This is a genomic window from Pseudomonas sp. LjRoot71 (assembly GCF_964253255.1).
Classification (GTDB): Bacteria; Pseudomonadota; Gammaproteobacteria; order Pseudomonadales; family Pseudomonadaceae; genus Aquipseudomonas.
Genome location: NZ_CAXURA020000001.1, coordinates 2665164 through 2720773 on the forward strand (window position 1 = coordinate 2665164; position 55610 = coordinate 2720773).

The window sequence follows — 55610 nt, forward strand, 5'->3', positions numbered from 1 at the left end:
TCGCTGAGGTCCAGCGGAATATTTACCCAATGTCGGGGGATGCGCTTGAACTGCGCCACGCTGGCTTCGGCGACACGGGTTTCAATGGGCAGCAGACGGATATAGGAGCGTTCCGAGCGTGGGTCGAAGAACAGCTCGGTGGGGCACATGGTGGTGCGCCCGGCCTGAGACGGCAGCATGCGCTGGCCGTAAGAAGAGAAGAACAGGCTGTTGATCAGTTCAGTCTTGCCGCGCGAGAACTCGCCGACAAAGGCCAGGGTGATGTGGTCGGTGCGCAGCAGTTTCAGCGCGCGCTCAAGCTTGGCTTCCACGGCCTCGGAGTTCAGCCGATTGTTCACCAGCCAGCTGCGGTAGCGGGTGATCTCGCGCATCAGCTCGCGCTTCCAGGCGACGTAGGCATCGACCTGCTGACTGAGACGTTCCATGCTCATCCTGGGCTTTCCTCCGGTTGGCGCATTCATTGTGGGGCGACTGGGGCTTGCGGCACCCAGGTTAAGTCGGGCACAGATTGAACGCTGTCACACAGCAAGCAGGTGCGGCAGATCACGCTTTAAAGCCTGTGGAATTACGCCAGATCCGCGACGTTCGTGGATTAACCTGTTTGGCATTATGCGGGTCGCAGCTATGGCGTCAATTGCATGTCGTCGCACGCCCGCCTTATGGTCGGTCAGAGTGACTGAGCGGTCAGTGCAAGTTCGACGGGCAGTCGTTGTGGTTGTTTGATGCGCACACGCTTCTGGCGGCTCTGTTGGCCGCTTTCCAGGCTGACCTGGCTTTTGCTGACGGCAAACACGCTGGCCAGAAAGGCCAGCAGGTGGGCATTGGCCTTGCCGTCCACAGGAGGGGCCGTGAGACGGATTTTCAGCCGATCACCGTGCAGCCCGGCGAACTCATCACGGCTCGCTTTGGGCTGCAGGTGGCATTCGAGGATCAGGTCGGCGCCGTCCCAGCGAAAGTGGCTCATCTGGCGCTCGCGATCAGATCGCCAGGCTCAGGCCTTTGTACATGCCGGTCATCACCGCCAGGTTGCGGATCACCAGCATGTCGATCAGGTTGAGAATCAGAAAGGCCACGATCGGCGACAGATCCAGCCCGCCCATGCTCGGCAGGATGCGGCGAATTGGCGCGAGCAGCGGCTCGCAGATCTGGTTGATCAGCATGGCCGTCGGGTTATGACTGCCTTGGGCGACCCAGGACAGAATCACGCTGATGATCAGGGCGAAGAAGAACACCTTGAGGAACAGTGCGGTGACGCCAATGATCGACCACACCAGCAGTTGCAGCGGGTTGTCCACGCCATAGCCGAGCAGCATCAAGGTCAGCGCCATCAGTACCAGCTGCACCACGATGGCCAGCACCAGCGAGGCCAGATCAAGCCCGGCGACGCTCGGAATCACCTTGCGCAGTGGTTTCAGCAGCGGATGGGTGGCGCGCACGATGAACTGGCTGAGCGGGTTGTAGAAGTCCGCCCGCACCAGTTGCAGGATAAAGCGCAGCAGAACGATCAGCAGGTACAGGCTGCCGATGGTTTGCAGGATATAAACGGCGGCGGTATCGAGTCCGGTCATGGTCGCTCCTTATTGACCCAGTTGTTCGGCCAGTTCGGCGGAACGCTGGGCGGCGGCGGTGAGGGCTTTTTCGACCAGGGCCTCGAAGCCGTTGGCCTGGAAGGTCTTGATGGCTGCTTCGGTGGTGCCGGCCGGCGAGGTGACGCGGCGGCGCAGTTCGCTGGCGTCAACATCACTGGCCACCGCCATGCGTGCGGCGCCCAGCGCGGTGTGCATGGTCAGCTGGGCTGCGGTGTCGCGTGGCAGGCCGAGCTTCTCGCCAGCGGCGGTCATGGCTTCAATCAGCAGGAAGAAATACGCCGGGCCGCTGCCGGAGACGGCGGTGACGGCATCTATCTGTGCTTCCTGATCCAGCCACAGCGCCAGGCCGACGGCGCTGAGCAGTTGCTCGGCCTGCTGGCGCTGGGCTGGCGAAACCTGGGCATTGCCATACAGACCGCTGACGCCCTGACGCAGTAAGGCTGGGGTGTTGGGCATGCAGCGTACAATGGCGCGCGGGCCGAGCCAGTTTTCCAGGCTGGCGCAGCTGATGCCGGCGGCAATCGATACCACCAGCTGCTGCTCGCCGATATGCGCGGCGAGATCCAGACAGACCTCCTTCATCACCTGTGGCTTGACCGACAGTACGATCACGTCCGCACCCTGGATAGCTTCGGCATTGGCTTCGAAGGTGGCGATGCCGTACTCGGCGCTGATCTTGCTGCGCTGTTCGGCGCCGCGGTCACTGGCGCGAATGGCGATGGCGTCGATGCCCTGGGCACGCAGGCCGCCGATCAGGCTGGCGGCCATATTGCCGGCACCGATAAAGGCAATGCGGGGAGTGGTCATAACGGGCTTCCTTAATAAGGCTGAAGGCAAACTCAATCAGGTCTTGCTGTAATCACGCGCGCCGAATAACGCCGTACCGATACGCACCCAGGTTGCCCCTTCGGCAATCGCCGCTTCCAGGTCATGGCTCATGCCCATGGACAAGGTGTCGAGGCCCAGGTTCAGGCTCTGCTTCAGCTCACGCAGGCGGGCGAAAGCGGCACGTTGCTCGCTGGGGGCATCGGTGGGCTCGGGAATTGTCATCAATCCGCGTAGGCGCAGGTTGGGCAGTTGTGTAACCGCTTGTGCCAGTGCCAGCAGCTCGTCCGGGTGGCAGCCAGACTTGCTGGCTTCACCACTGACATTGACCTGTAAGCAGATGTTCAACGCCGGCAGGTGCGCCGGACGCTGACCAGACAGGCGCTGGGCGATTTTCAGGCGATCCACCGAATGCACCCAGGCGAAGTGCTCTGCGATGGACTTGGTTTTGTTCGATTGGATCGGGCCGATAAAGTGCCAGGTCAGCGCCAGGTCGCTCAATTCGGCCTGCTTTTCCAGGGCTTCCTGCAGGTAGTTTTCGCCGAAATCCTGCACGCCGGCGGCAAAGGCTTCGCGGATCGCGGCGGCGGGTTTGGTTTTGCTCACTGCGAGCAGGCCAACCGCTGCACAATCTCGCTGCGAGGCTTGCGCCGCCTCACGGATGCGCACTCCGACCTTTGCAATATTCTCTGCTATCGTGGACATTACTTGCGCCCGCCGCCTGGGTTTCGCGGCATTCTACCTGCTTGTCTGTCATTAGGGAGTCCCATGGATATCACTGAATTGCTGGCCTTCAGCGCCAAGCAAGGTGCATCGGACCTGCATCTCTCCGCTGGCCTGCCTCCGATGATTCGGGTCGACGGTGATGTTCGCCGGATCAATTTGCCTGCGCTGGACCATAAACAGGTGCATGCGCTGATCTACGACATCATGAACGACAAGCAGCGCAAGGATTTCGAGGAATTCCTCGAAACCGACTTCTCCTTCGAAGTACCGGGCGTGGCGCGTTTCCGGGTCAACGCCTTCAACCAGAACCGCGGTTCTGGCGCGGTATTCCGGACCATTCCGTCTAAAGTGCTGAGCATGGAAGACCTCGGCATGGGCGAGATCTTCCGCAAGATTTCCGATGTGCCGCGCGGTCTGGTGCTGGTTACCGGGCCGACCGGTTCCGGCAAGTCGACCACTCTGGCGGCGATGCTCGACTACATCAACAGCAACAAGTATCACCACATCCTCACCGTCGAAGACCCGATCGAATTCGTTCACGAATCGAAGAAGTGCCTGGTCAACCAGCGTGAAGTGCACCGTGACACCCTGGGCTTCACTGAAGCCCTGCGCTCGGCACTGCGGGAAGACCCGGACATCATTCTGGTCGGTGAGATGCGTGACCTGGAAACCATCCGCCTGGCGCTGACCGCTGCAGAAACCGGTCACCTGGTGTTCGGCACCCTGCACACCACCTCGGCGGCCAAGACCATCGACCGCGTGGTCGACGTGTTTCCGGCGGAGGAGAAATCCATGGTTCGCTCCATGCTCTCCGAATCGCTGCAATCGGTGATTTCGCAGACCCTGCTGAAGAAGATCGGCGGCGGTCGTGTGGCCGCCCACGAAATCATGATCGGCACCCCGGCCATCCGTAACCTGATCCGTGAGGACAAGGTGGCGCAGATGTATTCGGCGATCCAGACCGGTGGTTCGCTGGGCATGCAAACCCTCGACTCCTGCCTGAAAACCCTGGTGTCCAAAGGTATCGTCACGCGCGAAGCTGCGCGGGAAAAAGCCAAAACCCCGGAAAACTTCTAGACCGACAGCACCCAGGTGGTTCCGCCACCGGGTCCACACCAGCGGCAATTCACGCGCCTGCCGCTGGCCTTTGCATAACCGCGTGATGCACATGGGCGAACAACGATGGAATTCGAAAAACTGCTGCGCCTGATGGTGGAAAAGGGCGGCTCCGACCTGTTTATTACCGCTGGCGTGCCACCGTCGATGAAGGTCAACGGCAAGATCATGCCGATCACCAAGACGCCCATGTCGCCGGAGCAGACCCGTGAAACCGTGCATGCGGTGATGAACGAGCAGCAGCGCCGCGACTTTGCCGAGAACCACGAGTGCAACTTCGCCATCAGCGCCCGTGGCGTTGGCCGTTTCCGCGTCAGTGCGTTTTACCAGCGCAACCTGGCCGGTATGGTGCTGCGTCGTATCGAGACCAACATCCCGACGCTGGACGAGCTGAAACTGCCGGAAATCCTCAAGAAGCTGGCCCTGACCAAGCGCGGTCTGGTGCTGTTTGTCGGGGCGACCGGTACCGGTAAGTCGACTTCCCTGGCGGCGATGATCGGTTACCGCAACAAGAACAGCAGCGGCCACATCATTTCCATCGAAGACCCAATCGAATACATCCACCAGCACCAGAGCTGCATCGTCACTCAGCGTGAGGTGGGTATCGACACCGAGTCCTTCGAGGTGGCGCTGAAGAACACCCTGCGCCAGGCACCGGACGTGATTCTCATCGGTGAGGTGCGTACCCGCGAGACCATGGACCATGCCGTGGCCTTCGCCGAAACCGGTCACCTGTGCCTGGCCACACTGCACGCCAACAACGCCAACCAGGCGCTGGACCGCATCATCAACTTCTTCCCCTCCGACCGGCAGAACCAGGTGTGGATGGACCTGTCGCTGAACCTCAAGGCCATCGTCGCCCAGCAACTGATCCCGACCCCGGATGGCAAGGGCCGCCGTGCGGTGATCGAGGTCTTGATTAACACCCCGCTGGCGGCTGACCTGATCCGCAAGGGCGAGGTGCATGAGCTCAAGGCGCTGATGAAACGCTCCACCGAGCAAGGCATGCAGACTTTCGACCAGGCGCTGTACAACCTCTACAGCCAGGGCGAGATCACCTACGAAGATGCGCTGCTGTACGCCGACTCGGCCAACGACCTGCGCCTGATGATCAAGCTCGGTTCGGAAACCGATGGCGACCACCTGAGCAGCATGGCCCAAGGCCTATCGCTGGAAATCAGCGACGAAGAGCCGGGTCGCCGCTTCCGCTGACGTCCGGTACTTGCGCGCCGGTGTGGCGAATACGTTTGCCGCCCTGGCGCGCCACGGCTTCAGCCTGACCATCACGTTGCGCGCCGGCGCGGGCCTGGCTCATCAGTTGCGGGATCAGCGGGCCTTCCGGCAGGTTTTTCCAGAAGCGCACAGGCATGCTGGTTTCCAAGGCGCTGCGATTTAGCCGCGCCGGGTTAAAGGTGCTGCCGTAATAGGCCAGCCACAGCGCTTCTCCCTCATCCTCTGGTGCTTGCGCCAGGCGTTGCCACTCACTCGGGCACGGCCGCTGGTAATGCAGGCGCTGGCCATCCCAATACACGCCGTCATCCGGCGTGGCAATCAGCCAGGTGGTTCGCCCCAGGCGTTCGGCAAAATGCCCGCTGGCACTGGCGAGGATGTCATGGGCCGGTTCGTGCCAGGCCACCAGCTGCGGGCCTTCGGCGTTTTCCGGGCGCGGATGAAAGCGTAAGAAAGCATGCAGGTGATGGGCCTCGCGGCGTATCGCCTTGAGCCGTTTATGCAGTTGGCTGCCGTCAATGTCGCCCGGCAGCATGGCGGCGTGATCGCCCTGAGCAACGCGCCAGAGAATCCGATAGAGCAGGCTCCAGCGATCCTCGACGCGAAAGCGTGCAGCGCTCTGCAGCAGTTCCAGCAGTTGCTTGGGGATTCGCAGTGGCGGTGTCGCGGCTGGTGCATTGTTGGGTACTGGTGCGTGGTCGAATAGCCCGCCACTGTCGCCGTCCGTCAGCCAGGTGATCTGATGCGGCGGCACACGCTGTTGTATCAGGCTTCTGGCGACCTCTCGCCAGCCGGCAAAGCTGCCGTCGAATGAGGCGCTGTGCATTACCACAACGCCATCTGTGCGGGTGTTTCGCTGAGTTGCTGGCGCAGCAACAGGGATTCGCGGCTGGCCTGCAGGGGGCGATAATCCTGGGTGACGATAAAAGGCTTGGCCTTTTCCAGCGCGCAGCGCAGGCGCGTCAGGTCGTCGAAACGAATGCGTTTCTGCCGGCGCAGGGCGACCAGGCGTTTGGCGCTGAGCACGCCGATGCCGGGTACGCGGGCAATCATGGCCGGTTCGGCGCGGTTGAGGTCGACGGGGAAGTGCTCACGGTTGTTCAGCGCCCAGGCCAGTTTCGGGTCGATGTCCAGGGCCAGGTTGCCGGGGCCGTTGAGCAATTCACCCACTTCGAAACCGTAGCCGCGCAGGAGAAAATCGGCCTGATACAAGCGGTGCTCACGTAGCAAGGGCGGCGCTTCAAAGGGCACGGTATTCGGGCTTTGCGGGATCGGGCTGAACGCCGAGTAATACACCCGGCGCAGGCGATAGTTGCCGTAGAGCGAGGCGGCGGTGTGCAGGATGGTGCTGTCATCGGTGGCGTCGGCACCGATGATCATCTGCGTGCTCTGGCCGGCAGGAGCGAAGCGCGGCGCTCGTAGCTCTGCGCGGGCCTCGCTCTCACCCTGATGAATCGAGTGCATGGCCTGCTTGATGGTGCGCACCTGCTTTTCCGGGGCCAGGCGGATCAGGCTGCTTTCGGTGGGCAGTTCGATATTCACACTGAGGCGATCGGCATAACGGCCGGCTTCGGCGATCAGTAGTGGGTCGGCGTCGGGAATGGTCTTGAGGTGGATATAGCCACGGAACTCATGCTCTTCGCGCAGCAGTTTGGCGACACGGATCAGCTGCTCCATGGTGTAGTCGGCCGAGCGGATGATCCCCGAGCTGAGAAACAGCCCGCTGATGCAGTTGCGCTTGTAAAAATCCAGGGTCAGGGCCACCACTTCTTCCGGGGTAAAGCGCGCTCGCGGCACGTCGCTGGAGCGGCGGTTGACGCAGTACTGGCAGTCATACAGGCAGAAGTTGGTCAGCAGGATCTTCAGCAGCGCCACGCAGCGCCCGTCCGGGGTAAAACTGTGGCAAATGCCCATGCCGTTAGTCGAACCAATACCGCTCTTGCCCTTGGAGCTGCGGTTTGGCGCGCCGCTGCTGGCGCAGGAAGCGTCGTACTTGGCGGCGTCGGCGAGTACGGTAAGTTTTTCGATCAGTTGCATGAGAGTGCTCGAATAACTGGTTATGCGTACAGTATTTAGCAATCCAGGGCGGGCATCAAGTATGAGGAAGGTGTTCCGCGCATAGGATTTCCCCGGGCAGCGAACCTTGCGTAGAGTGTGACGTCAAAGCGTTACCAGCCACCAGGAGGCACACTCATGCAGCGACAGGACACGCACAGCAAACTTATCGGTTATCTGCTGTGGATTTTCGGTTTTCTCGGCGCGCACCGTTTCTATTACGGCAAACCAGTGACCGGAACCATCTGGTTCTTCACCTTCGGTCTGCTGTTTATCGGCTGGATCGTCGACCTGTTTCTGATACCGGCGATGGATCGTGAGGCCGATCTGCGCTTTACCGCCGGCGATACCGATTACAACGTCGCCTGGATTCTGCTGACCTTCCTCGGCATCTTCGGTGTGCACCGCATGTACCAAGGCAAGTGGATCACCGGGATCATCTACCTGTTTACCGGTGGCCTGTTCCTACTCGGCGTGCTGTATGACTTCTGGACGTTGAACACCCAGGTGTCGATCAAGAACGCTGAGCGCGCCTGAATCTCAGACAACAAAAGCCCGCCAATTGGCGGGCTTTTGTTGTCTGGCTGATCCATAGCCTGTTTTTAACACCCCAGGGCCGACGCGTAGCAGATCGTAAGTAGGTTCTCAGGCCTGATAGCTGATACGGCCATCCACCAGGGTGTAACGCACGGCACCCGGCAGGCAGTGGCCGATAAACGGGCAGTTGGCACCTTTCGAATACCAGGTCTCGCCGGCCAGGGTGGATGCTTTGGAGTCAAACAGCAGCAGGTCGGCGGCTTCACCTACGCTCAGTTTGCCAGCGGGCAGGCGCAGCGCTTGTGCCGGGCCGGCACTCAGGCGGGCGAGCAGGGTGGGCAGGTCAAGCAGGCCGTCCTGCACCAGGCTCAAGGCCAGCGGCAGCAGCAGCTGTACGCTGCTGATGCCCGGTTCGGTAGCACCGAAGGGCGCCAGTTTGGCGTCACGCTCGTGCGGCTGGTGGTGGCTGGCAATCGCCGAGATTACTCCGCTCTTTACTGCCGCGCGCAGCCCATCACGGTCGGCGGCGGTGCGCAGTGGCGGTTGCACGTGGTACAGGCTGGAGAAGTCGCCAAGTGCCTCATCGGTGAGGATCAGTTGGTACAGCGCCACGTCGGCGGTGACCGGCAGGCCACGGGCCTGGGCGTCGGCGATCAGCTGGGCACTTCGCGCGCTGGTCAGTTGGCTGAAGTGCGCGCGTACGCCGGTCTGCTCGACAAGCAGCAGGTCGCGGGCCAGGGCGACTGTCTCGGCGGTTTCCGGAATGCCCGGCAGGCCGAGGAAGCTGGCGGTCGCGCCTTCGTGCGCCAGACCGCCTTCGGCGAGATCGTGGTCCTGGGAGTGGAAGATCACTGTCAGGTCGAAGGTCGCTGCGTATTCCAGGGCACGGCGCAGGGTGCGGTTATTGCGGAAGCTGTCCAGGCCGTTGCCAAAGGCCACGCAACCGGCGTCGCGCAGGGCAACCAGTTCGGCCAGCTGCTCGCCTTCCAGGCCTTTGCTCAACGCGCCAATCGGGAACACCTTGGTATGCCCGGCTTCGCGGGCGCGGTCGAGGATCAGCTCGGCCACTGCCGGGGTATCCAGCACCGGTTTGGTAAACGGCGGGCAGCACAGGCTGGTCACGCCACCGGCTGCTGCGGCCAGGGTTTCCGTGGCGATGCTGCCTTTGCGGCTGTAACCCGGCTCGCGCAGGGCGACGCTAAGGTCGACCAGTCCAGGCGCGGCAACCAGGCCCTGGGCCTCAATGCTCTGTTCGGCGACGAAACCGGCGGGTGCCTGGCCGATGGCGATAACTTTGCCGCCTTCGATGTACAGATCAGCCTGCTGGTCGAAGCCGCTGCTGGGGTCGATCACCCGGGCTCCGAGGATACGGATACGCATCAGTTCTGCTCCTCGGCATCTTGATTGAGTTGGCGCTGCGCGGTCTGCCCGCTCATGGCCATGGACAGTACAGCCATGCGGATGGCGATGCCGTAGGTGACCTGGTTGAGGATCACCGACTGCGGGCCGTCGGCCACCGCCGATTCGATTTCCACGCCGCGGTTGATCGGGCCTGGGTGCATCACCAGTGCATCCGGCTTGGCCAGTTTCAGGCGCTCTTCGGTGAGGCCGAACAGGCGGTAAAACTCACCTTCGCTGGGCAGCAGGCCGCCGGTCATGCGCTCACGCTGCAGGCGCAGCATGATCACCACGTCGACGTCCTTGAGGCCGGCGGTCATGTCGCTGTAGACGGTCACGCCGTATTGCTCGATTCCGACCGGCAGCAGGGTTTTCGGCGCGATCACGCGAATGTCCGGGCAGCCCAGGGTTTTCAGCGCAAGCATATTCGAGCGCGCTACCCGCGAATGCAGGATATCGCCGACGATGGCTACCGAGAGGTTCTCGAAACCGCCCTTGTGCCGCCGAATCGTCAGCATGTCGAGCATGCCCTGGGTCGGGTGCGCGTGACGGCCGTCGCCGCCGTTGATGATTGCCAGGTTGGGGCACACGTGCTCGGCGATAAAGTGTGCAGCGCCGGAGTCGGCATGGCGCACGACGAAGATGTCGGCGGCCATGGCTTCCAGGTTGCGCAGGGTGTCGAACAGCGTTTCGCCCTTGCTGGTCGAACTGGTCGACACGTTCAGGCTGATCACGTCCGCGGACAGGCGCTGGGCGGCCAGTTCGAAGGTGGTGCGGGTACGTGTGGAGTTCTCGAAGAACACGTTGCACACGGTCTTACCACGCAGCAACGGGACTTTTTTCACCGCACGGGCGCCGACTTCGAGGAAGGAGTCGGCGGTGTCGAGGATTTCCGTCAGCAGCTCGCGCGGCAGGCCGTCGAGGGACAGGAAGTGGCGCAGTTGGCCTTGGTCATTCAGCTGCAGCGGGCGCTTGGCGGCTATGGTCGTCATCTGGCGAGTCTCAGTGGGCAAGCGTCTGGAGTTCGAGGGTCAGCGGCGTTGGGCCGGACAATTTTACCCGTTGATTCGCTGCCAGCGACAGGGTGGCGCCGACCACATCCGGACGGATCGGCAGCTCGCGGGCATTCAGGTCAAGCAGGCTGACCAGGGTCACGCTGGCCGGGCGGCCGTAATCGAACAGTTCATTGAGCGCCGCGCGGATGGTACGACCGCTCATCAGCACATCGTCGATCAGCACCAAGTGCTGGCCTTCAATCTCGAATGGCAGCTCGGACGGTTGCACCTGCGGATGCAGGCCGTTCTGGGTGAAGTCGTCACGGTAGAAGGACACATCGAGAATACCCAGGGAGTCGTCGCGGCCGAGGGCTTCCAGCAAGGCTTGCGCGACCCAGACACCGCCGGTGCGGATGCCGATAAAGCGGGGTTCGCTGATCTGTCGGCTGTTCAGGTGCTGGGTGAGCGCGGCGGCCATTTGCGGCAGCAGGTCGACGGGTGTGGGCAAATGCATGGCAAAACTCCTTGGTGCGGGCTTAGCCCAGGCAATTTTCTTCGAGCCAGCCTTGCAGCAGTAGCGCTGCGGCAATGGCATCGACCGGGCGCTCACGGTAGCCGCCACTTTGTCCTTCGCGCAGGCGCTGGCCCTTGGCCTCAAAAGTGGTCAGGCGTTCGTCGTGGGTGTGCACGGGCAGGTTGAAGCGGCCGTTAAGGCGCCGGGCGAATTTTTCCGCGCGCTCGCTCATCTCGCTTTTCGTGCCATCCATATTCAGCGGCAGGCCAACGACGATGGCGTCAGGTTGCCACTCCTTGATTAGCGCTTCGACTTTCTGCCAGTCCGGCACGCCGTTCTGCGCCTTGAGGATGCACAGCTCGCGGGCTTGGCCGGTGATCACCTGGCCGACGGCAACGCCGATCTGTTTGCTGCCGTAATCGAAGCCCAGTAGCAGGCGCAGTGGTTTTGCCTCGACCATCAGGCGTGCCCGGCTTGTGAGGTGAGCAAGCTGAGATTGACCCCCAGGCGCGCGGCAGCGGCGTTCAGGCGCTGGTCGAAAGGCAGGTCGAAAAGGATGGTGTGGTCAGCCGGGCAGGTCAGCCAGGCGTTGTCGGCCAGCTCAGCTTCCAGCTGCCCGGCTTCCCAGCCGGCATAGCCGAGGGTGATCAGGTATTTTTCCGGGCCAGTGCCATCGGCGATGGCGAACAGTACGTCCTGCGAGGTCGACAGGCCCAGTTCACCCAACTCCAGGGTGGCCTGAAACTGCGGGCCGCTGGGGTGCAGGACGAAACCGCGATCGGTCTGCACCGGGCCGCCAGTAAAGATCGGCAGGCTCTGGCAGAGCACGGGCGGCTCTTCGTCGGGGCGCAGTTGTTCCAGCACGTCGGCCAGGTTGAGGCCGTTGGGCTTGTTGATCACCAGGCCCATGGCGCCGTGTTCGTTGTGATCAATCAGGTAGGTAACGGTTTGCGCAAAATTCGGATCGGCCATGTGTGGCATGGCGATCAGGAAGTGATGTTTGAGGTAGCTGGGGCTGGCGTCTTTCATGGCGTTAGTTTGGAGCTTCAAGCTGCAAGCCTCAAGCGTCGTGCACAGATTCAGTTGCTCGACAGGCGGTCGCCGCGCTCGAAACGCCAGGTACGAATGATTTCCAAGCGGTCGACGTCGGCCAAGTCACCGGTAAACGGGGCGAACGGTGCAGCCAGGCGAACGATGCGCAGTGCGGCCTGGTCGAGTAGGCGCTGGCCGGAGGACTCCAGTACCTGCACTTCGTACAGGGTGCCGTCACGGTTGATCGACACCAGCAGGCGCAGGCTTCCGTAGATACCCTGGCGGCGTGCTTCATCCGGGTAATTCAGGTTGCCGACGCGCTCAACCTTCTTGCGCCATTCATCTTTGTACCAGGCGCCTTTGTCGCGCATGGTCGAGGCGGCGTTGAGGCGGTGGATCTTCGGTCGCTTGGCGTATTGCTGAACTTCCTGGGCCAGTTCGGCTTCCAGGCTGGCGATCTCCGACGACAACTGGGCGCTGTCAAACACCGGCGCCGGACGTGCTTGCGGGGTGGGCTTGGCTTCTTCGCGCTTGACCGGGGTTTTCTGCTGCTGTGGGGCGCGGGTGGCGACGGCAGCCTTGGGGGCTTGCTGCTGTGCGGCAGGTTGTTGTGGGGCTGCAGGTGGCGTAACGCGCTTGACTTCGCTGTCCTGAAACAGCGCTTGTTCAGTGGTTTTCGGCGCCGCCTTGTGTTCCAGAGTGCCGCTGCCTTGCTGGTTGTTCTGGGCGAGGAAGTCGGCCTCTTTGGGCTTTTCCTCACTCTTGAAGGTGGACAGGGTGATTTCCAGGGTTTTGCTGATCTGGCTTGGCTCGGCCAGGGTAAAGCCCAGGCCGAGGATCAGCGCGGCATGCAACACCGCAGCGAGGAACAGGGTAAAGCCCAGCCGATCCGCCGGCTGTACGCCGGTTCGGGAAAGTTCAGGGAATTGGGCGGCTGCGTTCATCGCATATCGGGTCTGCTCAGGTTGCCGCGCAGTCTGCCGAGGGCGCATGGAAAAGTCTATGAAGCACTGCGCGCATTGAGCTTCTCGGCAATCTTGTCCATCAGGCGTTCACCAATGCGTGTGTCGAAGGCTGCGTCGATTTCGCGGATGCAGGTCGGGCTGGTGACGTTGATTTCGGTCAGGTGCTCGCCGATGACGTCCAGGCCGACGAACAGCAGGCCTTTTTCGCGCAAGGTCGGGCCGACGGCGGCGGCGATTTCGCGGTCGCGCTCGCTCAGTGGGCGGGCTTCGCCGCGTCCGCCGGCGGCCAGGTTGCCACGGGTTTCCCCAGCCGCTGGGATACGTGCCAGGCAGTAGGGCACCGGCTCGCCGTCAATCATCAGAATGCGCTTGTCGCCATCCTTGATCGCCGGCAGGTAACCCTGGGCCATGATCTGCTGCTGGCCGTGGTTGGTCAGCGTCTCGAGAATCACCGAGAGGTTGGGATCGCCCTCGCGGTGACGAAATATCATCGATCCGCCCATGCCATCGAGGGGTTTGAGAATGATGTCACGCTGCTCTTTGGCAAACTCGCGCAGAATGTCGGCCCTACGGCTGACTACAGTCGGCGGTGTGTATTGGCTGAACTGGGTAGCAAAGTATTTCTCATTGCAGTCGCGCAGGCTCTGCGGGCGGTTGACCACCAGCACCCCAGCCTGCTCGGCTTGTTCCAGCAGGTAAGTGGAGTAGACGAACTCGTTGTCGAAGGGCGGATCCTTGCGCATCAGGATCACGTCCAGCTCGCTCAGGGCGATGTCCTGTTCGGCGCCGAGTTCGAACCAGCGCTGCGGATCGCTGAATACGCTAAGCTCTGAAAGTCGAGCGCGGGCTTGGCCTTTGCTCTGGTAAAGGTCTTTCTGCTCCATATAGAAGAGAGACCAGCCGCGTGCCTGGGCAGCAAGCAGCATGGCCAGCGAGCTGTCCTTCTTGAAACTGATCTGGGCGATGGGGTCCATGACAATGCCGATGCGGACGCTCATGGCGATGTTCTCCGTATAAATGGCAGCGGTTTAGGTGGGCTGCGACTGTGATGTGGCGTCAGGGTGGCGCTGGCAGGTCGGGTGGTCAAGGAAAAACCTTGGCCCCGCGCGGCTTATAGATTGCATCAGGAGAGTGTGCTAAAAAGGCCCGACGATTGGGTTGTAGCCCATCGGTGACAGGGCCTCAGGCGCACTGATATAACGCAAAAATAACGACTCACCGAGGCGATGGTAGGGCAAACATGGAACAGCATTCCGAGGGTTTGAGGGTGATGGTGATCGACGATTCGAAAACGATTCGTCGTACCGCGGAAACCCTGCTGAAAAAGGTGGGCTGCGAGGTAATTACCGCAGTTGACGGCTTCGATGCCTTGGCAAAGATCGCCGATACCCATCCGAACATCATTTTTGTCGACATCATGATGCCGCGGCTCGATGGCTATCAAACCTGTGCCTTGATCAAGAACAACAGCGCTTTCAAATCCACTCCGGTGATCATGCTGTCCTCCAAGGACGGCCTGTTCGATAAAGCCAAGGGGCGCATCGTCGGCTCTGATCAATACCTGACTAAGCCCTTCAGCAAAGAAGAGCTGCTCGGTGCGATCAAAGCTCATGTGCCTGACTTTACGCCGGTTGAACAAGCGTCCTGACGCCTGGCTGAATAGCTGAGCGCCTTTTTAAAGTATTGGGAAACACCATGGCTCGAATTCTGATTGTTGATGACTCGCCGACTGAAATGTACAAACTGACTGCCATGCTGGAAAAGCACGGCCATCAGGTACTCAAAGCGGAAAATGGTGCCGACGGCGTTGCCCTGGCGCGCCAGGAAAAACCTGATGCCGTGCTGATGGACATCGTCATGCCTGGCCTCAATGGCTTTCAGGCCACTCGTCAGCTGACCAAAGATGCTGACACCAGCCATATCCCGGTGATCATCGTCACCACCAAGGATCAGGAAACCGACAAGGTCTGGGGCAAGCGCCAGGGCGCGAAGGATTACCTGACCAAGCCGGTTGATGAAGAAACCCTGGTTAAAACCTTGAATGCGGTATTAGCCGGCTAATACCTGGTTTGTCCGCAATTAAAAAAGAATAAGGCCGCAGCTGGCATGTCGGACGCGCAAACACCTTTTCAGACTCTTCAGGATATCGACAGGCTCTGTCGCTCACTGGCTGCTGGCTTGCCTTCGCAGCAGGCAGTGGTGCAGACCTGGAGCGGTATCGGCTTTCGCATGGGCGAGCGTTTCTTCGTCGCGCCGATGGGAGAAGTGGGCGAGGTGCTGCATGAGCCGCGGCACACTTTGCTGCCTGGCGTGAAAAGCTGGGTCAAGGGCGTGGCCAACGTGCGGGGCCGTTTGTTGCCAGTGATGGACCTGTGCGGCTTCTTCGGCAATGAACTGTCGCCGCTGCGCAAGAAGCGCCGTGTGCTGGTGGTTGATCACCAAGACGTATTTGCCGGCCTGACCGTCGATGAAGTATTCGGCATGCAGCATTTTCCTGTGGATACCTTCTCCGAGCAGCTGCCGCCGCTCGAGGCGTCCATAGCACCCTTTATCCACGGAGTCTTTCAACGTGAACAGCCCTGGTTGGTGTTCAGCCCACACGCGCTGGCCCAGAACCCGGGTTTTCTCGACGTGGCGTATTAACAGTTTATCGGTGGGGTCGGCATTGCCGGCCTTTTGGCGTTACATGGGAACCGTAGTGCGGTCGGTCCAGGCGGGGGCCAGTAAATGAAAAAACTAAATGCAGGTAATTTGTTAGCAGGTGCGCGCAGTAGCACATTGATCGCAGGGCTGTTTATTGTCCTGATCGTTTCGATCGTGCTGTTGTTCGCCAACTTCGCCTACATCAACACGCAATCCAACTACGACACGGAGTACATCGGTCACGCCGGTGAGCTGCGCGTACTGTCCCAGCGTATTGCGAAAAACTCCACGGAAGCGGCAGCCGGTACGGCCGAAGCCTTCGGCTTGCTGCGCGATGCGCGCAACGACTTCCAGGCACGTTGGGGTTACCTGACTGACGGTAACGAAACCACCGGCCTGCCAGCGGCACCTGAGTCACTGCAAGCACAGATGGCCGTGGTGCAGCAGGACTGGGACACCCTGCGGCAGAACACTGACGCCATTCTGGCGAACGAACAGACCGTACTGTCGCTGCACCAGGTAGCGGCCACCCTGGCGGAAACCATTCCGCAACTGCAGGTCGAGTACGAGGAAGTGGTCGATATCCTGCTGGAGAGCGGTGCTCCCGCTGCCCAGGTGTCGGTTGCCCAGCGCCAATCGCTGCTGGCAGAACGTATCCTTGGTTCGGTGAACAAGGTACTGGCCGGTGACCAGGATTCGGTACAGGCCGCTGACATGTTCGGTCGCGACGCCAGCCTGTTCGGCCGCGTACTGGCCGCGATGCTGGAAGGCAACGCCGCCATGGAAATCTCCAAGGTGACCGACGAGGAAGCCCTCGAACGTCTGGCGGAAATTTCCGAACTGTTCGAATTCGTATCCGGTTCGGTGGACGAGATTCTCGAAACTTCGCCGGAACTGTTTCAGGTGCGTGAATCGGCGAACGTCATCTTCACCGTATCCCAGACCCTGCTGGACAAGGCTTCTGATCTGGCTGTCGGCTTTGATGACCTGGCCACCGGTCGTGCCATCAACACCCTGTTCGGTTATGTACTGGGCGCACTGGCGCTGGGTTCGATCATCCTCATCGGTCTGGTGATGGTGCGTGAAACCAACCGCCGTCTGGCCTCCACCGCCGAGAAGAACGAACGTAACCAGTCGGCGATTCTGCGACTGCTCGACGAAATCGCCGACCTCGCCGACGGTGACTTGACGGTAGCCGCGACGGTAACCGAGGACTTCACCGGTGCCATCGCTGACTCCATCAACTACTCCATCGACCAACTGCGTGACCTGGTAGCCACCATTAACCTGACCGCCGTTCAGGTAGCCGGTGCTGCTCAGGAAACCCAGGCTACGGCGATGCACCTGGCCGAAGCTTCCGAGCACCAGGCCCAGGAAATTGCCGGTGCTTCTGCGGCGATCAACGAAATGGCTGTGTCGATTGACCAGGTATCGGCGAACGCCTCGGAGTCCTCCGCGGTAGCGGAACGTTCCGTAGCCATCGCCAACAAAGGCAACGAAGTCGTACACAACACCATCACCGGCATGGATAACATCCGTGAGCAGATCCAGGACACCTCGAAGCGGATTAAACGCCTCGGTGAATCGTCCCAGGAGATCGGTGACATTGTTAGCCTGATTAACGACATTGCTGACCAGACCAACATCCTCGCACTGAACGCCGCGATCCAGGCCTCCATGGCCGGTGACGCAGGCCGAGGCTTCGCCGTGGTAGCGGACGAAGTACAACGCCTCGCAGAACGTTCGTCTGCCGCAACCAAGCAGATCGAGGCGCTGGTTAAGACGATTCAGACCGACACCAACGAAGCCGTTATCTCGATGGAGCAGACGACCTCCGAAGTGGTACGCGGTGCTCGTCTGGCGCAGGACGCCGGGGTTGCACTGGAAGAGATCGAGAAGGTATCCAAGACCCTCGCGGCTTTGATTCAGAACATCTCCAACGCTGCTCGCCAGCAGGCATCGTCTGCTGGCCACATTTCCAACACGATGAACGTGATTCAGGAAATCACCTCGCAAACCTCGTCCGGTACCACTGCCACCGCCAAGAGCATTGGTAACCTGGCCAAGATGGCCAGTGAAATGCGCAAGTCGGTATCCGGCTTTACCCTGCCGGGTGGGGAACAGGCTTAACCAGGTGCTGGGTGGCAGGCTGAAAGGCCTGTCGTCCAAGGGCTATGGCCGTGAGCGAGGGGCACGACATGCAGTCAGGCGTCTGGGCCTTGCAGCCTTTGGCAGACATGACAGCTACGGAGTTTCGTGACTGGCAGGTGTTGCTTGAGGAGCGTACCGGGGTCGTTCTCAATGAGCGGCGGCGGGCGTTTTTGCAGACCAATCTGAGCGTGCGGATGCGCGAGCTGGGTGTCATGGACTATGCCGCGTACTACCGGCAGGTCACCGATGGGCCGCGTGGTGCGGTGGAATGGTCGACGCTGCTGGATCGCTTGACGGTTCAGGAAACCCGCTTCTTTCGCCACCGCGCGTCTTTTGACGTGCTGGAAAGCTACCTGCGTGAGCGTCTGCAGCAAGGTATGACGCAACCCTGGGAGCTGTGGAGCGTTGGTTGTGCCAGTGGTGAAGAGCCGTATTCGCTGGCCATCAGCGCCGCCGAAGTGCTGCGCGACACGCAACACCCTGATTATTTTGGTGTGACGGGTACCGATATCAGTCTCAATGCCCTGAGTAAGGCGCGGGATGGGCAATACGGTGCGCGCCGCCTGGAGTTGTTGGACAGTGACCTGTGCCAGCGTTATTTCCTGGCCCAGGACGATGGACGTTTCAAAGTGGTGCCGACCCTGGCCGCACGTGTGTGTTGTGCGCGGTTGAATGTGCTGGAACTGGCCAAGGCCCCCATGTCCGGTATGGACGTTATTTTTTGTCAGAACTTGCTGATCTATTTTCGTCGCTGGCGTCGCCGCGAGATCCTCAACCGCCTGGCCGAGCGCCTGGTGCCTGGAGGCTTGCTGGTGGTTGGAGTGGGCGAAGTGGCGGGTTGGCAACATCCGGAGTTGATCCCGGTGGCCGACGAGCGAGTTCTGGCGTTTACCCGCAAGGGATAAGGCAGAAGAGCCAAGTTTATGAGTGGAGTGGCTATGGGTGATCGGCACGATTATGTCGCCCTGGAATGGGTTAAGGGCGAGATCGCGGAAACCCTGAAACAGGCGCGTCAGGCGCTGGAGGCGTTCGTCGAGAACCCCCAGGACGCTACGCGCATGCGTTTCTGCCAGACCTATGTGCACCAGGTGCTCGGCACCTTGCAGATGGTCGAGTTTTTCGGCGCAGCGCTGCTGGCCGAAGAAATGGAGCAGCTGGCCGGTGCCCTGATCGAAGGCCGGGTGACCAACCAGGGCGAAGCCCTGGAAGTGCTGATGCAGTCGATTCTGCAGCTGCCGGTGTACCTCGACCGTATCCAGACCGCCCGCCGCGACCTGCCGATGGTCGTGCTGCCTCTGCTAAATGACCTGCGCGCTGCGCGTGGGGAAAAACTGCTGTCGGAAACCAGCCTGTTCGCCCCGGACATGTCCGGGCGCACGCCAGCGCTGTCCCATGAAACCATTGACCAGCTGCGTACCGCCGAATTGCCGGTGTTGCTGCGCAAACTGCGGCAAATGCTGCAAATGGCCCTGGTCGGGGTGATCCGTAATCAAGACCTACCGACCAATCTGGGCTATATGGCACGGGTGTTCGCCCGCCTGGAAAACCTCTGCAAAGACTCGCCGCTCGGCCCGCTATGGCAGATCGCGTCGGGCGTGGTAGAAGGTCTGGCCAACGGCAGCGTGGCCAATGGTTCCTCGATTCGTACCCTGCTGCGTCAGGTCGATAAAGAACTCAAGCGCCTGCTGGAGCAGGGCGCCGACGGTATCAACCAGCCGGCACCTGATGAGCTGAGCAAGAACCTGCTGTTCTATGTGGCCAAGTCGTCGGCACAGTCGCCGCGTGTACGCACCCTGCGTGAGCAGTACCGCCTCGACGACGCCCTGCCGGATAACGATGTGGTCGACGAGGAGCGTGCCCGCCTGGCCGGTCCGGATCGCGATGCCATGCGTTCGGTGGTCGCCGCATTGTGCGAAGAACTGGTGCGGGTCAAGGACAGCCTTGATCTGTTCGTGCGCAGTGATCGCAGCCAGGTCGCGGACCTGGATGCACTCGCCGCTCCGCTCAAGCAGATTGCCGACACTCTCGCCGTACTGGGCTTCGGTCAGCCACGCAAGGTCATCGCCGATCAGCTGGATGTGGTCAACAGCCTGGCCAAGGGCCAGGGCGAGCCAAGCGATGCGGTGCTGATGGATGTCGCCGGGGCGCTGCTGTATGTCGAAGCGACTCTGGCTGGCATGGTCGGCCCAACGCAGGATGGCGGGCGTGAAGAAAGCCATCTGCCGACCACCGACGTGGCGCAGATTCATCAGTTGGTCATCAAAGAGGCGCGCAACGGCCTGGAACAGGCTAAAGACGCGATCATCGAATTTATTGCCTCACAGTGGAACCACGAGCACCTGGCCCGCGTGCCCGAGTTGCTGACTCAGGTGCGCGGCGGTCTGGCGATGATCCCGCTGCAGCGTGCCGCCGACCTGCTCAACGCGTGCAACCGTTATATCCAGGAACAACTGCTGGCGCGTAAGGCCGTGCCCAACTGGCAGAACCTCGACACCCTGGCGGACGCCATTACCAGCGTCGAGTATTACCTTGAGCGTCTGGCCGAAGACCATGCGACCCAGGGCGATCTGATTCTCGACGTGGCCGAAGAAAGCCTGGAAAGCCTGGGTTACCCGCTGAAGGAAAAACCCTCGATTCTCGACCGCATCGAGCCTGAGGTGGAGTCCTTCGCGCCATTGGCCGACCCGCTGGATGATCTGGATGTGCTCGGTGCCGAGCCGGAGCCGGAGCCGGAGCAGCAAACCGAGCCAACGCCGCCAGTCGCCGAGGAGTCGCTGAGCCTGGAGCTGGCAGACGATTTCAGTGCCGAGTTCGCCGATCTGGATTCAACTGCGATTGAGGCCCCGCGCAGCGAACCCGAGTGGGCGACTGACAGCGCCGCGGCTGATCTCGAACTGATCGACTTCAGCATTGATCTGGTCGAAGCTGAGCCTCTGCCGCTGCTGGACACCGTGCAGGAACAAGCGCAAGCCACTGAAGAACTGTCGCTCGACAGCCTGGAGCTGGACGCCGCTGACAGCCTGAGCAACTGGGGCGAAGCCGAGTTTGCTGCCCTTGAACTGCCTGAGGTCGAGCTGCCCAGCGCCCCGCTCAGCGAAGAGCCTGCGCAACCGGTTGTCGAAAAAGCCCTGTCGATGGCCGATGTCATGGCCGCTCCAGTGCAGGCGATCAATCCGCCCGCTCACGACGTGCCGCCCAGCCTGTTGCCACCGCCGGCCGATGAAGAACCGGTCGATGACGAATTGCTGGAAGTCTTTATCGAAGAAGTCGGCGAAGTGCTGGAAACCATTGGTGAATACCTTCCCCAGTGGTGTGCCGATACCGACAACAAGGACGCCCTGAGCGAAATTCGCCGTGCCTTCCACACCCTCAAGGGCAGTGGCCGTATGGTGCGTGCCCTGGTGATCGGTGAGCTGGGTTGGGCGATTGAGAATCTGCTCAACCGTGTGCTCGACCGCACCATCACCCCGGGTGCCGAGGTGCAGCAGGTGATCGCTGATGTGGTCGCCCTGATGCCGGCACTGGTCGATGAATTTGCCAACAAAGCTCAGCGTCAGCGCGACGATGTCGACCTGCTGGCGGCAACCGCGCATGCCCTGGCTAAAGGTCGAACCCTCCCAAAACCTGAAGCCCCGGTGGAGCTGGTAGCAGAGCCCGAGGGCAGCCCAGCCGCTACCGCTGAGGTTACTGCCGCCACTGTTGTTGAGGATGACGAGGACGGCCTCGACCCGCAGTTGCTGGAAATCTTCCGCAACGAGGCGGAAATGCACCTGGATACCCTGGTAGGTTTCCTGGCCGATTGTGCTCAGGAGCTGCCGCAACAGGTTACCGATGATCTGCAACGCGCCCTGCACACCCTCAAGGGCAGTGCCTCGATGGCTGGTATTCAGCCGGTGGCAGAAATCGCCTCGCCGTTGGAAAAGCTGGTCAAGGAGTTCAAGACCAACCTGATCCCGATGGATCTGGCTGAGGCCGAACTGCTGAGCAGCGCTGAAAAGCTTTTCCGTCTGGGCCTTGAACAGCTGGAAACCCATCCATTGGCAGCCTTGCCGGGCGCCAGCGAGTTTCTTGAACGCGTGCAGAAACTGCACAACGACCGCCTGGAACATGCGGAAAACAGCCGTCAGAGCGAACCGGGTGAAAAGCGCGACCCGCAGATGATCAGCATCTTCCTGGCCGAAGGCATGGACATTCTGCTGGACGCTGAAGACCTGCTGCGCAAGTGGCGCGAACACCCGTCCGAGCGCCAGGAACTCAGCTCGCTGCTGGAGGAACTGACCACCCTTGGCCGCGGTGCCGAGATGGCTGATTTACCGCAGATCGATGAGCTGTGCGAGGCGCTGCTGGACCTCTACGGTGCTGTGGAAGAAGGCAGCCTGGCCGTTAGCGAGCGTTTCTTCAGTGAGGCCGAACAGGCCCACGAAGCCCTGATCGGCATGATGGATCAGGTAGCCGCAGCACTGCAGGTCAGTGCCGCCCCCGAGCGCGTTATGGCGCTGCGTAATCTGCTGGATGAAGCACTGGATCCCAACACCCTGGCGCTTTTGTCCAGCAACGGTGATTCCGGTATCGAGATCGTCGAACTGGCCGATGCCACCGCAGCCCTGGAAACCTTGGCTGAACCAAAAGAATTGCAAGAGCCGGATACTGCGCTGGCGCTTGATGCATTTGTCGTGGAAGAACAACCGGCGCCCCAGGTGATCGAACCTGCCGAGGAGCCCGCAGCGGCTTCGCTCTACGAGTCGCTGGATGAGGAAATGGTGGCGATCTTCCTCGAAGAGGCCGTCGATATCCTCGATAGCGCCGGACAAGCACTGGAGCGTTGGCTGGCTGATCCGGAAAACAAGGCCGCGTTGTCGTCTTTGCAACGTGACCTGCACACCCTCAAGGGCGGTGCGCGCATGGCCGAGATTCGCCCGATTGGCGATCTCGCCCATGAGCTTGAATCCCTTTACGAAGGCCTGGTTGACCGTCGCTACAGCTTCTCGCCTGCACTGGCCGGCCTGCTGCTGCAGAGCCATGATCAACTGGCGCAGTTGCTGGAGCAACTGCAGGCCCGTGACGTTATGCGTTCGCCTGAGCAACTGATTGAGGCCATTCGCAGTTTTCGTCAGAGTGGCGGGCAAAGCTTGCCCGTGACCCCGGTGGCGCCCGAGCCTGAAGCCGAAGCCGAAGCCGAAGCCGAAGCCGAAGCCGAAGCCGAAGCCGAAGCCGAAGCCGAAGCCGAAGCCGAAGCCGAAGCCGAAGCCGAAGCCGAAGCCCTGCCTGAGTTGGAAACAGTCGAACTGCTGGATGCAGAGCAGCCTGAACTGCTGGCTGTCGAGGAAGAAATCGACTTTGGCATTCTGGCGGATGTGGCCCCGGTTAGCGTCGAGAGCGACCTGGTTGGCGAGCCGCTGGTAGAGATTGAAGCATTCGAATTACCCGCCATTGAGCTGGATGAACAACCGTTGGAGCCCGAGCTGGCTGCGCCGGTCGAGTGGCAGGACACTCCTCTTGCAGAGCCAGAGCCAGAGCCAGAGCCAGAGCCAGAGCCAGAGCCAGAGCCAGAGCCAGAGCCAGAGCCAGTCGCCAGCGTGATGGCTGCGCAGGTACTGGATGACGAGCGTGATCCAGAGCTGGTGGAAATCTTCCTTGAGGAAGGTTTCGACATCATCGACAGCGCCGGGGCAGCCTTGCAGCGCTGGATGGATGACGTCGACAACAGCCTGGAACTGGAGTCGCTGCAGCGTGACCTGCACACCCTCAAGGGTGGTGCACGGATGGCCGAAATTCGCGAAATCGGCGATCTGGCCCACGAGCTTGAGTTCCTTTATGAAGGGCTTGGACAAGGCCGCCTGCGTGCCAGTCAGGACCTCTTCACTCTGCTGCAGAGCTGTCACGACAGCCTGGCTGAGATGCTTGAGGCCGTGCGCAACAAGCGTGCGGTACCCAATGGCGACGCGCTGATCGAGACCATCAAACGCTTTCGTGCCAACCCCGACGAGCAGTTGAGCATGCCGTCCTCGGTAGCCCTCAAGGCGGCCGAAGCCGAGCAGGATGACGATGCCGAATCGGACATCCTCGACATCTTCCTTGAAGAGGGTGATGACCTGCTGGAGGCCATGGAAGAAGCTATTGGCCGTTGGGAGGCTGACCGTGAAGACGGCAGCAGCATTGATGACATGCTGCGCATTCTGCACACCCTCAAGGGCGGTGCGCGGCTGGCCGGGCAGAAACGCCTGGGCGATCTGACCCACAGCCTGGAGCAGCACCTGAGCGAAGCGCAGACCCAGGGCGCGCCGTGGCCGCAAAGCCTGTTTGTTGATGTGCAGTCGGGCTTCGAAGGCTTGCAGCAGGAACTCGATGTCCTGCGTCAGCGCCTGAATGCCAGCCTGGCAGTCGATAGCGGTAATGCGCCAAGCGAGGTTGTCGCGGCTGAACCGACCGCGCGTCTGCCTGAACTGGCCACGCCGATTGTCGCTGCCAGTGCCATGCCGGCGCAGGAGCTGGTGGCCAAAGTGCTGCCGTTCGTTCGTCGTGCTGAAGAAGCGGCGCAGGAAGCCGCCTCGCGTCGTGCGCCGCAGGAGCTGGTCAAGGTGCCGGCCGAGCTGCTGGAAGGCCTGGTCAACCTGGCCGGTGAGACCTCGATCTTCCGGGGTCGAGTCGAGCAGCAGGTCAGCGATTTTGGTTTCACCCTTAGCGAGATGGAAGCCACCATCGACCGCGTGCGTGATCAACTGCGCCGCCTCGACACTGAAACCCAGGCGCAGATTCTCAGTCGGATCCAGGCTGAGGCTGAGCGCGCCGGCTATGAAGATTTCGACCCGCTGGAAATGGACCGCCACTCGCAGTTGCAGCAGCTGTCGCGCGCACTGTTCGAATCGGCCTCCGACTTGCTAGACCTGAAGGAAACCCTGGCCGCGCGTAACCGCGATGCGGAAACCCTGTTGCTGCAACAGGCGCGGGTCAACTCCGAGCTGCAGGAAGGCCTGATGCGTACGCGCATGGTGCCGTTCGACCGCCTGGTGCCACGTCTGCGCCGTATCGTGCGGCAGATTTCCGGTGAGCTGGGCAAACAGGTCGAGTTTATTGTCGGTAACGCTGAAGGGGAGATGGACCGTACCGTCCTCGAGCGTATCGTTGCGCCGCTGGAGCACATGCTGCGCAACGCCGTCGACCACGGCATCGAAGCCGCTGACGTGCGCCGTGCCGCGGGCAAACCTGAGCAAGGCACCATTCGCCTGGCGCTGGGTCGTGAGGGTGGCGATATCGTCCTGACCCTGGCCGATGACGGTGGCGGGATTCGCCTGGAAGCAGTCAAGCGCAAGGCCATCGAGCGCGGCTTGATGGATGCCGACTCCGACCTGACCGACTACGAAGTGCTGCAATTTATCCTCGAAGCGGGCTTCTCCACCGCCGAAAAGGTTACGCAGATTTCCGGGCGTGGCGTCGGCATGGACGTGGTCCACTCCGAAGTCAAACAGCTCGGCGGCTCGATGAGCATTGAGTCGGTGCCCGGCACTGGCACCACCTTTACCATTCGCCTGCCGTTTACCGTATCGGTCAACCGCGCGCTGATGGTGCTGTCGGGTGAAGACCTGTATGCCATTCCGCTGAACACCATCGAAGGTATCGTGCGGGTCTCGCCGTACGAGCTGGAAGCCTATTACGCCCCCGATGCCCCGCGCTTCGAATACGCCGGGCAGAGCTATGAACTGCGCTACCTGGGTGACCTGCTGAACAACGGCCAGCAGCCCAAACTGGTTGGCCAGAGCCTGCCGCTGCCGGTGATTCTGGTGCGATCCAAGGAGCACGCGGTAGCGGTACAGGTCGACTCCCTGGCCGGTTCGCGGGAGATCGTGGTGAAGAGCCTCGGTCCGCAATTCGCCGGGGTGCACGGGATTTCCGGTGCGACCATCCTTGGTGATGGCCGCGTGGTGGTGATTCTCGACCTGCTGGCGACCATCCGTGTGCTGCATGCGCACCTGCTCACCCAGCTGCAACCGCGTCAGCTCAAGCAGTCGGCTACGGCTGCCGAGATCGAGGCAGATCGCCCGACGCTGGTTATGGTGGTCGACGACTCGGTTACCGTGCGCAAGGTCACCAGTCGCCTGCTTGAGCGCAACGGCATGAACGTATTGACGGCCAAGGACGGTGTGGATGCCATTTCCCAGCTGCAGGAGCGCAAGCCCGACATCATGCTGCTGGACATCGAAATGCCACGCATGGACGGTTTCGAGGTGGCAACCCTGGTACGCCACGACGAAGGCCTGAAAGACCTGCCGATCATCATGATCACCTCGCGTACCGGTGAGAAACACCGTGAGCGGGCCATGAGCATCGGTGTCAACGAGTACCTCGGTAAGCCTTATCAGGAGTCCTTGTTGCTTGAAACCATTCTGCAATTGGTGGGCCGCCACCCGGTAAACCGCACATGACTGAGAAAACTGCAGCCCGCATTGCGGTGATCGCCGATACCTCCCTGCAGCGTCACGTGTTGCAGCAGGCGTTGACCGGCAGTGGCTATCAGGTGGTGATGAACAGTGATCCGGCGCGCCTCGATCAGGACACCCTGAGCGCCTGTGAAACCGATCTGTGGCTGGTTGATCTGGCGCAGTCGGAAGATTCGCCGCTGGTCGACAGCCTGCTGGAAAGCGCCTCGGCGCCGGTGCTGTTTGGCGAAGGCCACGCCCCGGAGCGCCATTCGGAAAACTACCCGCGCTGGGAACGTCGCCTGTTCGGCAAACTGAAGAAACTGGTCGGCGATCCGTCGCAGGCCGTTGGCCCGAGCCTGGAAGCCTTGCTGGCTGAAGCGCAACGGCCATCGCGCCTGGACCTGCCGGCTGCGCTGGCGGATACCCCGTTGGTAGCCGGTGAGCCGGCGCGCCAGGTGTGGCTGCTGGCCGCCTCGCTGGGTGGTCCGGCAGCGGTCAAGGCATTCCTCGATGCCTTGCCGGGTGGTCTGCCAATCGGTTTTGTCTACGCCCAGCACATCGACGCCAGCTTCGAGAACGCCCTGCCGCAAGCCGTGGGTCGGCACAGCCAGTGGCACGTCAACCCGGCCCGGCATGGCGATGCCGTGCGCTGCGGCGAAGTGGTGGTGGTGCCGATCAGCCATGAGCTGGGGTTTGCCGATGACGGTGCGATGCAGATTGCCGAGCGTGGTTGGCCGGAACCCTACAGCCCGTCGATCGACCAGATGATGCTCAACCTGGCTCAGCATTTCGGTGCCATGAGCGGGGTGATTGCTTTCAGCGGCATGGGCAGTGATGGCAGTGCCGCTGCCGCCTATGTCCGCCGCCAGGGCGGTTTGATCTGGACTCAACGTGCCGACAGCTGCGCCTGCCCGAGCATGCCGGACAGCCTGCGTGAAGGCGGCTACAGCAGCCATAGCGGTGACCCGCGTGAGCTGGCCGAGACGTTGGTCAATCACCTGGCCGAGCAGTGCAGTTAATCTGGGCGGGTGCCCTGAATAGGAAATTTTCATGAGCCAAGCCGTCGCCAACCAGAGCAGCGCCAACAGCCTGACCGGCCTGTTGATGCCGCTGACTGACCGTACTCTGCTGCTGCCCAACGTCGCGGTGGCCGAGCTGATTCCTTACCGTGCGCCGCAGGTCAGCGAAGGCATGCCCAGCTGGTTTCTCGGGCAGATTGCCTGGCGTGATCTGCGCCTGCCGCTGTTGTCCTTCGAGGCCGCGTCGGATGGCCAGGTCAGCATCAGTCCTGGCTCGCGGGTGGCGGTGATCAACGCCCTGGGTGGCCGGCCGAGCATCAAGTTTATTGCCGTGCTGGTGCAGGGTATTCCACGCTCGATCAAGGTCGGTAACGACCTGCTGCGTGCGGATGTCGCCCTGGCACCGCTGGAGCTGGATGCCGTGCAATTTGGTGAAGCCGTGCTGAAGATTCCGGACCTGATTGGTTTGGAGCAGAAGCTGGCGGATGCCGGATTGATCTGACGGTTTCTGCATAAAAAAGCCCGCATTTGCGGGCTTTTTCTTGGGCGCACACTTATCTAGAAATCGCCCCACAACTGCTGCGCCACGCTCAAGGCCACGACCGGTGCGGTCTCCGTACGCAGGACGCGCGGGCCGAGGCGTGCGGCGTGAAAACCTTGGGCTTTTGCCTGGTTTACTTCGTTGTCACTCAGGCCGCCTTCCGGGCCGATCAGAAAGGCCAGCGACTGCGGTTGCGGATGGCTGGCCCAAGGCTCGGCAACCGGGTGCAGCACCAGCTTGAGGTCAGCCGAAACCTGCGTCAGCCAGTCTGCGAGGCTGATGGGCGGGTGAATGATCGGCAGCACTGAACGGCCGCATTGCTCGCAAGCGCTGATTGCCACTTGCCGCCAGTGCGCCATGCGCTTGTCGGCGCGTTCATCCTTGAGGCGCACTTCGCAGCGTTCGCTGACGATCAGGCTGATTTCGTTGGCACCCAGCTCGGTGGCCTTCTGAATCGCCCAGTCCATCCGCTCGCCGCGCGAGAGGCCTTGGCCCAGGTGAATATGCAGTGGTGATTCGGCCTGGCCGGCCAAGGCTTCGCGCAGTTCAACGCGCACATTCTTCTTGCCAACTTCGATCAGTTCACCGAGAAACTCCTGGCCGCTGCCATCGAACAGCTGCACCGCGTCGCCCACGGTATGCCGCAGCACACGGCCGATATAGTGCGCCAGGGCTTCCGGCAGCTCATGCTGGCCGAGGGAGAGGGGGGCATCGATAAAGAAGCGGGATAGGCGCATAAAGGTGAACCTGGAATAAAGGCGCGAATTTTAGCTGTAGGGTGCGCTGTGCGCACCGGGTGGGCGATGCTCTCACCATCCACCGCCAGAGCAATGGTGGATGGGTAAAGCGCCATCCACCCTAGGTTTAGCCCGGGTCGCGAAACCCCGGGTAGTTGGCATTGCCCTGCGCCACGCTGACCGAGGTGCGGGTGGCGAGGTCGATGCCTTCGCTGGCCACTTCCGCGAGGAAGTCGATCTGCTCAGGGGTGATCACGTAAGGCGGCAGGAAGTACACCACGCTACCCAATGGGCGCAGCAGTGCGCCACACTCCAGCGCGTGCTGGAACACCTTGAGACCGCGCCGCTCCTGCCAGGGGTAGGCGGTTTTGCTGGCTTTGTCCTGCACCATCTCGATGGCCAGGGCCATGCCGGTCTGGCGCACTTCGGCGACATGCGGATGCTCGGCCAGGTGCGCAGTGGCGCTGGCCATGCGCGCGGCCAAGGCCTTGTTGGCTTCGATCACATTGTCCTGCTCGAAGATATCCAAGGTCGCCAGGGCGGCTGCGCAGGCCAGCGGGTTGCCGGTGTAGCTGTGCGAGTGGAGGAAGGCGCGCAGGGTCGAGTAATCGTCGTAGAACGCCTGGTAGACCTCGTTGGTGGTCAGGCAGGCGGCCAGCGGCAGATAGCCGCCGGTCAGGGCTTTTGACAGACAGAGGAAATCCGGACGAATACCGGCCTGCTCACAGGCGAACATCGTCCCGGTGCGGCCAAAGCCCACGGCAATCTCGTCATGGATCAGGTGTACACCATAGCGGTCGCAGGCTTCGCGCAGCAGCTTGAGGTAGACCGGGTGATACATGCGCATACCGCCCGCGCCTTGGATCAGCGGTTCGACGATCACGGCTGCAACTTCATGGGCATGCTCGGCCAGGGCCTGCTCCATATGGCCGAACATCAGGCGTGAGTGTTCCTCCCAGCTCACCCCGGCGGGGCGGTGGTAGCAGTCCGGGCTGGGCACCTTGAGGGTGTCGAGCAGCAGCGCCTTGTAAGTGTCGGTAAACAGCGCCACGTCACCCACTGACATCGCCGCGATGGTTTCGCCGTGGTAGCTGTTGGATAGGGTGATAAAACGCTTTTTCGCCGGTTGGCCGACGTTGAGCCAGTAGTGAAAGCTCATCTTCAACGCGACTTCGATGCAGGACGAGCCGTTGTCGGCGTAGAACACCCGGTCCAGGCCCGCTGGGGTCAGCTTGACCAGGCGCTCGGACAGCTCGATCACCGGCGCATGGCTGAAGCCGGCGAGAATCACGTGCTCCAGTTGATCGACCTGATCCTTGATGCGCTGATTGATCCGCGGGTTGGCGTGGCCGAACACGTTGACCCACCAGGAGCTGACCGCGTCGAGATAGCGTTTGCCATCGAAATCCTCGAGCCATACGCCTTCGCCGCGTTTGATCGGTACCAGCGGTAGCTGTTCGTGGTCTTTCATCTGGGTGCAGGGGTGCCAGAGTACGTTCAGGTCACGCTGCATCCATTGTTCATTCAGGCTCATGCGGTACGGGTGCCTCAGCTTGTCATCTTCTGCGCCAAGCCTATCAGAAGCCCCGTGTGCGAAGGACGGCATAACGTGAGTTGATTGCCCGGCTGGCCGCTGATCCGCTCTATCATGCCGCCTGTAGCCCGCCCGCTGAACTTTGCCGCGTGGCGTTAGACTAACTTTGCCTGGATCAAACTCGCTGGCAACGCATCGTATTTCCCGATATTTCAAAGCGAAAATTTCCGCTTTTTGTCGATAGGTTTGTTGCTAGTCTTGCTCGACTCGTGGTTCTGGTTCTTCCTTCGGAAAGTCTTCAATGCAATGGCGCAATAGTTCTTCGCATTACGGTCTGGTCAGCATCCTGCTGCATTGGTTGGTGGCGTTGGCCGTATTTGGTCTTTTTGGCCTGGGTTACTGGATGGTCGGCCTGGATTACTACAGCGGTTGGTACAAGACCGCGCCGGATCTGCACAAGAGCATCGGCCTGCTGCTGTTTGCCGTGATGCTGGTGCGCGTGCTGTGGCGCTGGGTCAGCCCGGCTCCGGCGAGCTTGTCGAACCATGGTCGGCTGACTCGTCTGGGCAGCAAGCTGGGCCATGGTTTTCTGTACCTGGGGCTGTTCGTGCTGATGATTTCCGGTTACCTGATTTCCACTGCCGATGGCCGTGGCATCGAAGTCTTCGGTCTGTTTGAAGTGCCTGCAAGCCTGACCAGTATCCCCGATCAGGAGGATGTCGCCGGCCTGGTGCACGAGTACCTGGCCTGGGCCCTTGTGATCTTTGCAGGTGTGCACGCTCTGGCGGCACTCAAGCACCACGTTATTGACCGTGATCGCACGCTGCTGCGCATGTTCGGTCGCTAGTTCTGTTCGCTGTTTCCGGGCGCTGGATGACCCGTGCCCATTCCACACACACAAGGAGCATGCCCATGTTGAAGAAAACCCTCGTAGCCCTGGCACTTGGTGGTGCGTTGATGGGTGTTGGTCAGGCGATGGCGGCTGATTACGCCATCGACAAGCAAGGCCAACACGCCTTCGTCAACTTCAAGATCAGCCACCTGGGCTACAGCTGGTTGTACGGTACTTTTAAAGACTTCGATGGCAGCTTCAGCTTCGACGCCGCCAAGCCGCAGGACAGCAAGGTCAATGTCACCCTGAACACCACCAGCGTCGACACCAACCACGCCGAGCGTGACAAGCACATCCGCAGCGGTGATTTCCTCAACGTCAGCAAGCACCCGACTGCGACCTTCACCTCCACTTCGGTGAAATCCACCGGTGAAGGCACTGCCGATATCACCGGCGACCTGACCCTCAATGGTGTGACCAAGCCGGTGGTGATTGCGGCCAAGTTTATCGGCGAAGGCAAAGACCCATGGGGCGGCTACCGTGCCGGCTTTGAGGGCAGCACCAAACTGAAGCTGAAAGACTTCGACATCCAGAAAGACCTCGGCCCTGCGTCTCAGGACGTTGAGCTGATCATCTCGGTTGAAGGCGTACGCCAGTAAGCCTGCCAGGCGGGACATAACCCGCCTGTTCAGACCTGCCAACAAAAACGCCGCCCAATGGGCGGCGTTTTTCGTTTTGTGTTTCAACGGCCGGCTAGCTGACTATGACTCTTCGCGGTTGCGCGTCAGCAGGGCCGGTTTCTCGCCGCGTGGGCGGGCGCTGGCCAGTTCGTCGAGCTGCTCCGGGGTCGGGAAGCGGTCCAGGCGCGAGCCCTTGTGCACGATCACCGGTTGTTTGTCGCGTGGGCTTTTCACCGCAGCTTCCTGGCGTGGCAGCTCATCGCGATTCAGCGAGGTGGTGCGGGTGTCGCGCGGCGGACGTGCACGGCCAGCACCATTGCGACCCTGGCCACCTTGAGCGGCGCCACCCTGGCGGCGGCCCTGGCCACCGGCATTGGCACCGCCGCCATTGCTGCGTGGCGGCTTGGCTGGGCGTGCACCCTGGCCTGCACTGTTACTGGCGCTAGGCGCACCGGGCCGACGGCCACGGTTCTGCTGCTTGTTCTGGTTCGGGCTGACGTAGTCGGCGCGGTTGCCGAAATTATCGATGTCATCGTCGCGGAATTCGTCCGGCGCACGGTCCGGAGGCAACGCGGGCACGGCTGGCGCAGCGGCGCGGGCCGTGCCGCGCGGTTGTTGCGCACGGCCACCCTGCGGCTTGCGGCTGTTGTCGCGGCCGCTGTCCTTGCCTTTGTCCTTGCGTCCGCCGCCATGGCGTTCGCCTTCTGGCTTGGCCCCGCGCGGTTGACGCGGTTTTTGCGGCTCACGCACTTCCGGGCGCTCTGCCTCAACGGTGCTGGCATCAAAGCCCAGCAGATCGCCGTCCGGGATCTTCTGCTTGGTCATGCGCTCAATGCCTTTAAGCAGCTTCTCTTCGTCTGGTGCGACCAGCGAGATCGCTTCACCGCTACGGCCGGCACGTCCGGTGCGGCCGATGCGGTGCACGTAGTCTTCTTCAACGTTGGGCAGTTCGAAGTTGACCACGTGGGGCAGTTGGTCGATATCCAGGCCGCGGGCGGCGATATCGGTGGCCACCAGAATGCGCACCTTGTTCGCTTTGAAGTCGGCCAGCGCCTTGGTGCGGGCGTTCTGGCTCTTGTTACCGTGGATCGCCACGGCGGGCAAACCGTGCTTGTCGAGGTACTCGGCCAGGCGGTTGGCGCCGTGCTTAGTGCGGGTAAACACCAGCACTTGCTCCCAGGCACCCTGGGTGATCAGGTGGGCGAGCAGGGCGCGCTTGTGGCTGGCAGCCAGACGGAACACGCGCTGCTCGATGCGCTCGACCGTGGTGTTCGGCGGCGTCACTTCGATGCGTTCCGGGTTGTGCAGCAGCTTGCCGGCCAGGTCGGTGATGTCTTTCGAGAAGGTCGCCGAGAACAGCAGGTTCTGCCGCTGTGCGGGCAGCTTGGCGAGTACCTTTTTCACGTCATGGATAAAACCCATGTCGAGCATGCGGTCGGCTTCGTCGAGCACGAGGATTTCCACGTGCGAGAGGTCGATGGCGCGCTGGTTGGCCAGGTCGAGCAGGCGGCCGGGACAGGCCACCAACACGTCGACGCCCTTGGCCAGGGCCTGGATCTGTGGGTTCATGCCAACGCCGCCGAAGATGCAGGCGCTGACGAATTTCAAATCGCGGGCATACAGCTTGAAGCTGTCATGCACCTGGGCGGCCAGTTCGCGGGTGGGAGTGAGCACCAGTACACGCGGTTGTTTCGGGCCGTGGCGTTGTTCGCGATCCGGGTGACCGTTAGGGAACAGTCGCTCAAGAATCGGCAGGGCAAAACCGCCCGTCTTACCTGTACCCGTCTGGGCCGCCACCATCAGGTCGCGACCTTGCAACGCGGCGGGGATGGCCCGCTGTTGCACCGGAGTGGGTTGGGTGTAGCCGGCGGCTTCGACCGCACGGACTAAAGCCTCGGAGAGACCGAGGGAGGCAAAGGACATGTGTAATCCTGTCTAGTGAGGGCGCAGCCCTATGGGGTGTATTGCCTGGCTTGAATCACGCTTGGGAGGCGTAATCCCGTCCGGTACTACTGGCCTCTGGGGGCTAGCATCCGGGCGCAAGCCTGGCGGGAAGGCCCGAGTATAACAGAGCCGACCTGCTGTGCGAGTGTCGGCCTGCCCGGTGGTTGCCCGCGCCAGGCGGCTCAGCAATGGCGCGGTTTACAGCTGATCAGGTGACCAGTTTGTAGCAGGGCACATAGGCACTGTTGCCCGGCAGTTTCATGCGGTGCTGATCGACGAAGGCCTGCAGCAGTCGATCCAGCTGCAGCATGATCTCGCGCTCGCCGCTGATTTCATACGGGCCGTGTTGCTCAATCAGGCGGATGCCCTTGTCCTTGACGTTGCCCGAGACAATCCCGGAAAACGCCCGGCGCAGGTTGGCGGCCAGCTCATGCACCGGTTGCTCGCGGGTCAGCTTGAGGCTGGCCATGTTGGCATGGGTCGGTTCGAACGGATGCTGGAAGCTTTCGTCGATCTTCAGCAGCCAGTTGAAGTGGAAGGCGTCGTTGTGTTCGCGGCGGAATTGTTTCACCGCCTTGATCCCGGCAGCCATTTCCCGGGCGACCTGCTCTGGGTCGTTGATGATGATGCGGTAGCGCTGCTGCGCGGCTTCACCCAGCGTCGCACCGATAAAGGCATGCAGCTGCTCCAGGTAGGCGGCGGCGCTGCGTGGCCCGGTCATGATCAGCGGGAAGGGGATGTTCTGGTTATCCGGGTGCATGAGGATGCCGAGGAAATACAGCAGCTCCTCGGCCGTGCCCGCGCCGCCAGGGAAGATGATGATGCCGTGGCCGACGCGGACGAACGCCTCCAGGCGCTTCTCGATGTCCGGCAGGATCACCAGCTCGTTAACAATCGGGTTGGGCGCTTCAGCAGCGATGATCCCCGGCTCGGTCAGGCCCAGGTAGCGGCCATGCACGTTGCGCTGTTTGGCGTGGGAGATGGTCGCGCCTTTCATTGGCCCCTTCATCACGCCTGGGCCGCAGCCGGTGCAGATGTCCAGCCCGCGCAGGCCCAGTTCGTGGCCGACTTTTTTGGTGTATTTGTATTCTTCGGTGCTGATCGAGTGGCCACCCCAGCACACCACAATCTTCGGCTCGACACCGGCGCGCAGGGTGTGGGCATTACGCAGCAGGTGGAAGACGTAATCGGTGATGCCCTGGGAATTGCTGAAATCGATGCGCTGGTTTTCCAGCTCGCTCTGCGTGTAGACGATATCGCGCAGGGCGCTGAACAGCATCTCACGGGTGCTGGCGATCATTTCGCCATCGACGAAGGCGTCGGCCGGCGCGTTGAAAAGCTCCAGGCGGATGCCGCGATCCTGCTGCAGGATGCTGATTTCGAAGTCCGGGTAGGCTTCCAGAATGGTCTTGGCGTTGTCGCTGTGCGAACCGGTGTTGAGGATGGCCAGGGCGCATTGGCGGAACAGTGCATAGACGCTGCCGGAACCGGTTTCGCGCAGCTGCTGCACTTCACGCTGCGAGAGGGTTTCCAGGCTGCCTTTGGGGGTGACGGACGCGGTGATGGTTTTTCTGCTGACCATTGAGCAACTCCATGGTGGTCTTGAGCTTCAAGCTATGCAGGGTTGACCTTGTGGTCAAGTCGGCGACGCTGACGAGTCACTGCAGGATATGTCTGAGGCAGGGCGCTCTGTTGAAGTCACAGCTGAGGAGGGTGTCGCGGGAAACGTCCATGGCACCTAGGGTGACCATGGACGAGGTAGAGCCCCTCAGCGTGGCAGCTTGAGGTTGTTCCAGATCGCCAGGCTCGGTTCGGCCTGGTTCATGCTGTAGAAGTGCAGGCCTGGGGCACCGCCTTGCAGCAGGCGCTCGCACATCTCAGTGATGACCTGCTCGCCATACGCCTGAATGCTGTCGGTGTCGTCACCGTAGGCTTCCAGCTGCTTGCGCACCCAGCGCGGAATTTCCGCGCCGCAGGCGTCGGAGAAGCGCGCCAGCTTGCTGTAGTTGGTGATCGGCATGATGCCGGGTACCACCGGAATATCCACGCCCAGCTTGCGCACGCGGTCGACAAAGTAGAAGTAGCAGTCGGCGTTGAAGAAGTACTGGGTGATCGCACTGTCCGCACCAGCTTTGGCCTTGCGCACGAAGTTGGCGATGTCGTCCTCAAAGTTGCGCGCCTGCGGGTGCATTTCCGGGTAGGCGGCGACTTCGATATGGAAGTGATCGGCGGTTTCTTCGCGGATAAAGCTGACCAGCTCGTTGGCGTAACGCAGCTCGCCACTGGCCATGCCCATACCCGACGGCAGGTCGCCACGCAGGGCGACGATGCGCTTGATGCCGGAGTTCTTGTAAAGGTTCAGCAGCTCACGCAGCTCGGCCTTGCTATCACCGACGCAGGACAGGTGCGGTGCGGTCGGCACCTTCACGTCGCCGTCGAGTTGCAGCACGGTGTTCAGCGTGCGGTCGCGGGTGGAGCCACCGGCACCGTAGGTGCAGGAGAAGAAATCAGGTTTGTAGGTGGCCAGTTGGCGCGCCACGCTCATCAGTTTTTCGTGCCCGGCTTCGGTCTTGGTAGGAAAGAACTCGAAGCTGTAACGGCGTTCTTGGCTCATGGGGTTTCTAGCCTTGCAGACGTAGGGTGGATGGCGTTGAGCCATCCACCTTGCGGGAAGTCGGCGGTGGATAAGCCATGGGCTTATCCACCCTACGCATTAGTAGCGGTAAGCGTGTGGCTTGAACGGACCGGCCTGCGGCACGCCGATGTAGTCGGCCTGGGTCTTGGTCAGCTGGGTGACCACGCCGCCGAAGCCCTTGACCATTTCCAGGGCCACTTCTTCGTCGAGTTTCTTCGGCAGCACTTCCACGGTCAGGCGCTCGGCTTTCTGCGCCGGGCTCAGGTCGGCGTACTTCTGGCCGAACAGGAAGATCTGCGCCAGCACCTGGTTGGCGAACGAGCCGTCCATGATCCGGCTCGGGTGACCGGTGGCGTTGCCCAGGTTCACCAGACGGCCTTCGGCCAGCAGGATCAGGTAGTCATCGTTGTGCGGATCGAAGCTGCCGGCACCGGTGCGGTGGATCTTGTGCACCTGCGGTTTGACCTCTTCCCATGCCCAGTTCTTGCGCATGAAAGCCGTGTCGATTTCATTGTCGAAGTGGCCGATGTTGCACACCACGGCGCGCTTTTTCAGGGCCTTGAGCATGTTGGCATCGCACACATTGACGTTACCGGTGGTGGTCACCAGCAGGTCGATCTTGCCCAGCAGGGCCTTGTCGATGCTGGCCTCGGTGCCGTCGTTGATGCCGTCGATGAATGGCGACACCACTTCGTAGCCGTCCATGCAGGCCTGCATGGCGCAGATCGGGTCCACTTCGGTCACGCGTACGATCATGCCTTCCTGACGCAGCGACTGTGCCGAGCCCTTGCCCACGTCGCCGTAGCCGATAACCAGCGCTTGTTTGCCGGACAGCAGGTGGTCGGTGCCGCGCTTGATCGCGTCGTTCAGGCTGTGACGGCAGCCGTACTTGTTGTCGTTCTTGCTCTTGGTCACCGAGTCGTTGACGTTGATCGCCGGGATCTTCAACTCGCCCTTGGCCAGCATGTCCAGCAGGCGGTGCACGCCGGTGGTGGTTTCTTCGGTGACGCCGTGGATGCGCTCAAGCATCTGCGGGTATTTCTTGTGCAGGATCTCGGTCAGGTCGCCGCCGTCGTCGAGGATCATGTTGGCATCCCATGGCTTGCCGTCCTTGAGGATGGTTTGCTCGATGCACCACTCATACTCTTCTTCGGTTTCGCCCTTCCAGGCGAATACCGGGATGCCGGCAGCGGCGATGGCGGCAGCAGCCTGATCCTGAGTCGAGAAGATGTTGCACGACGACCAGCGTACTTCGGCGCCCAGTGCTGTCAGGGTTTCGATCAGCACGGCAGTCTGGATGGTCATGTGGATGCAGCCGATGATCTTCGCGCCTTTCAGCGGCTGCTCACCGGCGTATTTGCGGCGCAGGCCCATCAGGGCTGGCATCTCGGATTCGGCGATGATGGTTTCGCGACGGCCCCAGGCGGCCAGGGAAATATCTGCGACTTTAAAATCGTTGAAAGACATGCAATAGCACTCCATTCGTTGTCTGCGAATGGGCGCCGTTGATGCGTATGGTTAACGCCCCATCCGAGCCTGACAGGCGGAAGGTTGATTTAAATCCGCCTGATTGCATTGCTGGAATGCGAGGCTTGGGGATTCAAAACAAACTTACCGCATGCTGCAGCGCCCCTCGGACAGGTGGCGGGAGCGACCGGAGCTGTGCCGGCCACATGAAGCTGGCGAAGTATAGCCAGCCTGGGGCATAAGCCCAAGGCTTTCTGTCGGGGTAATTGGCCGGTGTGTCATGGCTTCTGACCCATTCAGCCATGGCCTTTGTGCGCTGCCTGAGACAGGCTGCACATCCTACTGTCCGCGCTTCTGGAGCCTTCATGACCCTTGCTTACTGGTGTGTGCTGATCGCCATCGTCCTGCCGTATCTGGCCACGGCCGGCGCCAAATTTTTCGGTGCAGGCTACGGGCCGCGTGCCAACAGCGACCCGCGTGCCTTTCTATCTGGCCTGGAAGGCTGGCGTAAGCGCGCCAATAACGCCCAGCTCAACGGTTTCGAGGTAACGCCGGCCTTTGCGGCGGCGGTGATCATCGCCCACCAGGCCGGTGGCGCTGAGCAGGGGTTGCTGGATCAACTGGCGATGGCGTTCGTGGTCAGCCGGGTGCTGTATTTCCTCTGCTATCTGGCGGATTGGGGGCCGATCCGTTCGCTGGTGTGGCTCGCCGGTATGGCCCTGATCGTCAGCCTGTTTGTGGTTTCCGCCTGACCTCGGCGCACGTGAACCTGCCCAGGGTCTGACAACTGCGGCAAAACACCACGCTTGGCCGGTGGGTAGTGGGTGGCGATACTGTCGCCCGTTATTCACCGGTTCTTGGCAGTGAAGGTGTTATGAAACTCAAGACTCTGTTCTGCGTTGTGCTGGCCCTGGCCGTGAGTGGTTGCGGCGGTGTTGACCCCAATTCGCCACAAGGTCAGCGGCAGGCGTTGTTCAAGCAGATGCTCAAGGTCAGCGAGAACCTCGGCGGTATGCTGCGTGGCCGTCTGCCCTTCAAAGAGCAAGCATTTGTGGTGGGCGCCACCGAGTTGGATCAACTGACGCGCAAGCCCTGGCAGCACTTCCCACAGGTACGCGAAGAAGAGGGCGGTGAAAGCCGTGCCAAGGATGAGGTCTGGCAGCGTCAGGCGCGCTTTCAGGAGCTGGCCCGGGCCATGGAGGCCAGTACGGCTGCGCTGGTGGCCGCTACTGCCGTGCAACCGCTGACGCCTGAAGCACTCGCTGTGCCAATGCAGCGTGTCGAGGACAGCTGCAAGGCCTGCCATGAAGAGTTTCGCGCGTTCTAGACGTCTCAGAACCCTGCAATCTGCGCTCCTCGCAACTGGGCTTGCAGGTTTTTGACCTCGGGGTGTTGAAAGAACGCTTCTAGCTGCGCCGAGCGTTGCGCGCCGATACCGGGCAGGCGCTGCCAGTCGGCTGCACTGCGTCGTGCCAGGCTGTCCCAGTCGGCGTCCAACGGCACCTGGCGCGGAACCCCGAGGGCGCGCAGCCAGGCCTGCTGCGGACGTGTTCGAGCCACCTGGAAGCTCTGCTGCAAAGCTGCTGCGCTGCGTGGGCCAAGGCCGGGTACGCGGCTCAGCTGCTCGGTGGACAGGTCCAGCCAGTCCAACAGGCCGTTGATCTTTCCCGCCTGCAACAGCTTTTCCCAGGTGCCGGGGCCGACCCCAGGCAGGGCCAGACCCTGTTTGCCGCTAAGCCAGGCCAGGCGTGCGCGAAACTGGCTGGCGCAGCCGGCGCTGGCCTGCCAGCAGCTCAGCGTGTTGTAAGCGCCGGCATCCGGTACCTGCAGTTCGGCGCGCTCCTGGGTATGCCAGAGCACGCTGTCGAGCACCGGTATGGTCAGCCCGGAGAGGCGAATCACCACCTGATCACCGGGGCGAATATCCAGCGTCTGCCAGCGTTGCAGCGAGTTGGCGCTGACGTATTCGATGCGTCGGTCATCCAGTTTTACCGGCTGCACGCGCAGCATCGGGGTGATACGCCCGCTGCGGCCAATGCGAAAATCCACGGCCTGCACCACGGCCAGGGCCTGGCTGACCGGGTATTTCCAGGCCACTGCCCAGTGTGGCGGTTGCGCTTGCCAGCGTGCGGCCGGTGGGCGCTGGCCCTGGCGCAGAACCACGCCATCGCTGGCGAAGGGCAGGGCGTTGCGGTACCACTGCTCGCGCCAGCGGGTGGCGTCGGCCACGCTGCGGATGGGCTGGCTGAACCGGGCGCTGTCGGCAAAGCCCAGGGCATTCAATTGTTGCAGGCGCTCCAGCATGTTGGCCGGGCCGTCGGGCCAATCCCAGACAAACAGGCCAATGCCAGCGGCGTCCTCGTCGCTCAGCGTCTGCCGATTCATGAGCCCGGCTACCTTGCTGCGTGCGCCCTGGCTGCCCTGTTTATGCTGGATATGTGTTGGCATGCGCCAGTACAGCTCGCCTTGCAGGGTCAGATTCAGCGCCGAAGGCAACTCGGCGGGAATTGCCGGCAGCTGGCGGGCCAGCTGGGTCCAGTCTTGCCCCTGACGGCCGTCGCCGCGGCTGATCAACTGCTGCAAACGGCCCTGGCGATACACCAGGCTGACAGCCACGCCATCGACCTTGGGCTGAATCCACAGCTCATCGCGGTTGGCGATCCAGCGCGCGACGGCGTGTTTGTCCGGCAGCTTGCGCAGACCGGTGTGGGCCACTGGGTGCGGTTGCGGCCCGGCGCTGCTGGTCAGGGGGTTATCAGCTGCACTGTGGATTGCGGGGAAGCAGCTGCGCCAGTGCTGCAACGTGCTGCTGGCCTGGTCATACAGCTCGTCGTCTACCGGGCTTTGCCCCTGGCGGTGATAAGCATCGTCCCATTTGGCCAGCTGTTGGCTCAGGGCATTGAGTTCGCGTTCGGCGCGGCTGGTGGACCAGTCGGGGCAGGCGGCCCAGAGGGAGCTGCTAAACAGCAACAGGCAGGCAATGTGGGTGTTCATCGTGAGCGTCCTTGCTCGGCAGATGGCTCACTCAGCCTAGTCGCTTTTGCCCCTGCAGGCCGAATCGCGGGAAAGAAAAAGCCCCGCACTAGGCGGGGCTTTTTGCATTCCGGGGAAACCTTACAGGCCGGCAGCGGCGCGCAGGTCGGCGACCTTGTCGGTCTTCTCCCAGGTGAAGGTGCTGAAGGTGTCGTTGCCGACAGTCTTCTGTTGCGGCGTACGGCCGAAGTGACCGTAGGCTGCAGTTTCCTGGTACATCGGGTGCAGCAGGTCGAGCATCTTGGTGATGGCGTACGGACGCAGGTCGAACACTTCACGCACCAGCTTGATGATCTTGTCTTCGGCGATCTTGTGGGTGCCGAAGGTGTTGATCGAGATAGAGGTCGGCAGGGCCACGCCGATGGCGTAGGACACCTGGATCTCGCAGCGGTCGGCCAGGCCGGCGGCGACGATGTTTTTGGCTACATAACGGCCAGCGTAGGCAGCCGAGCGGTCAACCTTGGATGGGTCCTTGCCGGAGAACGCGCCGCCGCCGTGACGGGCCATACCGCCGTAGCTGTCGACGATGATCTTGCGGCCGGTCAGGCCACAGTCGCCCACCGGGCCGCCGATCACGAAGTTGCCGGTCGGGTTGATGTGGAACTGGGTGTCCTTGTGCAGCAGTTCGGCCGGCAGCGCGTGCTTGATGATCAGCTCCATCACGCCTTCGCGCAGATCGCTCAGCGACACTTCCGGGTTGTGCTGGGTGGACAGCACCACGGCGTCGATGCCGACCACTTTGCCGTTTTCGTACTGGCAGGTGACCTGGCTCTTGGCGTCCGGGCGCAGCCACGGCAGCAGGCCGGACTTGCGTGCTTCGGCCTGGCGCTGCACCAGGCGGTGGCTGAAGCAGATCGGTGCGGGCATCAGCACGTCGGTTTCGTTGCTGGCGTAGCCGAACATCAGGCCCTGGTCGCCGGCACCCTGGTCTTCCGGCTTGGCGCGGTCGACACCCTGGTTGATGTCCGGGGACTGCTTGCCAATGATGTTCATCACGCCGCAGGTGGCACCGTCGAAGCCGACGTTGGAGCTGGTGTAGCCGATGTCGCAGATCACATCGCGGACGATCTGTTCCAGGTCGACCCAGGCGCTGGTGGTGACTTCGCCGGCGACTATGGCCACGCCGGTCTTGACCAGGGTTTCCACGGCCACGCGGGCGTGCTTGTCCTGGGCGATGATGGCGTCGAGCACGGCATCGGAAATCTGGTCGGCGATCTTGTCCGGGTGGCCTTCGGACACGGACTCAGAGGTAAACAGGGAATATTCGCTCATCGATAGCTTTCCTATTGTTGGCCAGTAACTGGGGCCCGCAGGCCGATAGTGGTTAACGGTTTGGCAAAGTGCCGAACTTGAATCTGGAAGCCGTTGCGCAAGCCCACATACAGGCTTCCGCTCGGGGTGAGTGCGGCGGCACTGGCCCAGCGGGCCAGGTCGTCCTGTTCGAAACCCAGCCAGAGGTCGCCGCAGGCTTCGCGCGCCCAGCTCTGGTTGTGGCTGCACAGTTCGGTGATCAGCAGGCTGCCACCAGGCTTGACGCGTTGTGCCAGCTGTTTGAGCGCCTCGGCCGGGGCGGCGAAGTGGTGCAGCACCATGTTCAGCACCAGGCAGTCGGCGGCCGGGTAATCGTCCTGCAGGGCGTCGGCCAGTTGCAGCTGAACATTGCCCAGGCCTTCTTGCTCACAGCGCAGGCGGGCCAGCTCGAGCATGGCCGGGCTGTTGTCCAGCGCTGTGACCTGGGCGAAACGCTGCGCCAGCTCGGGCAGAAAGCCGCCATCGCCGGGGCCGATTTCCACGGCGCAGGCCGCGTCGGCAAAATCCAGGGCGTCGAGCAGGGCCAGCACGCTGTCGCGGTACTGCGGCAGGCCGGCGATCAGATCCTGCTGAGCCTGAAAACTCGCCGCCGTGCGGGCGAAGAATTCCTGGCTGGCGGCGGCGCGTTGACCGTGCACCTCGGCAATCCGCCCTTGCACCTCGACCGGCAACTGCAGGCTGTCGATCTCTTCGAGCAGGGCATTGTGCAGGCGGCTGCCCAGCTGTTCGCTCTGCGCCAGGGCGCGGCGGTAGAAGATTGCATTGCCTTCGCGGCGGGTGGCCACCAATCCGGCCTGGGCCAGCACCTTGAGGTGGTGGCTGATGCCCGACTGGCCGGTGGCGAAGATCTGCGCCAGTTCCAGTACGCCAAACGAGTCGTTGGCCAGCGCGCGCAGAATGTTCAGGCGCAGCGGGTCGCCGCTGGCCTTGCACAGGGCGGCGAGGGCATCGACAGGCTCGAAGGCCAGATGGGCGGCGCGCATATTCATAGGCTGGGCAGTCTAGTCGGTCACTTTTTATCCAGCAAGGGCAATATCAAAAAGTTTTGATATTGCCCTTGCTGGTGCTCAGTGCCTGTTCCACCTGCTCCAGCAGTGCGGCAGCGGCCGGGCTCAGGCTGTGCTCGCGCCGCCAGACGGCGTGCAGGTCGCGGCTGATCTGCAGGCCGCTGACGGGCAGGTGGCAGAGTTGTCCGCTGCGCAGCTCCTGTTGCACCGCCAGTTCGGAAATCCAGGCCACGGTCTGGCCGGCCAGCAGGCTGCGTTTCAGCGCCTCGCTGTTGCCCAGGGCCATGGCGATGCGCGGTTGCAGGCCGAGCGCCTGGTAGGCCTGCTCGAGGGTGGCGCGGGTGCCGGAGCCCTGCTCGCGGATCAGCAGGGCGGCGTCGGCCAGCTCAATCGGGCTGACGGCCGTCTGCCGGGCCAGTGGGTGGTTAGGGCTGGCGACGGGCAACAGCGCGTCAGTGCCGAGGTGGCGGTGGTTGAACTGTTCCGCGGCGAACGGCCCTTCGATAAACGCCAGGGTGATGGCGTTGTTCTCCAGCTGTTGCAGGCTGGCGGCGGTGTTGTCGATCTGCAAGCTCAATTGCAGGCCTGGGTATTGCTGATGAAACTGCGCGATCAGCGCCGGCAGCAAGTAACTGCCGAGGGTGGCGCTGGCACCCAGCTGCAGCTCGCCGCAGCCGAGGCTGGCGAAGGCCTGCAGGTCGCGCTCGGCGGCCTGCTCCAGGGCAAAGATGCGCTCGGCATAAGGCAGCAGGCGTTGCCCGGCGGCGGTCAGGGTGACGCCACGGCTCTGCCGGTCGAACAGCGGCAGGCGCAGGCGTGCCTCCAGCTCGCGGATCTCGCGGGTCACGGCCGGCTGGCTGATAAATAGGCGCGCGGCCCCGGCGCTGATGCTGCCGGTCTGGGCGATGGCGAGAAACACCTTGAGGTGATGCAAATTCATAAATAGAAGGTATGCCTTGTATCTTTTATATGTATTTTACCTATAGCACGGCTCTGCCTAATCTCCCAGCCATGGATCGCCATTGGCGATTGTCTGTGAGGAATGCCGTGATCTTGCGCCCCTTTACCCGTCTGCATGAGCCACTGGCCTTCGTGCGTCAGTTCACCCCCAACTGGTTTGCCATGACCATGGGCACCGGCGTGCTGGCCCAGGTGGTGGCCAGGCTGCCGCTGTCTTTCCCCGGGCAGATGCTGCTGGCCGAAGGCCTGTGGTGGCTGACCGCGCTGCTGTTTGGCCTGTTCAGTCTGCTGTTTGCCGCGCGCCTGCTGCTGTTTCGCGACACCCTGTGGCCGATGCTCGATCACCCGGTGCAGTCGATGTTCCTCGGTGCGATTCCCATGGGGCTGGTGCAGGTGATCAACGGCCTGCTGCTGTTTGCTGTGCCGGTGCAGGGCGCGTCCATCGTGCCGCTGGCCCACGGCCTGTGGTGGCTGGCGCTGGTGCTGGCCATCGGTGTGGCGCTGGGCGTGCCGTACCTGATGTTTACCCGCCAGCAGCATGTGCTGGAGACCCTGACCGGCGTCTGGCTGCTGCCAATTGTCGCACCGGAGGTGGTGGCCAGCGGCGCGGCGGCATTGGCACCGCATCTGGCTGCGGAGTCGGCGCAATTGCTGCTGAGTCTGGGCTATGTGCTGTGGGGGTTGTCGCTGAGCCTGGCGTTTGCCCTGATCGCCCTGGTGCTGCTGCGCCTGGCCTTGCACAAGTTGCCGGACATGGATTTTGCCGCCAGCAGCTGGCTGCCACTGGGGCCGCTGGCCACCGGCTGTCTGGGCCTGATCAGCCTGGGTCAGGCCGCGCCGCAGGCCTGGCAGGGGACGGCCTTGCAGGGCGCGGCCGAGCTGGCGCAGCAGTTGGGCCTGGTCGGTGGGCTGGCGCTGTGGGGCGCTGGGTTGTGGTGGCTGGTGGCGGCCAGTCTGTTTACCCAGCACTACATGCGCCGTGAGTTGCCGTTTAATCTGGGCTGGTGGGGTTTTACCTTCCCGTTGGGGGTGTTCACCCTGGCCACCTTTGCCCTGCAGCAGCTGACCGGGCTGGCCTTTTTCACCTGGATGGGCCTGTTGCTGGCAGCCAAACTGGCGCTGGTCTGGCTGCTAGTGATGCGCCGCACGTTGCACGGCCTGTGGCACGGCGAGCTGTTTCGTGCGCCTTGCTTGGCTGCGCAGGCGTCGATTTGAGGCGTCTGGCGGGGGCTAATTGCCGATTGTCTGGGGCTTAACGACCATCTGTGATTGCCCCCATGGCGCTGCTGGGCGAAAATGGCCGCCTTTTTCGACCCTCAGTTGCCCAAGCAGCCCCCGCAGGAGATTCAGTGATGCCCAGCCGTCGTGAGCGAGCCAATGCCATTCGTGCCCTGAGCATGGATGCCGTGCAGAAAGCCAACAGCGGCCACCCCGGTGCCCCGATGGGCATGGCGGATATCGCCGAAGTGCTGTGGCGCGACTTCCTCAAGCACAACCCGAGCAACCCGAGCTTCGCCGACCGTGACCGCTTCGTGCTGTCCAACGGCCACGGCTCGATGCTGATTTACTCGCTGCTGCACCTGACCGGCTACGACCTCGGCATCGAAGACCTGAAAAACTTCCGCCAACTGCACAGCCGCACTCCGGGCCACCCGGAATACGGCTACACCCCAGGCGTGGAAACCACCACCGGCCCGCTCGGTCAGGGCATTGCCAACGCAGTCGGTTTCGCCATCGCCGAGAAGGTCCTGGGCGCGCAGTTCAACCGCGACGGCCACCAGATCGTTGACCACTTCACCTACGCCTTCCTCGGCGACGGCTGCATGATGGAAGGCATCAGCCATGAGGTCTGCTCGCTGGCCGGCACCCTGGGCCTGGGCAAGCTGGTCGCCTTCTACGACGATAACGGCATCTCCATCGACGGTGAAGTCGAAGGTTGGTTCACCGACGACACCCCGGCGCGCTTCGAAGCCTACGGCTGGCAGGTGATCCGCAATGTCGACGGCCACGACGCCGACGAAATCAAGATGGCCATCGAGACCGCGCGCAAGACCAGCGAGCGTCCGACCCTGATCTGCTGCAAGACCACCATCGGTTTCGGTTCGCCGAACAAGCAGGGCAAGGAAGAGTGCCACGGCGCACCGCTGGGCAATGACGAAATCGCCCTGACCCGTGCCACCCTGGGCTGGAACCATGGCCCGTTCGAAATTCCGGCGGAAATCTACGCCGAGTGGGACGCCAAGCAGGCTGGTGCCGCCGCCGAAGCCGAGTGGGATCAGCGCTTTGCTGCCTACGCCGTCGCTCATCCGGAGCTGGCCAGCGAGTTCAAGCGTCGCATCAGCGGTGAGCTGCCGGCCGATTTCGCCGCCAAAGCCGCTGCCTATATCCAGGACGTCGCCGAGAAGGGCGAAACCATCGCCAGCCGCAAGGCCAGCCAGAATGCCCTGAACGCCTTCGGCCCGCTGCTGCCGGAGTTCCTTGGTGGTTCGGCGGACCTGGCCGGTTCCAACCTGACCCTGTGGAAAGGCTGCAAGGGCGTTTCGGCTGACGACGCTTCCGGCAACTATATGTTCTACGGCGTGCGCGAGTTCGGCATGAGCGCGATCATGAACGGCGTCGCCCTGCACGGTGGCTTCGTGCCGTACGGCGCGACCTTCCTGATCTTTATGGAATACGCGCGCAACGCCGTGCGCATGTCGGCGCTGATGAAAAAGCGCGTGCTCTATGTGTTCACCCACGACTCCATCGGTCTGGGCGAAGACGGCCCGACTCACCAGCCGATCGAGCAACTGGCCAGCCTGCGCGGCACGCCGAACCTCGACACCTGGCGTCCCTGCGATGCCGTGGAATCAGCGGTGGCCTGGAAGTACGCGATTGAGCGCAACGACGGCCCGAGCGCGCTGATCTTCAGCCGGCAGAACCTGCCGCACCAGTCGCGCTCTGCTCAGCAACTGGCCGATGTGGCCCGTGGTGGTTATGTGCTGAAAGACTGCGCTGGCGAGCCGGAGCTGATCCTGATCGCCACCGGTTCGGAAATCGGCCTGGCCATGCAGGCGGCTGCCAAGCTGCAAGAACAGGGCCGTCAGGTGCGCGTGGTTTCCATGCCATCGACCAGCGTGTTCGATGCGCAGGACGCCGGCTACAAGCAGGCCGTGCTGCCGCTGCAGGTCAGCGCGCGCATTGCCATCGAAGCCTCGCATGCCGACTACTGGTACAAGTACGTGGGCCTTGAAGGTCGCATTATCGGCATGACCACCTTCGGTGAGTCGGCCCCGGCCCCGGCGCTGTTCGAGGAGTTCGGCTTCACCGTCGAAAACATCCTGGAAACCGCCGCCGAGCTGCTGGACGCCTGATCCGGCGAATGATGGGTGATGCCGCTTGGCGGCTCACCCATCTTACGGCTCCCCATCGAGATCGCCATGTCCAAGCGCCCCTATCGAATTGCCCTCAACGGTTACGGCCGTATCGGCCGCTGCGTGCTGCGCGCGTTGCATGAGCGCGGTGCCGGGGCGCAGCTGGAAATCGTCGCGCTGAACGACCTGGCCGACCAGGCCAGCATCGAGTACCTGACCCGCTTCGACTCCACCCACGGGCGTTTCCCCGGTGAGGTACGGGTCGATGGCGACTGCCTGCACATCAATGGCGATTGCGTAAAGGTGCTGCGTGAAAGCACGCCGGAAGCCATCGACTGGGCCGCGCTGGATATTGACCTGTTGCTCGAATGCTCCGGCCAATACACCAGCCGGAGCGAGGCGCAGCGGTTTATCGATGCCGGTGCGCCACGGGTGCTGCTGTCACAGCCGATGAGCAGTGAGGCGGATATCGATGCCACGGTGGTGTTCGGGGTCAATCAGGATTGCCTGAGCGGCCGCGAGCAGCTGGTGTCCAACGCCTCCTGCACCACCAATTGCGGTGTGCCGCTGCTCAAACTGCTGAATGAGACGGTGGGCATCGACTATGTGTCGATCACCACCATCCATTCGGCGATGAACGATCAGCCGGTGATCGATGCCTATCACCATGAAGACCTGCGCCGTACGCGTTCGGCCTTTCAGTCGGTGATTCCGGTGTCCACCGGCCTGGCGCGCGGTATCGAGCGGCTGTTGCCGGAGCTTTCCGGACGTATCCAGGCCAAGGCTATTCGCGTGCCGACGGTGAATGTCTCGTGCCTGGATATCACCCTGCAGACCGCACGCGACACCAGTGCCTCCGAGATCAACAGGGTGCTGCGTCAGGCGGCCGAGAGCGGCCCGCTCAAGGGCCTGCTGGCCTACACCGAACTGCCGCACGCCAGCTGCGACTTCAACCACGACCCGCATTCGGCCATCGTCGACGGCAGCCAGACCCGCGTGTCCGGCCCGCGTCTGGTCAACCTGCTGGCCTGGTTCGACAACGAGTGGGGTTTTGCCAACCGCATGCTCGATGTCGCCGAACATTTCCTTTCCCTGACTACTCCAGCCCCCGTGAAGGACTGACCATGACTGTTTTGAAGATGACCGACCTCGACCTCGCCGGTAAGCGCGTGCTGATCCGCGAAGACCTCAACGTGCCGGTAAAAGACGGCGTGGTGAAGAGCGACGCGCGCATCCTGGCTGCACTGCCGACCATCAAGCTGGCGCTGGAAAAGGGCGCGGCGGTGATGGTCTGCTCGCACCTGGGCCGTCCGACCGAAGGCGAATTCAGCGAAGAGAACAGCCTGGCACCGGTCGCTGCCTATCTGTCCAAGGCCCTGGGCCGCGAAGTGCCGCTGGTCAAGGACTACCTGAGCGGCGTTTCGGTTGCGGCCGGCGACATCGTGCTGTTCGAGAACGTGCGCTTCAACAAGGGCGAGAAGAAGAACAGCGATGATCTGGCCCAGCAGTACGCCGCCCTGTGCGACGTGTTCGTCATGGACGCCTTCGGCACCGCCCACCGTGCCGAGGGTTCGACCCACGGCGTAGCCAAGTTCGCCAAGGTCGCTGCTGCCGGCCCGCTGCTGGCCGCCGAACTGGAAGCCCTGGGCAAGGCCCTGGGTGCACCGGCCCGGCCGATGCTGGCTATCGTTGCCGGCTCCAAGGTGTCGACCAAGCTGGATGTACTCAACTCCCTGGCCGATATCTGCGACTCGCTGATCGTCGGTGGCGGTATCGCCAACACCTTCCTCGCCGCCGCCGGCCTGCCGGTCGGCAAGTCGCTGTATGAAGCCGACCTGCTCGACACCGCCAAGGCCATTGCGGCCAAGGTCAGCGTGCCGCTGCCGGTCGACGTGGTAGTAGCCAAGGCCTTTGCCGAAGACGCCGAAGCCACCGTCAAGCTGGTTGCCGACGTGGCCGAGGACGACATGATCCTCGATATCGGCCCGCAGACCGCTGCGCTGTTTGCCGAAATGCTCAAGGCTTCCAGCACCATCCTGTGGAACGGCCCGGTCGGGGTGTTCGAGTTCGACCAGTTCGGCAACGGCACCAAGGCCTTGGCCCTGGCCATCGCCGAAAGCCCGGCGTTCTCTATCGCCGGTGGTGGCGACACCCTGGCCGCCATCGACAAATACGGCGTGGCCGAGAATATCTCCTACATTTCCACCGGTGGTGGCGCGTTCCTCGAGTTCGTCGAAGGCAAGGTGCTGCCGGCGGTTGAAGTGCTGGAACAGCGCGCCAAGTAATTAAGGAGTAATGGCCATGCTGAAGCCTGTTTCCCTGTTGCTGTTGTCCGGCCTGTTGGGCGCATGCGCCAGTCAGCCGGCCCCATCGGACAACTGGACGCGCTGGGTCTGCGACAGCCAGGCTGAAGTGCTGTGGCGCTTTGCCGACAGCAGCCGTGAGTCTGTCGATGTGCGCTTGGGTGGCGGCGATATCGTTTATCGCCTGACCGAGGAGCCGTCCGGCTCTGGCGTGCTGTACAGCGATGGCATGTTGTCCTTCCACACTAAGGGTGAAGAAGGGCTGGTGTACTGGACCGCCAATGACGACCTGATCGGCCGTGGCTGCAAGGCACCCTGAAACGACTTGAATGCAGGCTGGGTTCGCCCCCGGTCTGAATGACTTGAATAGCGCCTGCCCCTGCGGCAGGCTTGCACGATTAACCCCACCGGGAGACAGAACACCATGGCACTTATCAGCATGCGCCAGATGCTCGACCACGCCGCCGAATTCGGCTACGGCGTGCCGGCCTTCAACGTTAACAACCTCGAGCAGATGCGCGCGATCATGGAAGCGGCCGACAAGACCGATTCCCCGGTGATCGTCCAGGCGTCCGCCGGTGCCCGCAAATACGCCGGCGCGCCGTTCCTGCGCCACCTGATTCTGGCCGCCATCGAAGAATTCCCGCATATCCCGGTGTGCATGCACCAGGACCACGGCACCAGCCCGGACGTTTGCCAGCGTTCGATCCAGCTGGGCTTCAGCTCGGTGATGATGGACGGCTCGCTGAAAGAAGACGGCAAGACTCCGGCCGACTACGACTACAACGTCCGCGTCACCCAGCAGACCGTAGCCTTCGCCCACGCCTGCGGCGTGTCCGTGGAAGGTGAGCTGGGTTGCCTGGGTAGCCTGGAAACCGGTATGGCCGGTGAAGAAGACGGCGTAGGCGCCGAAGGCGTTCTGGATCACAGCCAGATGCTGACCGACCCGGAAGAAGCGGCCGATTTCGTCAAGCGCACCCAGGTCGATGCCCTGGCCATCGCCATCGGCACCAGCCATGGTGCCTACAAGTTCACCAAGCCGCCTACCGGCGACATCCTCGCCATCGATCGCATCAAGGCGATCCACGCGCGCATCCCCAACACCCACCTGGTGATGCACGGCTCCTCCTCGGTACCGCAGGAGTGGCTGGCGATCATCAACCAGTACGGCGGCGACATCAAAGAGACCTATGGTGTACCGGTCGAAGAAATCGTCGAAGGCATCAAATACGGCGTGCGCAAGGTCAACATCGACACCGACCTGCGTCTGGCTTCCACCGGTGCCATGCGCCGCCTGATGGCCACCAACCCGAGCGAGTTCGACCCGCGCAAATTCTTCGGCGCCACCGTGACCGCCATGCGTGACATCTGCATCGCCCGCTACGAAGCCTTCGGCACCGCCGGCAACGCCTCGAAGATCAAGCCGATCTCCCTGGAAGGCATGTTCCAGCGTTATGCCAAGGGTGAGTTGGCCGCCAAGGTCAACTAACTCCAGACGATCAGCTGCGCGTCGGCCCTGCTGCGTTAAAAACAGGCTCGGAATGCTCATGTACAACAGTACACTCCGCTTCCTCGCCTGTTTTTGCCTTGCAGGACTCTAGCTCGCAAGATCGTGCGTAATTTGTACCTAGAGCCCCGCCGATGCGGGGCTTTTTGTTATCCGGGAGGGATCTATGACGAGGTTTATCGTGCTGTTTGTCGTACTGACAGCGTTGGCCGGCTGCGTAAGCCAGCCGCCGGTGCCTGAGTCGGCTGCGCCCGTGCCTGTGGCAAGCGATCCGCAGCACTGTGATAGCCGTGCCGAGTGCACCACCAAGGTCTCGCGTACCCTGCTGTTCGTCTACGACTACGCAGCAGCCGGTGCGCCGCTGGTGCAGCGCGATGGGCGCTTGCTGTTTACTCCGGCCGGTGCACCACTCAGCGACTGGCCGGCCATCTACATCCGCCTGGCCGAGGCCGAGCAGAGCACCTTTGCCTTCAATGCGCAGTGCCGGGCACAGACCTGTCGCCTGCCGGTTGAACAGCTACTGCAAATTTACCGCAGCTACCTGGCGGACCAACCCTGCGCCTTCAGTACGGCGGCGTGCCGTATCGACTAACGCGGCGGCAGGCCGGCGAGAAACGCCAGAATTGCCGCCTGCACCCGTGGCGTGTCCTGCGGTGAGAGGATGTCGCCAGCGAGTACATGGTGCGAGGGATCCTGGGTGTCCTTGAGGGCAATCAGCTGTTTGTGCGGCGAGCCGAAGCGGGCAAAGGCGGCTTCGATGGCGGGGGCGCTGACCACCTGATCGTCCTGTGAATAGAGTGTAAGAATCGGTGTTTTGACCTGCTCCAGCGGTTGATCACGCACGTATTTCACCAGCGCCATCATCGGCAGCAGCGCCTGTGTCGGGTAGCGGTGACTCCAGTAGCGCGCTTGCTCGGCGTTACGCGGCTGCCATTGATGTTCCGAGCCTAGCAACAGAGGGACGAAGTGCGTGGCCCAGGGCCAGGTCAGTACGGTGGCGGCCGGGTCTTTGGGGGCAAAATTCGGCGACACCATGACGTAGGCCAGCACCTGCGGGTTATCGCCCTGCAAGGCCAGCCAGGTGGCCAGGGTGGCGCCAGTGGAGGTGCCGATCACCAGCACCTGTTTGCCTAAGCGCTGACCGATCTGCAGAGCCTCCTGACTGTCCTGCAACCAGTCGTGCACGCTGGCCTCGGCCATCGCGGCCTCGCTACGGCCGTGACCGGTGAGGCGGGTGTAGAACAGGTTGGCGCCTAGCTGCTGTGCCAGTCGGTCGCTGAGCGGTGCGGTTTCCTGGCGAGTGGCCGAGTAACCATGCAGGTAGATGATCGCCAGGTCGGTCTGGCGCTTATCCGGATGCGCCCAGACGATGGTTTTTTCCGCGCCGGGCGTGATATCCGCGTGGCGCGCTTCGCTTTCGCTCAGGTAGCGCTCAAGGTCGGCGGGCAGCTGGGCAGGCGTCAGTTGCGTGTCGACGGGCGGTACGGGACCGAGGCTAAATGCCACAACAAGCAGTGCGAGGCTCAGCGCACCAAGGGACAGGGCTTTTTTCATCGTGCGGTTCTTGTGTGAGTTGTTGTCAGCAGGATGGCTGTCACCATTCTGCTACAGCGCGGTGCCTGCTGCCATCGCCCATCCGTGTGCGTGGAAAAACCATGTAAAACACCGACTATCTGCGGGCGTGCAGGCTGGTCCATACTCGGCGCACCCTTGTTTCCGGATACTCGCCCGCATGCCAAGCAAACTCCGTACCCTGTTGTACTTTTTACTGGCCGTGCTGCTGGCGAGCGCGCTGGGCAGCGTGTTGCAGACCCAGTTCAACCTGGCCAACCTGCAAGCCCTCGGCGCGCCGATGTCGCTGAGCGTGAGGCTGCACACCACCGGCCTGGATCTGCTTGGTTTCAGCCCGACTTTCGCGGTGCTGGTGCTGCTCGGTTTCGTCTTTGCCTTGCCTAGCGCCAGCCTGCTGACGCGCAGTTGGCCCGCTGGGCGCTGGCTGTTGTTTGCCCTGGCTGGCGCACTGGCGGTGCTGGCGGCAATGGCATTGGCCAATGCGCTGTTGCCGATGCCAACCTTGATCGGCGCGAACCGCAGCCTGGCTGGCACCCTCGGCCTGATGGCCTGCGGCAGCCTGGGGGCGCTGTTGTTCGCCCGACTGGCGCGGCGCGCGCCGGCTGTTCACGCCTGACTCCTTCCACTTTGACCATAAGGCCCGTGCCATGCTGAATATTTCCCGTGCCCTGCTGTTGCTTGGTTTGCTTGGCAGCAGCCTGGCCAGCGCCATGGATTACCGCATCGAAACCGTGACTGAAGGCCTGGAACATCCTTGGTCCATGGCTTTTTTACCGGATGGGCGGATGCTGGTGACCGAGCGAGTCGGTCGCCTGCGCATCATCGAGCCGGACGGCAGCCTGAATCCGCAGCCGGTCGGTGGTGTACCCGAGGGCCTTGTTGCAGCCCAGGCGGGGCTGATGGACGTGCTGCTCGACCCTGACTTTGCCAGCAATCAGCAGCTCTACCTGAGCTATGCCTACGGTACTTCTCAGGCCAACAACACCCGCCTGAGCAAGGCGCGGCTGGTCGATGGTCAGCTGCAGGACGTGCAGGTGCTGTTCAGCGCGCAGCCGGCCAAGTCCGGTGCCGCGCATTACGGCGGGCGCATGGCCTGGCTGCCGGATAACAGCCTGGTGCTGACCCTGGGCGATGGCTTCGACTGGCGTGAGCAAGCGCAGGACCCGAGCAACCACCTCGGCAAGATCGTGCGCCTCAACCGTGACGGCAGTATTCCCAAGGACAACCCGCTGGTGGGCCAGGCCGGCGCGGCGGCAGAGATCTACAGCCTGGGCCACCGCAACGTGCAGGGCATCGTCTATGACGCCGAGTCGCAACGCCTGTACAGCCATGAACATGGCCCGCGTGGTGGTGACGAGCTGAACCTGATCCAACCCGGCAATAACTACGGCTGGCCACTGATCACCTACGGCATCGACTACACCGGCGCGCAGATTTCGCCGTACACCGAGCTGCCGGGTCTGCAGCAACCCTTGCTGCACTGGACGCCTTCGGTGGCACCGTCGAGCCTGACCCAGTACCGCGGCGCGCTGTTCCCCGAATGGCAGGGCGACCTGTTTGCCTCGACCCTGGCCGAACGCAGCGTGCGCCGCATTCGCCTGCAAGACGGCAAGCCGGCCGAGCAGGAAGTGCTGTTTGCAGAGCTGGGTGAGCGCATCCGCGATGTCCGCAGCGGCCCGGACGGTGCGTTGTACCTGCTGACTGACAGCGCCGAGGGACGGCTGCTGCGTGTGCTGCCGAAGCAGTAGCTCTGCCGAATGACCTTGAACGCCGCACCCTGACGCGTGCGGCTTGCGGCATAATCCACGGCCTTACTGTGCCCGTGCTGCTTCGACCATGACCCCGCTTAAATACCTGCAAGGCTACCCGGCCCAGCTGCAAGACAAGATTCGCCAGCTGATTGCCGAGCAGCGCCTGGGCGACTACCTGGCGCGCTCTTACAGCGGCAAGCACGGGATTCAGAGCGACAAGGCGCTGTACGCCTATATCCAGGGGCTCAAGCAGGAGCATTTGCGCAATGCCCCGGCCGTCGACAAGGTGCTCTACGACAATCGTCTGGACCTGACCCACCGTGCCCTCGGCCTGCACACGGCAATCTCCCGGGTGCAGGGCGGCAAGCTCAAGGCGAAGAAGGAAATTCGCGTGGCCTCATTGTTCAAGGATGCCGCGCCGGAGTTTCTGCAGATGATCGTGGTGCACGAGCTGGCGCACCTCAAAGAGGCCGAGCACAACAAGGCCTTCTACAAACTCTGCGAGTACATGCTGCCCGGCTATCACCAGTTGGAGTTCGATTTGCGGGTGTACCTGACCTGGCGCGAGCTGCCGGGTACGGCAGGCGAGTTGTCAGCCCCGCAGCAGTAGATTGAGCTGATCCACCACTTCGGCCCATTCGGCGTCGGCCAACAGCTGTTGCCGGAGAAAGTCGGCCTGCGCCTTGTCCCAGAAGGGCGCGTCGGCCAGTTGGCAACTCTCCGGCAAGGGCGAGTGCTGTTTGATAAAACGCTCGATGCTGGCCTGGTCATGATCCAGGCCAAGTTGTTTGAACAGTGACGGCAGGCTGTGGGTATGTGCTTGCATGGGGGCTCCTGAGGTTGGATGGCGAAGGAATAGGCTGACTATCAAGTGATAGCAGCTTTATCGACAGGCAGGCACTCGAACCGCTGTATGCAGGTGTTTTGCCGAGCGGGCCTGGGTATTGTGGCGTGCATCGGGGCTGACCTGCTAGGCTGGCAGATACCGCCACTCCATGGCTGAGGCCACTGTCTCCATGTGTTTGAACTTTCTGCGCAGGCTGTCGCTGGCATTTTGCTGTGTGCTGCTGATCCCGCCCCTGGCGGCGCGCGAACTTTTGGCTGTAGGCAGTAACTTTCCCGGCGTATTTGAGCAGCACGGCAGCAGCTATAGCGGCCTCGCCACCAGTGTATTGCGCCAGGCGCTGGAGCCGTTGGGCTATCAGGTGCGCTTCGAGTTGTATCCCTGGGC

General features: G+C 62.2%; 52 protein-coding genes and 1 riboswitch (2 of these 53 cut by a window edge). Of the genes, 26 read left to right on the forward strand and 26 right to left on the reverse strand.

The genetic code is table 11. The annotated features are described in order from the left end of the window. From ACSQ17_RS12630 to ACSQ17_RS12650, 5 genes are all read right to left on the reverse strand, one after another. Positions 1–431 carry the 5' portion of a dynamin family protein gene (locus ACSQ17_RS12630; protein WP_436068996.1) on the reverse strand. The gene continues 1552 nt to the left of window position 1, outside the view, so only the first 431 of its 1983 coding nucleotides appear in the window; its start codon is at positions 429–431; its stop codon lies beyond the left edge, outside the window. A gap of 236 nt (positions 432–667) precedes the next feature. Beyond that, positions 668–964: a DUF167 domain-containing protein gene (locus ACSQ17_RS12635; protein WP_436068998.1), complete on the reverse strand. Its 297-nt coding sequence runs from the start codon at positions 962–964 to the stop codon at positions 668–670. Between the two features lie 13 nt (positions 965–977). Beyond that, positions 978–1568, reverse strand: a complete 591-nt coding sequence (locus ACSQ17_RS12640; protein ID WP_436069000.1) for a YggT family protein — start codon at positions 1566–1568, stop codon at positions 978–980. Between the two features lie 9 nt (positions 1569–1577). Next, a complete protein-coding gene (proC, locus tag ACSQ17_RS12645) occupies positions 1578–2396 on the reverse strand; it encodes a pyrroline-5-carboxylate reductase (RefSeq protein WP_436069002.1) in 819 nt (272 codons plus the stop codon). Between the two features lie 36 nt (positions 2397–2432). Beyond that, positions 2433–3119 carry a YggS family pyridoxal phosphate-dependent enzyme gene (locus ACSQ17_RS12650; RefSeq protein WP_436069004.1) on the reverse strand — a complete coding sequence of 229 codons (687 nt, stop codon included), beginning with the start codon at positions 3117–3119 and terminating at the stop codon, positions 2433–2435. Between the two features lie 63 nt (positions 3120–3182). Between ACSQ17_RS12650 and ACSQ17_RS12655 the strand changes: the two genes are divergently transcribed. Both ACSQ17_RS12655 and ACSQ17_RS12660 read left to right on the forward strand, forming a co-directional pair. Further along, complete coding sequence (locus tag ACSQ17_RS12655) at positions 3183–4217, forward strand: type IV pilus twitching motility protein PilT (protein WP_233683396.1); 1035 nt, start codon at positions 3183–3185, stop codon at positions 4215–4217. A gap of 105 nt (positions 4218–4322) precedes the next feature. Next, complete coding sequence (locus ACSQ17_RS12660; protein WP_233683397.1) at positions 4323–5468, forward strand: PilT/PilU family type 4a pilus ATPase; 1146 nt, start codon at positions 4323–4325, stop codon at positions 5466–5468. On the opposite strand, the gene ACSQ17_RS12665 is transcribed toward ACSQ17_RS12660, so the two are convergent. Both ACSQ17_RS12665 and ACSQ17_RS12670 read right to left on the reverse strand, forming a co-directional pair. Then, positions 5434–6312: a TIGR03915 family putative DNA repair protein gene (locus ACSQ17_RS12665; RefSeq protein ID WP_436069007.1), complete on the reverse strand. Its 879-nt coding sequence runs from the start codon at positions 6310–6312 to the stop codon at positions 5434–5436. The genes ACSQ17_RS12660 and ACSQ17_RS12665 overlap by 35 nt on opposite strands. Further along, positions 6312–7523 (reverse strand): putative DNA modification/repair radical SAM protein, encoded by a 1212-nt coding sequence (locus ACSQ17_RS12670; RefSeq protein ID WP_436069009.1) that lies wholly within the window; start codon positions 7521–7523, stop codon positions 6312–6314. Before ACSQ17_RS12670 ends, ACSQ17_RS12665 begins: the two co-directional genes overlap by 1 nt. Before the next feature lie 156 nt (positions 7524–7679). Between ACSQ17_RS12670 and ACSQ17_RS12675 the strand changes: the two genes are divergently transcribed. Next, positions 7680–8078, forward strand: a complete 399-nt coding sequence (locus ACSQ17_RS12675) for an NINE protein (RefSeq protein ID WP_233683400.1) — start codon at positions 7680–7682, stop codon at positions 8076–8078. Positions 8079–8186: 108 nt separating this feature from the next. Here the strand turns inward: ACSQ17_RS12675 and ACSQ17_RS12680 are convergent, their stop codons facing one another. From ACSQ17_RS12680 to gshB, 7 genes are read right to left on the reverse strand one after another with little or no spacing between them, the layout of a single operon-like run. Continuing rightward, a complete protein-coding gene (locus ACSQ17_RS12680; protein WP_436069011.1) occupies positions 8187–9458 on the reverse strand; it encodes a dihydroorotase in 1272 nt (423 codons plus the stop codon). Beyond that, the gene (locus ACSQ17_RS12685) at positions 9458–10468 is read right to left on the reverse strand and encodes an aspartate carbamoyltransferase catalytic subunit (protein WP_436069013.1); all 1011 of its coding nucleotides are present in this window, start codon (positions 10466–10468) and stop codon (positions 9458–9460) included. The genes ACSQ17_RS12680 and ACSQ17_RS12685 overlap by 1 nt, the downstream gene beginning before the upstream one ends. A 10-nt stretch (positions 10469–10478) precedes the next feature. Further along, positions 10479–10985, reverse strand: a complete 507-nt coding sequence (pyrR, locus tag ACSQ17_RS12690; RefSeq protein ID WP_436069015.1) for a bifunctional pyr operon transcriptional regulator/uracil phosphoribosyltransferase PyrR — start codon at positions 10983–10985, stop codon at positions 10479–10481. A 22-nt stretch (positions 10986–11007) separates the two neighbouring features. Next, a complete protein-coding gene (ruvX, locus tag ACSQ17_RS12695) occupies positions 11008–11445 on the reverse strand; it encodes a Holliday junction resolvase RuvX (protein ID WP_436069017.1) in 438 nt (145 codons plus the stop codon). Beyond that, positions 11445–12014 carry a YqgE/AlgH family protein gene (locus tag ACSQ17_RS12700; RefSeq protein WP_436070470.1) on the reverse strand — a complete coding sequence of 190 codons (570 nt, stop codon included), beginning with the start codon at positions 12012–12014 and terminating at the stop codon, positions 11445–11447. The genes ruvX and ACSQ17_RS12700 overlap by 1 nt, the downstream gene beginning before the upstream one ends. Positions 12015–12064: 50 nt before the next feature. Beyond that, the gene (locus ACSQ17_RS12705; protein WP_436069019.1) at positions 12065–12961 is read right to left on the reverse strand and encodes an energy transducer TonB; all 897 of its coding nucleotides are present in this window, start codon (positions 12959–12961) and stop codon (positions 12065–12067) included. A 56-nt stretch (positions 12962–13017) separates the two neighbouring features. Then, the gene (gshB, locus tag ACSQ17_RS12710; protein ID WP_436069021.1) at positions 13018–13980 is read right to left on the reverse strand and encodes a glutathione synthase; all 963 of its coding nucleotides are present in this window, start codon (positions 13978–13980) and stop codon (positions 13018–13020) included. A 242-nt stretch (positions 13981–14222) separates the two neighbouring features. Here gshB and pilG point away from each other — a divergent pair, with 242 nt between their 5' ends. The 8 genes from pilG (at position 14223) to ACSQ17_RS12750 (ending at position 27714) form a co-directional block, all read left to right on the forward strand. Further along, on the forward strand, positions 14223–14630 hold the full coding sequence (gene pilG, locus ACSQ17_RS12715; protein ID WP_108094981.1) for a twitching motility response regulator PilG: 408 nt from the start codon (positions 14223–14225) through the stop codon (positions 14628–14630). Between the two features lie 47 nt (positions 14631–14677). Next, positions 14678–15043: a twitching motility response regulator PilH gene (pilH, locus tag ACSQ17_RS12720; RefSeq protein ID WP_108485952.1), complete on the forward strand. Its 366-nt coding sequence runs from the start codon at positions 14678–14680 to the stop codon at positions 15041–15043. A 45-nt stretch (positions 15044–15088) separates the two neighbouring features. Beyond that, positions 15089–15625 (forward strand): chemotaxis protein CheW, encoded by a 537-nt coding sequence (locus tag ACSQ17_RS12725; RefSeq protein ID WP_233683408.1) that lies wholly within the window; start codon positions 15089–15091, stop codon positions 15623–15625. A gap of 84 nt (positions 15626–15709) precedes the next feature. After that, positions 15710–17755: a methyl-accepting chemotaxis protein gene (locus ACSQ17_RS12730; protein ID WP_436069025.1), complete on the forward strand. Its 2046-nt coding sequence runs from the start codon at positions 15710–15712 to the stop codon at positions 17753–17755. A gap of 68 nt (positions 17756–17823) precedes the next feature. Further along, positions 17824–18681 carry a CheR family methyltransferase gene (locus tag ACSQ17_RS12735; protein WP_436069027.1) on the forward strand — a complete coding sequence of 286 codons (858 nt, stop codon included), beginning with the start codon at positions 17824–17826 and terminating at the stop codon, positions 18679–18681. A gap of 33 nt (positions 18682–18714) precedes the next feature. Then, a complete protein-coding gene (locus tag ACSQ17_RS12740) occupies positions 18715–26196 on the forward strand; it encodes an Hpt domain-containing protein (protein ID WP_436070471.1) in 7482 nt (2493 codons plus the stop codon). Further along, positions 26193–27212: a chemotaxis protein CheB gene (locus ACSQ17_RS12745; RefSeq protein ID WP_233683411.1), complete on the forward strand. Its 1020-nt coding sequence runs from the start codon at positions 26193–26195 to the stop codon at positions 27210–27212. The genes ACSQ17_RS12740 and ACSQ17_RS12745 overlap by 4 nt, the downstream gene beginning before the upstream one ends. A 31-nt stretch (positions 27213–27243) precedes the next feature. After that, a complete protein-coding gene (locus ACSQ17_RS12750; protein ID WP_436069030.1) occupies positions 27244–27714 on the forward strand; it encodes a chemotaxis protein CheW in 471 nt (156 codons plus the stop codon). 56 nt (positions 27715–27770) lie between these two features. Here ACSQ17_RS12750 and ACSQ17_RS12755 read toward each other — a convergent pair whose 3' ends face one another. Then, entirely contained in the window at positions 27771–28490 is a 720-nt protein-coding gene (locus ACSQ17_RS12755) for a 16S rRNA (uracil(1498)-N(3))-methyltransferase (protein ID WP_436069032.1), read from the reverse strand. Between the two features lie 127 nt (positions 28491–28617). Next, positions 28618–30024: an adenosylmethionine--8-amino-7-oxononanoate transaminase gene (locus ACSQ17_RS12760; RefSeq protein ID WP_436069034.1), complete on the reverse strand. Its 1407-nt coding sequence runs from the start codon at positions 30022–30024 to the stop codon at positions 28618–28620. A gap of 301 nt (positions 30025–30325) precedes the next feature. Between ACSQ17_RS12760 and ACSQ17_RS12765 the strand changes: the two genes are divergently transcribed. Both ACSQ17_RS12765 and ACSQ17_RS12770 read left to right on the forward strand, forming a co-directional pair. Next, positions 30326–30871 carry a cytochrome b gene (locus ACSQ17_RS12765; RefSeq protein ID WP_436069036.1) on the forward strand — a complete coding sequence of 182 codons (546 nt, stop codon included), beginning with the start codon at positions 30326–30328 and terminating at the stop codon, positions 30869–30871. A 65-nt stretch (positions 30872–30936) separates the two neighbouring features. Further along, the gene (locus ACSQ17_RS12770; protein WP_436069038.1) at positions 30937–31515 is read left to right on the forward strand and encodes a YceI family protein; all 579 of its coding nucleotides are present in this window, start codon (positions 30937–30939) and stop codon (positions 31513–31515) included. A gap of 102 nt (positions 31516–31617) precedes the next feature. Here the strand turns inward: ACSQ17_RS12770 and ACSQ17_RS12775 are convergent, their stop codons facing one another. From ACSQ17_RS12775 to ahcY, 4 genes are all read right to left on the reverse strand, one after another. Continuing rightward, entirely contained in the window at positions 31618–33459 is a 1842-nt protein-coding gene (locus ACSQ17_RS12775; RefSeq protein WP_436069040.1) for a DEAD/DEAH box helicase, read from the reverse strand. A 229-nt stretch (positions 33460–33688) separates the two neighbouring features. Further along, positions 33689–35062, reverse strand: a complete 1374-nt coding sequence (ppnN, locus tag ACSQ17_RS12780; protein ID WP_436069042.1) for a nucleotide 5'-monophosphate nucleosidase PpnN — start codon at positions 35060–35062, stop codon at positions 33689–33691. Positions 35063–35248: 186 nt separating this feature from the next. Then, positions 35249–36094: a methylenetetrahydrofolate reductase [NAD(P)H] gene (gene metF / locus ACSQ17_RS12785; protein WP_436069044.1), complete on the reverse strand. Its 846-nt coding sequence runs from the start codon at positions 36092–36094 to the stop codon at positions 35249–35251. A 99-nt stretch (positions 36095–36193) separates the two neighbouring features. Beyond that, positions 36194–37582, reverse strand: a complete 1389-nt coding sequence (ahcY, locus tag ACSQ17_RS12790) for an adenosylhomocysteinase (RefSeq protein WP_436069046.1) — start codon at positions 37580–37582, stop codon at positions 36194–36196. 23 nt (positions 37583–37605) lie between these two features. Beyond that, a riboswitch (S-adenosyl-L-homocysteine riboswitch) is annotated at positions 37606–37756 on the reverse strand. A gap of 191 nt (positions 37757–37947) precedes the next feature. Here ahcY and ACSQ17_RS12795 point away from each other — a divergent pair. Next, the gene (locus ACSQ17_RS12795) at positions 37948–38334 is read left to right on the forward strand and encodes an MAPEG family protein (protein ID WP_436069048.1); all 387 of its coding nucleotides are present in this window, start codon (positions 37948–37950) and stop codon (positions 38332–38334) included. A gap of 122 nt (positions 38335–38456) precedes the next feature. Continuing rightward, positions 38457–38909 carry a c-type cytochrome gene (locus ACSQ17_RS12800; protein ID WP_436069050.1) on the forward strand — a complete coding sequence of 151 codons (453 nt, stop codon included), beginning with the start codon at positions 38457–38459 and terminating at the stop codon, positions 38907–38909. Positions 38910–38914: 5 nt separating this feature from the next. On the opposite strand, the gene ligB is transcribed toward ACSQ17_RS12800, so the two are convergent. From ligB to ACSQ17_RS12820, 4 genes are all read right to left on the reverse strand, one after another. Next, entirely contained in the window at positions 38915–40576 is a 1662-nt protein-coding gene (ligB, locus tag ACSQ17_RS12805) for an NAD-dependent DNA ligase LigB (protein ID WP_436069052.1), read from the reverse strand. A 120-nt stretch (positions 40577–40696) separates the two neighbouring features. Continuing rightward, complete coding sequence (gene metK, locus ACSQ17_RS12810; RefSeq protein WP_436069054.1) at positions 40697–41887, reverse strand: methionine adenosyltransferase; 1191 nt, start codon at positions 41885–41887, stop codon at positions 40697–40699. Positions 41888–41898: 11 nt separating this feature from the next. Further along, positions 41899–42915: an ArsR/SmtB family transcription factor gene (locus ACSQ17_RS12815; protein WP_436069056.1), complete on the reverse strand. Its 1017-nt coding sequence runs from the start codon at positions 42913–42915 to the stop codon at positions 41899–41901. Positions 42916–42961: 46 nt separating this feature from the next. Continuing rightward, the gene (locus ACSQ17_RS12820; RefSeq protein WP_436069058.1) at positions 42962–43873 is read right to left on the reverse strand and encodes a LysR family transcriptional regulator; all 912 of its coding nucleotides are present in this window, start codon (positions 43871–43873) and stop codon (positions 42962–42964) included. 110 nt (positions 43874–43983) lie between these two features. Here ACSQ17_RS12820 and ACSQ17_RS12825 point away from each other — a divergent pair, with 110 nt between their 5' ends. The 7 genes from ACSQ17_RS12825 (at position 43984) to ACSQ17_RS12855 (ending at position 51648) form a co-directional block, all read left to right on the forward strand. Then, positions 43984–45108 carry a TDT family transporter gene (locus ACSQ17_RS12825; protein ID WP_436070472.1) on the forward strand — a complete coding sequence of 375 codons (1125 nt, stop codon included), beginning with the start codon at positions 43984–43986 and terminating at the stop codon, positions 45106–45108. A gap of 137 nt (positions 45109–45245) precedes the next feature. Then, positions 45246–47246 carry a transketolase gene (tkt, locus tag ACSQ17_RS12830; protein ID WP_436069060.1) on the forward strand — a complete coding sequence of 667 codons (2001 nt, stop codon included), beginning with the start codon at positions 45246–45248 and terminating at the stop codon, positions 47244–47246. 66 nt (positions 47247–47312) lie between these two features. After that, positions 47313–48368 carry an erythrose-4-phosphate dehydrogenase gene (gene epd, locus ACSQ17_RS12835; RefSeq protein WP_436069062.1) on the forward strand — a complete coding sequence of 352 codons (1056 nt, stop codon included), beginning with the start codon at positions 47313–47315 and terminating at the stop codon, positions 48366–48368. Positions 48369–48370: 2 nt separating this feature from the next. Further along, positions 48371–49531 carry a phosphoglycerate kinase gene (locus tag ACSQ17_RS12840; protein ID WP_436069064.1) on the forward strand — a complete coding sequence of 387 codons (1161 nt, stop codon included), beginning with the start codon at positions 48371–48373 and terminating at the stop codon, positions 49529–49531. A gap of 16 nt (positions 49532–49547) precedes the next feature. Next, positions 49548–49868 (forward strand): MliC family protein, encoded by a 321-nt coding sequence (locus tag ACSQ17_RS12845; RefSeq protein WP_436069066.1) that lies wholly within the window; start codon positions 49548–49550, stop codon positions 49866–49868. A gap of 105 nt (positions 49869–49973) precedes the next feature. Continuing rightward, positions 49974–51038: a class II fructose-bisphosphate aldolase gene (fba, locus tag ACSQ17_RS12850; RefSeq protein ID WP_436069068.1), complete on the forward strand. Its 1065-nt coding sequence runs from the start codon at positions 49974–49976 to the stop codon at positions 51036–51038. 184 nt (positions 51039–51222) lie between these two features. Next, a complete protein-coding gene (locus tag ACSQ17_RS12855) occupies positions 51223–51648 on the forward strand; it encodes a hypothetical protein (protein WP_436069070.1) in 426 nt (141 codons plus the stop codon). Here ACSQ17_RS12855 and ACSQ17_RS12860 read toward each other — a convergent pair. Further along, entirely contained in the window at positions 51645–52610 is a 966-nt protein-coding gene (locus tag ACSQ17_RS12860; RefSeq protein ID WP_436069072.1) for an alpha/beta hydrolase, read from the reverse strand. The two genes, ACSQ17_RS12855 and ACSQ17_RS12860, sit on opposite strands and share 4 nt — an antisense overlap. Positions 52611–52788: 178 nt before the next feature. Between ACSQ17_RS12860 and ACSQ17_RS12865 the strand changes: the two genes are divergently transcribed. The 3 genes from ACSQ17_RS12865 to ACSQ17_RS12875 all read left to right on the forward strand — a co-directional run bounded on the left by ACSQ17_RS12865 (position 52789) and on the right by ACSQ17_RS12875 (position 54989). Next, positions 52789–53244, forward strand: coding sequence for a hypothetical protein (locus ACSQ17_RS12865; RefSeq protein ID WP_436069074.1), 456 nt, complete (start codon positions 52789–52791; stop codon positions 53242–53244). A 31-nt stretch (positions 53245–53275) separates the two neighbouring features. After that, positions 53276–54376: a PQQ-dependent sugar dehydrogenase gene (locus ACSQ17_RS12870; RefSeq protein ID WP_436069076.1), complete on the forward strand. Its 1101-nt coding sequence runs from the start codon at positions 53276–53278 to the stop codon at positions 54374–54376. An 88-nt stretch (positions 54377–54464) separates the two neighbouring features. Continuing rightward, entirely contained in the window at positions 54465–54989 is a 525-nt protein-coding gene (locus tag ACSQ17_RS12875; RefSeq protein ID WP_436069078.1) for a YgjP-like metallopeptidase domain-containing protein, read from the forward strand. Here the strand turns inward: ACSQ17_RS12875 and ACSQ17_RS12880 are convergent. Continuing rightward, complete coding sequence (locus tag ACSQ17_RS12880) at positions 54972–55205, reverse strand: DUF2789 domain-containing protein (protein WP_436069080.1); 234 nt, start codon at positions 55203–55205, stop codon at positions 54972–54974. The two genes, ACSQ17_RS12875 and ACSQ17_RS12880, sit on opposite strands and share 18 nt — an antisense overlap. A 169-nt stretch (positions 55206–55374) precedes the next feature. Between ACSQ17_RS12880 and ACSQ17_RS12885 the strand changes: the two genes are divergently transcribed. Then, a protein-coding gene (locus tag ACSQ17_RS12885) for a substrate-binding periplasmic protein (protein WP_436069082.1) crosses the window boundary here: on the forward strand, positions 55375–55610 show its beginning. It continues 541 nt past the right edge of the window; 236 of the gene's 777 nt are visible here — the first part of the coding sequence; its start codon is at positions 55375–55377; its stop codon lies off the right edge, out of view.

What these genes read in the sequence shown, in the direction of transcription:
- ACSQ17_RS12740 (WP_436070471.1), top strand. Translation starts at nt 18,715, where the DNA reads ATGGGTGATCGGCACGATTATGTCGCCCTGGAATGGGTTAAGGGCGAG.
- ACSQ17_RS12725 (WP_233683408.1), top strand. Translation starts at nt 15,089, where the DNA reads ATGTCGGACGCGCAAACACCTTTTCAGACTCTTCAGGATATCGACAGG.
- ACSQ17_RS12860 (WP_436069072.1), bottom strand. Translation starts at nt 52,610, where the DNA reads ATGAAAAAAGCCCTGTCCCTTGGTGCGCTGAGCCTCGCACTGCTTGTT.
- ACSQ17_RS12700 (WP_436070470.1), bottom strand. Translation starts at nt 12,014, where the DNA reads ATGAAAGACGCCAGCCCCAGCTACCTCAAACATCACTTCCTGATCGCC.
- metK (WP_436069054.1), bottom strand. Translation starts at nt 41,887, where the DNA reads ATGAGCGAATATTCCCTGTTTACCTCTGAGTCCGTGTCCGAAGGCCAC.
- ACSQ17_RS12845 (WP_436069066.1), top strand. Translation starts at nt 49,548, where the DNA reads ATGCTGAAGCCTGTTTCCCTGTTGCTGTTGTCCGGCCTGTTGGGCGCA.
- ACSQ17_RS12650 (WP_436069004.1), bottom strand. Translation starts at nt 3,119, where the DNA reads ATGTCCACGATAGCAGAGAATATTGCAAAGGTCGGAGTGCGCATCCGT.
- ACSQ17_RS12875 (WP_436069078.1), top strand. Translation starts at nt 54,465, where the DNA reads ATGACCCCGCTTAAATACCTGCAAGGCTACCCGGCCCAGCTGCAAGAC.
- ACSQ17_RS12745 (WP_233683411.1), top strand. Translation starts at nt 26,193, where the DNA reads ATGACTGAGAAAACTGCAGCCCGCATTGCGGTGATCGCCGATACCTCC.
- ACSQ17_RS12655 (WP_233683396.1), top strand. Translation starts at nt 3,183, where the DNA reads ATGGATATCACTGAATTGCTGGCCTTCAGCGCCAAGCAAGGTGCATCG.
- epd (WP_436069062.1), top strand. Translation starts at nt 47,313, where the DNA reads ATGTCCAAGCGCCCCTATCGAATTGCCCTCAACGGTTACGGCCGTATC.
- metF (WP_436069044.1), bottom strand. Translation starts at nt 36,094, where the DNA reads ATGAGCCAAGAACGCCGTTACAGCTTCGAGTTCTTTCCTACCAAGACC.
- pilH (WP_108485952.1), top strand. Translation starts at nt 14,678, where the DNA reads ATGGCTCGAATTCTGATTGTTGATGACTCGCCGACTGAAATGTACAAA.
- pyrR (WP_436069015.1), bottom strand. Translation starts at nt 10,985, where the DNA reads ATGCATTTGCCCACACCCGTCGACCTGCTGCCGCAAATGGCCGCCGCG.
- ACSQ17_RS12795 (WP_436069048.1), top strand. Translation starts at nt 37,948, where the DNA reads ATGACCCTTGCTTACTGGTGTGTGCTGATCGCCATCGTCCTGCCGTAT.
- ACSQ17_RS12770 (WP_436069038.1), top strand. Translation starts at nt 30,937, where the DNA reads ATGTTGAAGAAAACCCTCGTAGCCCTGGCACTTGGTGGTGCGTTGATG.
- ppnN (WP_436069042.1), bottom strand. Translation starts at nt 35,062, where the DNA reads ATGGTCAGCAGAAAAACCATCACCGCGTCCGTCACCCCCAAAGGCAGC.
- ACSQ17_RS12670 (WP_436069009.1), bottom strand. Translation starts at nt 7,523, where the DNA reads ATGCAACTGATCGAAAAACTTACCGTACTCGCCGACGCCGCCAAGTAC.
- ACSQ17_RS12865 (WP_436069074.1), top strand. Translation starts at nt 52,789, where the DNA reads ATGCCAAGCAAACTCCGTACCCTGTTGTACTTTTTACTGGCCGTGCTG.
- ACSQ17_RS12660 (WP_233683397.1), top strand. Translation starts at nt 4,323, where the DNA reads ATGGAATTCGAAAAACTGCTGCGCCTGATGGTGGAAAAGGGCGGCTCC.
- ACSQ17_RS12840 (WP_436069064.1), top strand. Translation starts at nt 48,371, where the DNA reads ATGACTGTTTTGAAGATGACCGACCTCGACCTCGCCGGTAAGCGCGTG.
- proC (WP_436069002.1), bottom strand. Translation starts at nt 2,396, where the DNA reads ATGACCACTCCCCGCATTGCCTTTATCGGTGCCGGCAATATGGCCGCC.
- ligB (WP_436069052.1), bottom strand. Translation starts at nt 40,576, where the DNA reads ATGAACACCCACATTGCCTGCCTGTTGCTGTTTAGCAGCTCCCTCTGG.
- ACSQ17_RS12755 (WP_436069032.1), bottom strand. Translation starts at nt 28,490, where the DNA reads ATGCGCCTATCCCGCTTCTTTATCGATGCCCCCCTCTCCCTCGGCCAG.
- ACSQ17_RS12870 (WP_436069076.1), top strand. Translation starts at nt 53,276, where the DNA reads ATGCTGAATATTTCCCGTGCCCTGCTGTTGCTTGGTTTGCTTGGCAGC.
- gshB (WP_436069021.1), bottom strand. Translation starts at nt 13,980, where the DNA reads ATGAGCGTCCGCATCGGCATTGTCATGGACCCCATCGCCCAGATCAGT.
- ACSQ17_RS12855 (WP_436069070.1), top strand. Translation starts at nt 51,223, where the DNA reads ATGACGAGGTTTATCGTGCTGTTTGTCGTACTGACAGCGTTGGCCGGC.
- fba (WP_436069068.1), top strand. Translation starts at nt 49,974, where the DNA reads ATGGCACTTATCAGCATGCGCCAGATGCTCGACCACGCCGCCGAATTC.
- ahcY (WP_436069046.1), bottom strand. Translation starts at nt 37,582, where the DNA reads ATGTCTTTCAACGATTTTAAAGTCGCAGATATTTCCCTGGCCGCCTGG.
- ACSQ17_RS12775 (WP_436069040.1), bottom strand. Translation starts at nt 33,459, where the DNA reads ATGTCCTTTGCCTCCCTCGGTCTCTCCGAGGCTTTAGTCCGTGCGGTC.
- ACSQ17_RS12735 (WP_436069027.1), top strand. Translation starts at nt 17,824, where the DNA reads ATGCAGTCAGGCGTCTGGGCCTTGCAGCCTTTGGCAGACATGACAGCT.
- pilG (WP_108094981.1), top strand. Translation starts at nt 14,223, where the DNA reads ATGGAACAGCATTCCGAGGGTTTGAGGGTGATGGTGATCGACGATTCG.
- ACSQ17_RS12760 (WP_436069034.1), bottom strand. Translation starts at nt 30,024, where the DNA reads ATGAGCCTGAATGAACAATGGATGCAGCGTGACCTGAACGTACTCTGG.
- ACSQ17_RS12705 (WP_436069019.1), bottom strand. Translation starts at nt 12,961, where the DNA reads ATGAACGCAGCCGCCCAATTCCCTGAACTTTCCCGAACCGGCGTACAG.
- ACSQ17_RS12635 (WP_436068998.1), bottom strand. Translation starts at nt 964, where the DNA reads ATGAGCCACTTTCGCTGGGACGGCGCCGACCTGATCCTCGAATGCCAC.
- ACSQ17_RS12675 (WP_233683400.1), top strand. Translation starts at nt 7,680, where the DNA reads ATGCAGCGACAGGACACGCACAGCAAACTTATCGGTTATCTGCTGTGG.
- ACSQ17_RS12820 (WP_436069058.1), bottom strand. Translation starts at nt 43,873, where the DNA reads ATGAATTTGCATCACCTCAAGGTGTTTCTCGCCATCGCCCAGACCGGC.
- ruvX (WP_436069017.1), bottom strand. Translation starts at nt 11,445, where the DNA reads ATGGTCGAGGCAAAACCACTGCGCCTGCTACTGGGCTTCGATTACGGC.
- ACSQ17_RS12800 (WP_436069050.1), top strand. Translation starts at nt 38,457, where the DNA reads ATGAAACTCAAGACTCTGTTCTGCGTTGTGCTGGCCCTGGCCGTGAGT.
- ACSQ17_RS12685 (WP_436069013.1), bottom strand. Translation starts at nt 10,468, where the DNA reads ATGACGACCATAGCCGCCAAGCGCCCGCTGCAGCTGAATGACCAAGGC.
- ACSQ17_RS12750 (WP_436069030.1), top strand. Translation starts at nt 27,244, where the DNA reads ATGAGCCAAGCCGTCGCCAACCAGAGCAGCGCCAACAGCCTGACCGGC.
- ACSQ17_RS12680 (WP_436069011.1), bottom strand. Translation starts at nt 9,458, where the DNA reads ATGCGTATCCGTATCCTCGGAGCCCGGGTGATCGACCCCAGCAGCGGC.
- ACSQ17_RS12665 (WP_436069007.1), bottom strand. Translation starts at nt 6,312, where the DNA reads ATGCACAGCGCCTCATTCGACGGCAGCTTTGCCGGCTGGCGAGAGGTC.
- ACSQ17_RS12815 (WP_436069056.1), bottom strand. Translation starts at nt 42,915, where the DNA reads ATGAATATGCGCGCCGCCCATCTGGCCTTCGAGCCTGTCGATGCCCTC.
- ACSQ17_RS12640 (WP_436069000.1), bottom strand. Translation starts at nt 1,568, where the DNA reads ATGACCGGACTCGATACCGCCGCCGTTTATATCCTGCAAACCATCGGC.
- ACSQ17_RS12880 (WP_436069080.1), bottom strand. Translation starts at nt 55,205, where the DNA reads ATGCAAGCACATACCCACAGCCTGCCGTCACTGTTCAAACAACTTGGC.
- tkt (WP_436069060.1), top strand. Translation starts at nt 45,246, where the DNA reads ATGCCCAGCCGTCGTGAGCGAGCCAATGCCATTCGTGCCCTGAGCATG.
- ACSQ17_RS12730 (WP_436069025.1), top strand. Translation starts at nt 15,710, where the DNA reads ATGAAAAAACTAAATGCAGGTAATTTGTTAGCAGGTGCGCGCAGTAGC.
- ACSQ17_RS12765 (WP_436069036.1), top strand. Translation starts at nt 30,326, where the DNA reads ATGCAATGGCGCAATAGTTCTTCGCATTACGGTCTGGTCAGCATCCTG.